The sequence below is a fragment of the Allobosea sp. 05T439 genome, assembly GCF_056396005.1.
On sequence record NZ_JBFTKP010000046.1, the window covers coordinates 1 to 43,413 of the forward strand.

Here is a 43,413-nt window from a genome sequence, read left to right on the forward strand (position 1 = left end):
TGGTGGTGCGAATGGTGGTGCGAACAGACACATCAAGACCGACGAACAGCTCCATGGCAGGCCTCCTGACCGGTTGGATCGATGGAGCCTGACCGGAAGACCGCTCTCCGTCATCCCGTATCAACGGGCGGCCGGAGCCCCAACAACCCGATCTTTTTGTTATCGCTCACTCCGAATAGTCTCGGACATTCGACGGGTTGGGACTTCAAGGATGAAGTAGTGAAGCCTGAGCGGATCCGAAGTGAAGCCGCCGCCGCAATCCTGGGCGTTGGGCGGCGCATAATCCAATCGATGGCTCTCCGCGGGGAATTGCCTGGGGCGGCGAAGATCGGGGGACTTTGGACCTTCGATGAGGCGGCGCTTCGTAGTTACATCCGAGAACGCACCTCACGCCCGAAAGATCGTTATATCGAGCCCAGCGTCGACAAGCCCGAGCGCCGTCCGCCGCTGAAGGCGAAGAATTCCGCCAAAGCCGCGGAGGAAGCGCGCCGGCGATTGCTTCGTGGGAAGTAGGGACGCGGTAACGCCCAGGCCTGACCGAGTCGATGCATTGGGCGAGTGGCTCGCAGCCAATCATCTGCGGAATCCTATCGTTCACCCCTTGTCGCCGCAGGCTGCTTGCCTAAATTTTTTTCGCAGTTTCCTGGGGAAGGAGGGAGCCATGCCATTCTCATCGCTGAGGGACCCCGTTGACCTCGCTCGCGCGCAGGCGGCTCTGGAGGCCGCTTGGAACGAAGTCAGATCGACCGTTCCCGAGGGATTTGAGGAGCGGGAGCGTGCTCGGTTAGCTTACATCGTGGCTGCATTCTTGCACGTCGCCGAAGACGAAGACGACCTCACGCGGCGGGCTGCGGAACGGTTCCGACAAACAATCATGGCATACGGAGGTCCGGCATCGCTTAGGCAGGTCTAAACTCGGCGAAGTTAGGCACGGTCGCCCCGCCTCCGGGGGATTTGGCGGCGGGGCGACCAGGCCGTGAGGGCGCCGGATGTGCGGCGACGCCAACACGCGTGAATCGAACCCACAGCGAAACTGCCGGTTCCGCGGCACAACTTATAATCAGGGAGTTTCCTGGCTCTGGGCAGCGGAGGCGACGTGCGGAGTGTTTCCGCGAAGAAGTTATTCGAACGGGTCAAGTCAGACCCGGTGTAGCCGCCCCCTCCAAGGGCCGCATCTGAGTTTTCGCGACCGCCAAGCATTGCGCCCTCCGGCATGGTGCAGGGAGGACACCCAATGCGTCCGCTTTTGATCGCTAGTTTTTTTCCTTGGGGCGCCGGCCACGATGCCCAACGCCGCAGCACAAAACTTCCGCGCGTCCGAGGCGCTGGACAAGCTGCCCGCGGAATACACGCGCCACAATCGCGATCATCGGATAGCTGAGATGGAGTATTACCAGCAACGGCAACGCTACTACCGGCGCGACCGTTACGACGACGGGTACGGGTACGGTCATCGCCGAGGCGCACCTCCGCCTTGGGCGCCCGCCCACGGGTACCGGACGACACCATTCCGCACGCTGGTGATCTCGATGGCTGGCTAAGCTGGCCGCCCTGCCCCGCCGCTTGGTGGGGCAGACTCTTTTCAATGGTCCAGCACGGAGCCCCCCGGCACGGTCAGCCCTTGCCCTGCATAGCCCCACCACCGGCCGAGGGTGTGAACTACGCATCACCCGATGGTCACCTTTGGGCGAGCCGGACCGGCGGGCGATTGCCAGCCCGGCTCTCACCGGGGGGTTGGACAAATCCAGGCGCGCCTCGGCTGTCTAATGAGAGCGCCAAAATCCGAAGAGATTCAACGCCGTCTTTCGGGGCACCTATCAACCGAAAGGATGATCCAATACTGCTCCTTGGGTCGGCAGATTGGTGCAGCGCCGTTCAGCGAGACCGGCGGCGCGACGGCGCTGACCGGCCGCGGCGACGACACCAGCCTCGGCTATTCCACGCTGGGCTTGCGTGCCGCGACCAGCCTCGATCTGCAAGGCATGAGCCTGACCTTGCGCGGCGGGCTCGCCTGGCGCCACGCCTTCGGCGACGTCGACCCGAAAACAACGCTCGCCTTCGCCGGCTCTAGCGCCTTCACGGTGGCCGGCCTGCCGATTGCGAAGGACGCGGCCCTCGTCGAGGCCGGGCTCGACCTCGCGATCAGCCAGAGCGCCACGCTGGGCCTGTCGTATACCGGGCAGCTGGCCCAGGACGCTMAGGACCACGCTTTCAAGGGCGTGCTCGCCGTGAGGTTCTGAGCCAACAAGCGGACCCTCCCGAGGCCAGCTCGGGGTCATTCTGCCCTTTCGACCTCGGTCCGAAAGCTCAATTCGATCGGGCGCCTCAACTCGGCTGATTCGCTCGCATCCTCGCAACAGATCATTCCCGCGAATTCGGCAGCACTCCCATAACCGCTCGCCCGCGCTCGGTCAGTGCGTAGGTGTTGACGCCCGCCCACGCTGGCGCTTGCGTCCATTCGATCAGTCCTTTGCGGATAAGTTCGTCGCGCGCTTTGCCCGGCCGCAAATCGATGCAGCCCCTGTCTGGCCGAAACAGTTGCAAGATCCAGATTTCATCCTGCGTCAGCATCCGACTTCCGTCTGCTCTCGACGAGAACCTTCGGGGAACGCCCATAAAACCCGGCATTTATCGCTGCCGTGCACAGTCTGACTGTGCATCGCTGCGCGACTAATCTTGACCCACCGTTAACCCAACGAACGCTTTGAACCGATCCTTCCAAGCCGGGTTCCATCGCGAGAGGGCCGGCCGGTTCTCGGTCATGTCCTCGGCACTCCACCGGATGCGAGCCGCGTCGAGTTCGGGCGTGACCATACCGTCGGGACAAATCACGTAGAAATCGCCCCCCTCGACCGCCCCGATCATTTGCTCAACGACCTGATCGGCCGTCCATGTACCCACGGGTTGCTTGCCGTCGGGGGCATTGGTCAAGCCCGTATAGGTCCAGCCGGGAACCAACAGGTGTGCGCTCACGGGCTTGCCGGTTTCGAGAAGACCGTGAGCAAGTTGATCGGTCAGCGTTTTTACGCCCGCTTTTCGATACCGCGTAGGCCGGGAACCCCGGCGGATTGGTGATGCCCTGCTTCGATCCGGTGTTGATGATCGCCGCGCGACTACCTGTTCAAGCATCGCCGGGGTGAAGGCATGCACGCCATTGACGACGCCCCAAAAGTTCACCTCCACGATTCGACGCCAGGCGTCGCGACCATTCAAGTTGTCGCTGCCCTCGCCAGCGATCGCGGCGTTGTTCATGAGCACATTGACCTCCCCGAAGGCTTKGAAAACCGCGTCCCGGAGACGCTCGACGTCCGCGAACTGAACCACATCCCCGGCGATGGTCTTCGTCTCCGCCGCCAGTGAACCGGCTACCTCGGCCAACTTGGCTGCATCCTTGTCGAACAGGACGATGCGCATGCCGATCCCAGAGAATCGCTCGGCAGCGGCGCGTCCGATGCCGCTGGCGGCCCCGGTAATGACAGCCACCTTCCCAGGAGCGAATGGCGTTTCCGATGAAATCTGATTTCTATCCACGTCTCGGGATCTCTCGTCATTACCGGTATGGACCAGGGGTTTCAGGAGCCGAAGCAGCGACCGATCCACGCCGATGGCCGCCGATGGCTATTCCCCTACCTCGACCGCTGGATACGCGATCATTTCATCCCCCCTGCCCTCTTGGAAGCCGAAAGCGAAGGCGCCCGCCTGCCGGAACCTGCAAGGGCGTGGTCGATCAGAGCTCGACCGCTTAGCAGGCAAAGAGACGGTGAAAGTTACGGGCCGTTTCTTCTGAGCTTCATCCCGTTCATGGCGGAACGGCGAAAGGCAATCAGGCCCGCAGCGGCGCGGGGGAACCCGTCGGAAACCACACGTGTCAGGCAAAAAGGCGCCGCCCGGCGCGCGATCCGCGACATCCGGAGCAAAGGGAACACGCGAGCGGTCCTATCAGTTTAAGTCACAGAGCATCGGAAAAAGGGGGCTGCCAAACCGCAAAACGGCTGGGCTAAAACCGATGATCTCAAGGCCTGATGAAACTTCTAACACGGCAGTGGTCGACCAAGACGAGCGCGGGACTTCGCACAATGTTCGCGACGCTGTTTTTCTGGGCATGCTCGACCGCCTCGGCTGTGGTTATCTTCTCCTCGAACGCCAGAGGATCGTCGAGGCAAACGCCACGGCGCGACTAATCCTTCGTCACGAGGACGGCTCGGCTCAAGATCTCGACCAACTGACGAATGCCTTCAGGCGACTGATCGCGCGGTCCCGCAACCGCCGTCCGCTTGCACCCCTGACCTGGATCGTTATCTGGAATCAAACCGATGCGCCTTTCGTCCTCAATCAGTCGGGGGGCGACATCCCGCTCAATACAAACGTCGTCATGTTGCTCGATCTTGACGCGCAACTGGAGCCCAATCCCTTCATGCTTCAGCGCATGTTTGGGCTGACCTTGGCTGAGACACGCCTCGCGCTTGGTTTGGCGCGCGGCGATATCCCAGCGGACGTCGCCCGCAGTCGGCACATCAGCCGTACCACCGTTCGCACGCAACTGGCATCGGTCTTTGCCAAGACCCAAACCAAGCGTCAGGCGGAACTCGTCAAATTGCTGGCCCGGATCGCGGTCTTGCCGTGAGCGCCACTCGAACCGGCGCGCCCCTTTGGTGTATTCGGCAGACGCCCGCGAGGTGAGATGGGACACCCAGCATATAAAGGGCCCGCGGCGTCCTCCCGCAGCGGGCGAGTGTAGGGTCCTGGCAGTCTGCCGATGAAACACCCAGCAAACTTAGCTCGGCTCGATTTTGCCCCTGGTCATTCGCCGTGTCTGGTCCAGTCGTCGCCTCGCATGGTCCCATCCAGCTAGCCGGAAGCACTGGGCACGAATGCGAGGCCGAGTATCTGCCGTGCATGCCGGAGCGGCCGCGCGCGACGTTTTCGAGACGATGTCCCCGGCGCCATCGATCGCGAGCCGGCATGGGTGGAAGGGGGAAGGCATCCAGCCTGACGGCCGGATCGCGCCCGAAACACCCTCTTCGCATCCAGCGTCGGCGAGCGCGTAAACTCCCCGGGCACAAAAAGGCTACATTCCTCCGCCTTAGTGCCACGACTTCGCCACGAGTATTACAAGGGGTCAGTATGGCGAACCTTCTTTATCGCGCCGGCTTCGCCGGCCTGTTGGCGGCTGGCTGCTCGGCCCAATCGGTGCCAACGGTCGAGTTGATCACGAAGCCAACGTTCGAAACGTTTGCCCGGCTGGGGAGTTGGCGGCCTTGGCAATCGGCTCAACAGGAGAAGCCTGAGCCCGTTCCCATCGTGCTCTCTGATGCTCCGACGGAAGCGAGCAAGCCGATGTCAATCAGCCCCGCGCAGGTCAAAGTGACGAGGGCAGCTCCCAAGCCCGCGCCCATCGTCGCAAGCGCGCCGAAACCAGCCGCCCCGCTGGCACCGCGTGTGGTGCCCGCTGCGATGTCGGGAGCACCGGTTAAAGGCGGGCCCGCTTTCGTCTCCTGCCATACGCAAAACGAGCCCGGTCAGCGCGTGCGCATGGAATGTACCCCTGTCGACTGATAACATGCGCCCCAGTTACGGCCCCTCCAGCAGATGGCCCTCTCCGCGATCCTGATCGTCGTTTGGGCGCGGTGGGCGTAGTTCACGGGGCGCTTTGGCAAGAATAGCGTCTCCTTGAACGGCGCAGCCATCGCCGCATCGTTGTCTCCGAGCTTGTGAGCGGACGAGGTCGAAATTGCTCGTTCAGGGGAGACCAAACATGGCCGTCCAAGAAGGCACCTATAAAGCGGAGTTTGGGACCGTCCTCGGTATCGGCAGCGGTGTCGTAGTGATCTGCGGCGGCAAGGTGCGCGGAGGCAACTCGGCAATGCTGTACGTCGGAAGCTACCAAGAGGATCGAGATGCCTTTAGCGCCGAGATCCGTGTAACCCGGCATACCCCGACTCTGGCTGTCGAAAGCGTGTTTGGGAAAGATGACGTATCTGTCAGCCTTACGGGAGTAGCCATCGAGGGCACGATTTCGCTACTAGGCGAGTCGCCAGACGCTCCAGGGGTGAAAGTCCGGGTCACACTTGTTCGCGTTGCCGACTGACAATCTGCGACACCAATCAGCCGAAAGCCGTCACCGACACTGAACCGGCGGGCGATTGAACTTCGACCGGCGGGCGTGCGCCACGATCCTGTCTTGGTGGCACGGTATGGAGCAATGCAATGGACGTCCCGGAGGGGTGACCTCGCCTGACACCGTTGCGCTCCGGTGACTGAACTCTACCAATATGGAGGCCGCATAATGCCCAATTCTCACGCTGGGCCTAAGGCGCCAATCATTACKATTAAGACCTCTGCTGACTATCGGAGAACTTGGCAGCGTATCAGAGAGCTCGAAGGGGCCAGGCCTGGCTCAGTGCGGTCCCTCGAGCGAAAAATCCTAAGGCTCGCCGCGCGGGAATACGAGCCGCCGTCAAAGCCAGTACGCCCACTCTAAACACTAAATTGCCCGCGGCTCCGAAAGGGTGGCCGGCCATTTTGGGTGATGTTAAACCTCTTGAATCCGGCAATCCTAGGGATAAGTTTCCGGCATCAGCCACGGAAGGAGAAATCCAATGACCGCGGTGGCCGAACTCAAACCGGATACGCCCACTGCCTGCGTCAAATGCCACGAGGATTACCGGTATGCGCTTCAGCGCATCGGTGAAATCGAGGACGCGAAGCCTAATTCGGTGGACGCCCTCGAACTGGAAATGCTCAAGGCCGCAATCGCCGTCTATGAGGCTCGGGAGCCGGTGCGCGGGATACGCCAGAGGAAGCTGAGCTGATCGCGCTCCTTGATTAGCGCCCCCCCTACCGGGAGTGGCGCACTACCCCGCTAGCCAATGAGGCGGCCACACTCCCGCGCTGCCTCCTCGAACGCCTCCCGCGCCTCATCAATGGTCCCGGCACCATTCAGCACTGCCGTGCAGGCGCGAACAGCGTCCTGCCACTTCGGGCCCGCCCCTATCGCTTTCCAGGCAAGCAAGAACTCTGCGGCTCGCTCGACGTGGGTGACAGAATAGGTCACTTCAGGCCGGTCGGCTCGAACGACAACGGGTGGGGTGAACGAGTGCATCGGCATGGCACATTCCCGTCCTCCTGATTGACGAACCCGGGTGGAGAAGGCCAGCACGCCGACAAAACGAGTGAATCCGTAGCCAGCCCCCTATTCCGCCTTAAGGTTCTCGGCACAGGCTTTTCCCGAGCGTTGGTCCGGGACGACCTCGTAGAAGATTTTTTGTCCGTCGCGCAGTTCTCGCAATCCCGCACGCTCCAAGGCGCTGATGTGGACGAACACGTCCTGACCGCCATCATCGGGTTGGATAAAGCCAAATCCCTTGCTGGGATTGAACCACTTCACAGTTCCCGTCGCCATGGATGTCTCCTCTTGACGGTGGATAATGCGAAAGCGATTACCTATCGCCGCATGCCTTCTGAGGCTTCCGACCGCCCGCTACTCAATCGCAATGACCGAAGTGCTGCCCCGCCGCTCGCGAAAGAGCGACGGGGCGTTAGGCCGTGCAAGAGCGTTCGCGGCGTCCTTGCACGCGTCCGAAACCCTGCGGCGGTTTCTTTGTTCCCACGACCGAGAGATAGCGGCACGAAGACGTCCGCCGTCGGCTTGCGACCAACGGTGCACCGTCGGGTTCACCGGAAATCTCGCGTCTTCACCTTGATCGTATCGAGATGCAGGTCGGGAATGTAGACGTCGCGGGTTCGAAGCCCCTTCGGAGGAAGCCCACGCGGATCCGGCGTCGGCGAACCATGGTGGAACTCGTCCCCCCGGCCATGAGGCAGCGGGAAGGCGTCGTCGCGCTCCCCGACGCTGGCGAGTTCTGCCGACAGATCGGTTAGACGCTGCGCGACCAGATGAACGACCTCGCCCTCGCGCTGGACACGGCCACGCACCGCAATCATACCGGCGGAGAGGATGGTGCGGCGATTTTGCTMGAACACCTTTTGCCAGACCACGAGGTTGGCGATGCCGCTCTCATCCTCGAGGGTGATGAACATAACGCCCTTGGCGCTGCCTGGCCGCTGGCGGACGAGGACGATCCCAGCAGCCTCAAGCCAGCGGCCGTCTCGTGCTTCCATCGCCTCGGCGCAGGTAACGATGCGTCGCCGTCGCAGATCCCGCCTGAGGAAGGAAACTGGGTGGCTGCGCAACGACAGGCTGACATGGCGGTAATCCTCGACCACCTCGCTACCGGCCGTCATCTGCCGCAGGAAAACAGCCGGCTCGGCCACTTCCGGGATGATCTCGCTCTGCCGGGCAGAGGCTGCCGCGAACAGCGGTAGCGGCTCATCGCGCAGTGCCTTGATTGCCCACAGCGCCTCGCGGCGCGCCAGACCGAAGCACGGTCGGAAGCCATCGGCCTCGGCGATGTGCGTGAGCGCAGCCACGGGAACGCCACCACGTCGCCAGAGGTCATCGATTGAAGCAAAGGGCTGATCAGCCCGCGCTGCGACGATAGCCGCTCCATGTGCATTAGCGAGCCCTTTCACCAAGCCCAGACCCAGCCGGACCGCGAAGCGGCTGTCGTCGCGGGTCGGCTCCAGCGTGCAGTCCCACCTCGACGCGTTGGCGCAGATCGGACGAACCTCGATTCCATGCGCCTGCGCGTCACGGACGATCTGAGCGGGAGCATAGAAGCCCATGGGCTGGCTGTTGAGGAGTGCGGCGCAGAAGATGTCGGGATGCCAGCATTTGAGCCACGCCGAAGCGTAGGCGATCAGGGCGAATGATGCTGCGTGGCTTTCCGGGAAGCCATAGCTGCCAAATCCTTCGAGCTGCTTGAAGGTCTGCTCGGCGAACTCCTCCTCGTAGCCGTTGGCGACCATGCCCGCGATCAGCTTGTCCTTGAAGGACGATACGCCTCCGGTGAACTTGAAGGTCGCCATCGACTTCCGGAGCATGTCGGCCTCGCCCGGGGTAAAGCCGGCGCACTCGATCGCCACGCGCATGGCCTGTTCCTGGAACAGGGGCACACCCAGGGTCTTGCCCAGCACCTTCTCCAGTTCGGGCTTGGGATAGTGGACCGGCTCCAGTCCTTCACGCCGTCGAAGGTACGGGTGGACCATGTCTCCCTGGATCGGGCCAGGGCGAACGATCGCGACCTGGACCACCAGGTCGTAGAAGGTCCGCGGCTTCAACCTCGGCAGCATCGACATTTGCGCGCGACTCTCGATCTGAAAGGTGCCGAGCGTGTCTGCCTTGCGGATCATCGCATAGGTGCGCGGGTCCTCGGCGGGGATCGTTGCGAGGTCGAGATTGATGCCCTTATGTTCGGCCAGAAGATTGAGCCCCTTCTTCATGCAGGTCAGCATGCCAAGTGCCAGCACGTCGACCTTCATGAACTTCAGGGCATCGATATCATCCTTGTCCCACTCGATAACCTGGCGATCAGCCATGGCGGCAGGCTCGATCGGCACGAGATCGTCGAGCCGGTCATGGGTGAGCACAAATCCACCAGGATGCTGGCTGAGGTGCCGAGGCGCGCCCATGAGTTGACGCGCGAGATCGAGTGTCAGCCGAAGCCGACGGTCCTTGAGATTGAGGTTCAGCTCTTCGACATGGCGCGGCTCTACGCCACCTTCGGACCAGGCCCAGACATGCGAGGACAAAGTGCCAATCAAGTCGTCCGGCAGGCCAAGGGCTTTTCCGACGTCCCGGAGCGCGCCCTTGGTGCGATAGCGGATGACGGTCGAGCACAAGGCCGCGTGATCGCGACCATAGGTGTCGAAAATCCACTGCATGACGATCTCGCGCCGCTCATGCTCGAAATCGACGTCGATGTCCGGCGGCTCTCGGCGCTCCTCCGAAACGAAGCGCTCGAACAGCAAATCGTTGCGGCCCGGATCGATCGAGGTGATGCCGAGCACGTAGCAGACTGCCGAGTTCGCCGCTGAGCCGCGGCCCTGGCACAGAATGTCCTTCGACCGGGCGAAGCGAACGATCGAGTTCACCGTCAGGAAATATGGCGCGTAGCCCAGCTTCTCGATCAACCGAAGCTCGTGCCGAAGGGCCGCTTCGACGCTCTTCGGAACGCCTTCGGGATAGCGCTCGGCGGCGCCTTCCCAGGTCAGCTTGTCCAGGGTCTGCTGGGGTGTGAGCGCCGGATCGTCTCGCTCCTCGGGATACTGATAGGCCAGCTCACCAAGCGAAAAGCGGCATCGATCAGCAATCTGTAACGTCCGCGCCAACGCCTCGGGGTAGCGACTGAACAGCCGATGCATCTCTTCCGGCGGCTTGATGTAGCGATCGGCATGCCGTTCGCGCCGGCCGCCGAGGGCGTCGATCGTGACGTTGTGACGAATGCAGGTCACCACGTCCTGGAGAATGCGCCGCGCAGGCTCATGAAACAGCACGTCGTTGGTGGTGACGGTCGGCACGCCCATCCGGGTGGCGAGGTTCGACAGCTCGTGAAGCCGGAGCTGGTCGTTCGGACGTCGGCGCAGCGTCAGCGAGAGATAGGCACGGTTGCCGAACGCATCGCGAAGGCGCCGAAGGCGGAAGGCGCATTCCGCATCGGCCTGATCAAGCACGAGGACAGCGATCAGCCCCTCGCCATAGGCGACAAGATCGGGCCACTCCAGATGGCACTTTGCCTTGCCGCCGCGCTGCTTGCCGAGCGAGAGCAGTCGACACAGCCGCGAATACGCCGGTCGGTCAATCGGGTAGACGAGCACAGACATGCCGTCGACGAGATCGAGGCGGCAGCCGACAACGAGGCGAACACCGGTTGCCTTGGCCGCCTCATGGGCGCGGACGATCCCGGCGAGCGAATTGCGATCGACAACGGCGACTGCCTCGAGTCCAGCCGCCGCAGCCTGCGCGAACAGTTGCTCACATGAGGAGGCGCCACGCAGGAAACTGAAATGCGAGGTGACCTGAAGTTCAGCGTAGCGCGGGCGACTCATCCGAATACCCCGTGCAGAAACCAGCGGTGGGAGCCGGTCGCAGCGTGCTCACCGTCACCCGCCCGATAGAGCCAGTAGCGCTCGCCTGCATCATCCTCGACCCGGAAATAGTCGCGAACCGCGGCCAGCTCGGCATCGCGCTTCCACCATTCGCCGAAAATGCGCTCGGGACCGTCGGCGCGCTTCACCCGTCGACGGATTCCCCGCCAGGTGAACCAAACCGGGGGCTGGTCAGGCAGCAGCGCCATGGTCTCGACCGGTTCGGGTTGAGGCAACAGACGGGATGGCCGCGGCCAATGACCCGGCCAACTCGCCCCCGTCTCGGCCGCCATGGCCGGGATTCGGCAGACGGAACGTTCAGGCACGTCGCTTGCGACCGGAGCCAGACGATAGACGGCGCGCTMCCCGACCCGGTTTGCCAAGGTGTCGACCAGGTCAGACACGTCCGGGAAGCTCGCTTCGACAAGCGAGTTGTGGGTCTGCTTGCGTTCCAGCGGTTCGGCGATGGTCGCGGCCAGCGTCATCACCTCAATTCCGAAACCCGGCTCGATCGTATCGATCTTCTCGCAGAGGAGCCGCGTCAGTCGCCTGACGTCGCGAACCGGCGTGGCCAATCCGACCCGAACCGCCTCTGCACGATTGTCGACGCGATGGCAGATGAGGTCGAGACGACGTGCGCCGAACCCTCGTTCCTCCAGGCGCTCGCAGAGTTGCCCGACGAGCTTGGCGATATAGCGCGCGATCGTCTCCGCGGCGCCGATCGGCTCGGCGAAGGCTTGGCGAATCTCGATCAGGTCGGGCGGCCGAATGGCCTTGATCAGCTCGGCGAGGTCTCCAAGCGCCTGGTCGATGCGGCGGCCAAGCTCCGGACCAAAGCGCAGAGCCAGAGGCGCCCGCGGCTGCGCCAGCAAGTCACCGATCCGCTCGAAGCCCAAGGTGCGCAGCCCGGCACTAACCGAGGACGGAAGCCGCAGAGCCTCCAGCGGCAACGGAGCGATGATGGATGGTCCATGCCCTGGAGCGGCGACGATCGTCGAACGTGTCCTGTAACGAGCCAGTGCGTGAGCGGCGCCCCACGTATCAGCGATCGCCGCCCGAGCGACGATCCCCGACATCGCAAGGCGACCGATCACCCCGTCGAGCATAGCGTTCTCGCCGCCGTGTAAATGGTCTGCCCCGGTCGAGTCGATGACGATGCCGTCCGGCGGATCGGGTGCGACGACAGGTGCGATACGCTCCAGAATCCAGACAGCCAGCCGATCGAGTCCATCGGCGTCAGCGGCCGGATCGGCATCCTCGACGATCAGACCCGGAACGAGTACCTGCGCCTTTGTCGCGGGCATGCCGATGCAAAGACCGGCGGCCTGAGCCGCAGCATCCGCTCCCAGCACCACTCGCCTGTTTCCGTCGCGGCCGATCAGGACGAGCGGCACCTCAGGCGGAGGCGCTGCGTCGCCAGCCTTCCGCCGCGCCCGGTCGGTGGACCAGGTCGGCAGGAAGAGCGAGACAACCCGTGTCATCGCACGCCTCCAACTCGAAATCTGCACTGTCGCCGGCACGGGCCCGGATGAGCTCGACCAGCCAGCGAGGCCGTCCCACGCCGGGAACCGGCAGCGGCGAGGATGGCATCACCGAGATCCGCCAACGCGTCATGGCCGCTGTCGGTTGACCAAAATCGGCGGCTTCCGCCTGACGCCGCCAACGGCGAAGGGCAATTCCGACCGACCCGGTCCCCTCCGCGGCCAGTTGCAGCCGACGAGAGGCGGTCATGGATAGGCGGGCGACTTCCCCCACGACGGATCCAAGTCCACCGTGCCGCAGTCCTTCTTCCATGCAGGAAAGGACTGCCTTGTCGTCACCGGCTTCGACATAGATCACCCGATCAGGGACAAGTCCGGCCTGCGCGAAGGCGGGAGCAAAGAGGTCCGGCCGCGTGATGCACCACAGGACCCTCCCCCGGGTGCGGGCAGCAACTCCCGCGCTGAACAGTGCGGCCGCGGCACCGTCGATCGCGCCGTTGCCGCCGCCAGCCACTTCATGCAGCGCTCCGAGCGCCAGTCCGCCGCCTGGGAGGCGCGCGTCCACCTCGGCGACTCCAAACGGAAGCACCGCTTTCGCGCGCCGGTTCCTGCCTTCGATCCTTGCGATCTGCTCGCGCAGAGACTGTATGGCGAGCTCGGACCGCACAATTGTTGGTGTCCTCTGAAAATGGGCGGGCCGCCATGTTCCCTTTTTGTTCCTACTTCACTACTCGGAAGTCAAGATGAGGTCAGCAATGCGATATCCGCTCTGAGGCCTCAGAGCGGTCCAGCCACATCCGGATTCATGGCGACAAAGAGTTCAGCCTGACGCTGAAACAACGTCCATGCCGGATCATTCTCCAATCGTCCGGCAGGCATGATATTGAAAATCGCAACAGCTCGGGCTGGCTGGTCGGGGTCTATCCGCGCAGCGCGACACATTGCCCTAGCAATTCTCTGGATACGCGGATCACCCGAATAATCCGCGGCGGTCACCGGTGCGTTCACCGGCTCGGCTTCAAATGTCAGAGGCATAGCGGACCTCCAAGTCTCTCCCACCAAGCTCAGCCCCTGGCCCAAACGATCGGACCTGCCCTCGGGTTCCGGAAAATACGCGCATCGTTCGCCCGGGTCCTCGATGGCACATTCACCGGTGCTTATGCCGCCGGCCGAAGGCAGCAGGATGCCTCCGTTCTCCTCGAAGACACGGAAGCAGGTCGACGGTGCCGTTGGCCTGCCCGCGCCCAGTTCGCTTGAATTCCCGCCCTGAGCGAACTCAACTTGCGGCTTCAAACCGGTCGGCCATTGTGAGCGGAGCGAGCACCGGCCCCGATTGGGAGAGGCCGTGCCCTTTGGTCTGGAGGTCGCGTGCTAGCGTCCCAAAGCCCGGCATGGAAAGAGAAAGACATAAGGAAAGGGCGAACCACGCGAAACCGTGCCGGTTCTGGCGACCTCTCACAGATCTAATCCAGGAACTGCGCAGGCACGCCCGGGCGCACGAGGGCGCCAAGCTCCTCAGCGCAATCCAGATGGTTCCGACCGGGTTATTAGGTCCGGGCGGAAGGTTCAGATTCACCTCGGGGCATCTGGTCCGTCGGTGACCACTCATTGCCGCTGCKATCGCTTCCCGCGTCCGTAGCCCGAAATTCGAAGACCGTCCGCGCAACCTGTTCGAGCTTGGATTGTTATCGGTGGGTGACCGTTGGGGCGGAGGAGCCTTCATGGATCTCATCATCAAGCAAATGAGCTCGACAAGCTGGGACCTCATCGACTTGCTCGGCCGTAACGCCGGGCATGTCGAGCTGGCCTTGTCCGGAAGCTTCCGCGTAATCCCGTCGGGCCGAGCTCTGGGTGCTATGGCAACACTCTCGCCGGGGCCGTATTGCTCGTTAGACGCAGCGCTCGCCGCGATCGAGACTCATACGCGAGGCGTGTGCAGACGGCAGCCAGAGGAGCGCGGACACCAGACGCCTACCGGCCCGGACAAGGAGGACGCCTGAAGGCACGGGCCTGGCCGAGGCTCTACAGCCAAGTACGCTGGCGGGATGCGGCGCCAGATGATCTGCAAGCGGGCGGAACTCATATAAATCCCTCCAAACTCGTGGATTCATAACCGGAACCGGACCCACTGATTTTGCGGCTATTGCTGGATCGATCTGCCGCCCGCCAGCCCTCTTCCTTTTGGGAATAGCGAGCTCGGTCCGCATCGCCTTCAAGCTCAGCCGTGCAGGCGTCGGTGGAGATAGAGCGCGCCCCGTGATCGGCTCGATTTCCGTCTCTCGGCCGGGCTCACAACGATGCTCGCGCCAAAGCGTCCTCAGCTTCCTCTTTGGTTTCGAAGGGACCCGAAAGTTCATCGAACCCTCGATCCTCCCAAGATGGAAGGACGTAGACAGGAACAATGCCGTCTTTCCAAGCGACGATAGTCTCGATGACCTATTCCGGCTTGCCGGGTTCGTAGCGGGAAAGTTCTACTACGCGTTCAGACGGACGAGATGATGGAGTGCCTTTCTCATCGACCACCAGCCCTGCCGCCAATCAAAATCCCATTGCGCCACGACGGTTCCCGCTCCTTCGCGTCTCGCTATGCTGTGAAGAACGGGCGGCGGCGCTGATTCACCCATTGCGCCGCCTAGAGTGTAGCTGCGGATGCATTCCGCGGAATTCGGGAGACGGTTCGCAATCTCCCATCGCCCCCTTTGATGATCACGCGGGCAGAAGAACACACCGATCGCCACCTCCCGCATCATCCCAGGGGCCAGCCCGAAAATGCCGACCATGAATAATTATTCATGGAACCAACAACTTAGCATGTCGTTTCCTCGCTGGCGGGGGCTAACAGGAGATCGACTATGATCAAGAAGATTGTTCTTGTTGCTGCACTGGCAGCCATGCCTGCGACCGTGTTTGCGCAGTCCAGCTCCGGAGCAGCAGGTGGGGCCGCCGCCGGCGCAGGAACCGGAGCTGTCGGCGGTGCGATTGTCGGGGGGCCAGCGGGAGCCGCGGTAGGAGCAGGCGGTGGCGCCGCGGCTGGCGCGATCGTCGGTGGCATTGCGGCCGACCAGCGCACCGAGTTCCGCACCTATGTGAAGGAGCAGAAGGTGCCTTCGGTGACTTACCGCGAGAAGGTCGTGGTCGGCGCTACTCTTCCCGAAACCGTCACCTATCGAGAGGTTCCGGCTCGATACGGAAAAACCCAGTATCGCTACACCGTCGTGAACGATCAGACGGTGCTGGTCGAGCCGAAGACCCGCAAGATCGTTCAGATCATCGAATAATCACTTAGCCACGGAGAGGCCCGCCACGACCGGCGGGCCTTTCCGCCGCCGTGTTGGCGTGTTGGCCATCGGAGCCCTGCGATCCCAGGCGGTGGAGCGACGCTTCTTCCGCACGCCAAGCCTTGCTTTGTGATGCCGGTCCGTGCGCCTCATTCCGACCTTTTCTGGCATCGTCCTCAACCGTCGCGGCGTTGGGCAACTTTTTTGAGTGCCCGAAGTTCCCTCGCTTTGGGAGTGACCGAATTGCGCGCTCAACGTCTGCTTGCCCAATTGTCATTGGCGGCCCTGATCGGAGTTGGGGGATCGATCATCGCCAGGCAGTTCGAGGGGCGCGCCAAGGGGGGCGCCAAGGGGCCCGCAAAGGGTGGCGGACACACGGGATTTCGCAAAGGGGAAGATGCGAAGGCACCGACCGAGATTCCCCCTGGGGGCTGGGCAGCGATCCTCCGACGGACCTATGCCGAGGTCGGGAAGGACCGGGTGCTGGCCGTGGCCGCCGGTGTCACCTTCTATGGGCTGCTTGCGCTGTTTCCGGCCATCACCGCCTTCGTTTCGCTGTACGGGATCATTGCCGATCCGGCCACTGTCGCGGGCGAATTGGCAATGGCGGAAGGCTTGTTGCCATCCGGCGCCCTCGAGGTCGTTCGCGATCAGATCACCCGGATCGCCACAGGCGATGAAACGAAGCTCGGAATAGCGTTCCTGATCAGCCTCGGTCTGTCGGCATGGAGCGCGAATGCTGGTGTGAAGGCGCTCTTCGATGCGTTGAACGTCGCCTACGGCGAGGAGGAGAAGCGCAGCTTCCTCCGACTAAACCTGACCACGCTCGGCTTCACACTTGCAATCCTCCTCTTCGCCTTGCTGGCACTCGGCGCCATCGCCGCCGTGCCCGTGTTGCTGGAATTCCTGTACCTGGGTCCGGCAGCAGAATGGATTCTCTGGCTCGGGCGCTGGCCGGCCGTGATCCTCGTCCTGATGCTCGGGCTTTCCGCTCTCTATCGGTTTGGACCCAGCCGCGACAACGCACAGTGGAAATGGGTCAGTCCCGGTGCCATTCTGGCCAGCGTGACCTGGCTGGTCGGCTCGCTCGCGTTCTCCTGGTACGTCGCGACTTTCGAGGATTACAACAAGACCTATGGCACGCTCGGCGCAGTTGTCGCGCTGCTGATGTGGATGTGGCTGTCAGCGACGATCGTACTGGTCGGAGCTGAACTGAATTCAGAAGCCGAACGCCAGACCTTGCGGGACACGACCAAGGGCCCGCCGGAGCCAATCGGGTTTCGAGGTGCTGACGCAGCGGATAACAAAGGGTGACGGCCACCGCCGACTGGGCGCGAAAGCTCGGAAACGCTCTTGGCCGTCACGTCTCGCGGGTCAGTGTCGTTCCATCTTCAGTGATTTCAAAGATGTGATCGTCAACGAGACGCACGTCCCGTCCATCGGCCAAGCCGTATGATATGAGGCCCCGCTCAGCGCCATCGCTTTTGAATAGGCGGGTTAGGAGTGGAAGCTTTCGCCTGACGATGACGATGAGCAACCGCCCTCACCCATCACGGCATTCTACCCGGTAGAGTTCCTTCATACCGACTCTCCTCGAAAGCCTCCCGCGCGTTTTCTTTAGCGGTCCGCCGGTCCGCTGCGTTCCGGCCCCCCTCGCGGATCATCCGGGTGAAGGTCGGGCCGAGCGTGGCCCGCTGCCGGAGCGCCAGGGCGACGCCCAGCGCTCGTCGATCAGCGGAAAGTTCGCGACGCTGGATGGGCTACCTGATATGGATAAGGCGGGGCTGTGTGATCCACAGTGGTGGTCGTGATGCGCGAAGAGTTTCCAGCTCATCCGCACCCTCATCGCAGGCTTGCGGCTATCCTCGCGGCGGACATCGTTGGTTACAGCCAGATGATGGGTCACGACGAGGAAGGAACGGTTCGCCGGCTGAAGCAGGTTCGCCGCGAGATCGTCGATCCCACACTTGAAGAGCACTACGGGAGGCTCATAAAGAACACCGGCGATGGCTTCCTCGCTATGTTCGACAGTCCGCTCGAAGCCGTGAGATGCGCGATTGTCATTCAGCAGTCCGTGACGGCAAGGAACACCGATCTTCCGCGTGAACACAGGCTTCAATACCGGATAGGGGTGAACCTAGGCGACGTTATCGTTGAGCCGGACGATGTCTTCGGCGATGGCGTCAACATCGCCGCGCGCCTGGAGGCTCTAGCGACCCCCGGCGGCGTCTATATCTCCGGCGGAGTCTACGAACAGATCAAGAATAAGCTGGTCTGCGGATATCAGTCGCTTGGCGACGAGAAGCTGAAGAACATCACCGATCCTGTTCGCATCTATCGTGTGCTTCCCGATCCAGCTTCCTTCACTCGCGCGACGAAAAAAAGACGCCTATTTTTGATACCTGCGGGGATCGCGGCAGCATTTGCGCTGCTTGCCGCAGGCCTCTACTCCGCCGGCTACTTGGTCGGCGGAAAGCCAAGTCTGGTGTCAGTCGAACAGCGCCCGCAATGGGTGCCCGTCCCCCTCGTCACCGTGACAAACCAACCTACCCGTGCCCCACGGGTTGAGACGCCGGCAAGCAACAATGCTGATGCGGCCAGACCTTTGGCCCCATTGGCGGATCCCACGCCTGGCGCCCCAGCTTCAGATCCGCAGGTCGCGATTTTGACTCCGAACCTTCCTGCTGCACGGATGATCCAAACCGCTTCCGGCTTCCGGGACTGCGAAACCTGCCCCGAAATGATCCGCATACCCGGCGGGGCTTTTCGGATGGGTAGCGACGAAGACCCCTCGGAACAACCGATCCGGACCGTGACCATCTCGCCGTTTGCAATCGGTCTGTCGCCCATCTCCGTCGCCGAGTGGAACCGATGCGCGGCCGCAAAGGGCTGCAACTTCTCGCTCGACGGAAGCGACACAACGCCAGCCCGGAATCTGAGCTGGCTCGATGCCAAGCAATATGTGGACTGGCTCGCGCAATTGACCGGTAAGCCATACCGTTTGCCGAGCGAAGCGGAGTGGGAATACGCCGCAAGGGCGGGCACCTCGACCCGCTTTTGGTGGGGTCGAGAGCTCGAACCCGGCAACGCCAATTGCAGGGACTGCGGCGGGCCTCAAGATCCGAAGGTTCCGATGCCGGTCGGCAGTTTCGCGCGCAATGCATTCGGGGGTGCCGATTTCGGAGGCGGCGTCGCGCAGTGGGTGKCCGATTGCTGGCTGCCCAACTACCGGGATGCGCCGTTGGAGGGCTCCCCTCGGACGGTTGAGAATTGCCGCGAGAATGTCTTGAGAGGCGGCTCCTGGCGAAGCAACGCTGTCTCGGTGAGGCCAGCGAGCCGGACCCATTACGATACGGGCGTCCGTTACCCTGCACACGGATTCAGGATAGCTCGCTCGCTCTGACAGGAGGGTTCCATGGGCCGATCCGCCAGCGGCATCTTTCTCGCCTTTGCTGTAGTCAGCCTTTTCCCGCTCGAAACCTTGGCGCAGACAGCGCCGGGCCCAACGCCCTCCACACCGCAACGGGCGCCATCTCCGGATGCGCGCCTGTACATCATCTATCCTTGGGACGGAGCGCAGATCCGCGGCGAATTCTGGGTGCGGTTCGGCCTACGAAATATGGGCGTGACGCAGGCCGGCAGCTCCGCTCCGAATGCCGGACATCACCACCTTCTGGTCGATGTCACCGATGAGATTGTTCCGGACGAGCCGCTTCCGTCAGACAACAAGCATCTTCACTTCGGTGCAGGGCAGACTGAGGCGAGGCTTGAGTTGCCGCCTGGCAAACATACCCTGCAATTGGTGCTCGGCGACCCCGACCACCGGCCATTCAAACCGATGCTCATTTCGAAGAAGGTGACCATAACTGTGTTGCCAGCGGCGCCGGCGAGAACGTTGAAGAAGGCCAGTGGAAAGGGTGCTTAAGGTCTAGGGAGCCCACTCCTGTGCTCCGGTGGCCCCATCCGCGGCCCGCACTTCTTTTCATGGTTCTGGTATTGGGCGAACAAACCCGGTCGTGGTGAAACTGTCGAGAGACCAGTTCGTTTTCTCTGCGTGGTGGCTCTCCATCCTTAGGAGCCGCACGGCCTAGGGTCCCGCCGAGGTTTGCCGTCGGCGGGGCCTTTGCTGGCATCGGACACTGCCCTCGATCGTCTATTGAACATCGACAAGCCATTCCGCAGCCGAAAACCGCAGGCAATGCGATGAATTGTTTCCCCACCGAAGAAGCACAGCCGCGGACACATGAGGTCCTCATCCCGATCGAAGGGCAGGACCTTCTATCTCGTCTTCAGGCGATGGATACTTGGCTGAGCGAGTGGGACATTGCCTATCAGGTTGCGGGAATCGACGACTCAGCGATAGCCATCCGCTTTCCGAGTGAGCAGTTCACCCGCGCTTTTGCTGAGACTTTCGGCCTCACCCAGCGCAGTCTTGGCTAAATGGGGCCATAGGCAGGCGGGCTTCGGGGCGCGGCCGGTCTCTCCGCGGCCAGCGCACTCAGTCGCGTCTCGCTGGCGGCCTGGCTATCGAGCGCGGGGTGTGTGGCGCACACCCGCTCGATCTGACCGAAGAGGCATGGGGAACGTCATCGGCCCGCGGTTCATCGGCAATATCAGCCTGGCGATCGCGGCGGCACACCTGAAGCTCCGGCATTCACCATCCCCTCGCGAGGCTCTAATCGCAGCGAGAGGTACGACAACATCCGCGCTCTCGTCGCGCGGCGCGGTGAAGGTTAGCCACATCTCGGTATAGACCTTAACGGAAACTACAAGGGTCAGTCCGCCCATGCACAGGTGTCATCGGATTTCTCCTTCCGGGGCCAACAAAGAATTTCGCGTGGTGGCAACGAACTGCCTTGGGGTTTGTTCCAACGACGGACGGTCTGGTCGGCTTCCTGCTACGCCTTTCAGATGGCGTTCAGATGGCCGATCACCGCATGGACCTTGTCGACCCCGGATGGGGTGGTAAGCGCCGTTGCCGCAGGCCGGATCCTGAACCGAAAGACGGCGCGAAGCCAGATCATCGGCGGCGTGGTGGGGTATCGGAATGCCCCTCACGAGGAAACCCTGACCGCCATCGCTATGGTCGGTTCATAAACGGCAATCTCGGCGAATATCACGTCACTTCGAAGCGATATCGACGGCATCGAGGTGATCTTTGTCGAGGTGCATGACGATAAAGTCAGCCCGATCGGGTGCCGGAGGAATACGCATCGTTGGCGCCGCTGCCGCCGAAGCCAACGCGATCTTTCACGCGACAGGAAAATGCGCGCGGCTGCCAATAATCGACAAGCTCATGGCCGCGTGAGTGTTCGGGTCATCTCGGCATGTGCTTGGCGCCGCCTCGGCATCCTGATTGTGGCGCCCGGTTGGAGGCCGCAGTTTCCCGCAGGCAACCACTTCAGATGATGCCTATCTCACGGTTCCGTCTTGCGGGGCACCGTCTGCCGAAGTTGAGACGGGGGAACTGGCGTTAGCCACTGGCTATTGAGCGTCAGCGTCGCTGCAAAAATGGGGGTTCCATCGGCGTAGCKGATTCTCATATCCACTCTCAGACCGTCACTGGTCTGGATATGCTCGGCGATAATGTCGCCGAGACTTGAAAGCGCCGAAAGACGCGCGGCGACGTGATCTTCAAGGTCTATTCCTTCGTCGTCTACGACCAGTTCGGTGTTGATCTCGATGTCGAAAAAATACTGGGCCATGCATTTTCATCCGTGGCGCCGTCGCCAAGGTCCCGATCCCCTCGGCGCGTACAATTCGTCGCATTGCGCCCACCGCTGGGAAGTTGATCGATCGAGATAGCGGCGCGGGGTGGCAGGCTGTTGGGCAAACTCCTAGACCACCAGCCGCATGCAAAGTTGCTGGAAGGAGGCCCCATCGCTGCCGGGGCCCCCTGGTCAGTTAAATCGAGGGCCGCACATACGGCGGAGCTTCGGGATCGAATTCTGTCCACCCCTCCCTCTCATAAGCAGCACGGCGGTCGATTGTGTTGATGGGTGTCGCGCCGTCCATGATTGCCACGACCGTAGGCGCCTGTTCGTCGGTTGCCCGAACAGCCACGACGCTGCCACCTCGCCTCACCGTCTCTGCAAAGTAGTGGGCGTCATTTTCATCGACGCCCGAACTCGTCAGGGCGCCCACAAGCCCCCCCGCGACGGCGCCCGTCGCGGCTCCCGCGGCGGTAGCCGCAAGCCAGCCAGCGGCCACCACAGGGCCGATGCCGGGGATCGCAATCAGGCCGAGACCCGCCAGCAGCCCGGCTGCACCGCCGATCAAGCTGCCGATTCCTGCTCCCTCGCCCGCGTGGCTTTCATCGGCATCGGCGTGACGGCCGACAAGGCTGATATCGGAATCGGCAACGCCGGCGTCCTTCAGCTTTCGCACCACGGATTCAGCCTGCTGATAGGTATCGTACGAACGCGTGATGGTCTGGGTCATCTGCGAGATCCTCAGTTGCGCGTAATGTTGCCGCGGTAATCGTCGCTTACGTTGACCGGCTGGCCGTCGTGCGTCGCCCTGCCCTTCCAGACACCGTTGTCGTCCTTCTTGAGTTCGGACACTGCGGTGTAGCCGTTGGTCTCGAGCCGGCTCTTCGCCTGGCCTTCCGTGAAGCTGTTGGCACCGGGCAGCGGCGCGTTCGCTTCGGCTGGAGCATTTGGCGAAGGAGTAGGTGCAGTCGTCGGCGTTTGCGCCTGAGCTGCCAGGATCGTCGCCCCGCAAAACACCGCCGCGATGATCGTCCGTTTCATCGATATCTCCCTGAAACAGTTGCCATATATGCACAATCAAACCGGGCGCTTGGGCACTTGTTCCAGGGATGTCGATAGGTGCTGGCGTCCGGTCTCCATCTGGTAGGCTGCGCGCGACGAACGCGCCGCGGAGGCATGACTTTGGCGCGCCAAGCTTGGACTCCGCGGCCCGGTCCGCAACTCAGGCTCGGCCGCGAGCTCAGTGAGGCAAAAACCGAGCGCCTCGTCGACGAGAAGGCTACCGCCGAGCTGGCATGACCGCTTTCCCGCCTCAAGATCGATGAGGAAATCCTGCTGACGATCGCGTCGATCGGCGCGTGATCGCACCTAGTTTGGGAGGCCGATCACGCAGCCCTGCCACTATATGGTCACTAAATGACCAGATCAGCTTCAGCCCCTGACCGCATTCGCGTTATGGAATTGGACGCCTATCCACAGCTCATGGAAGGAAATCCGCTGCGAAAGATCATAACAACTGTGGTCGGCGTTACATTCATTCTGGCAGGCGGCGCGAATGCGCAGGGTCTATCACAGCCCACACCTCCGTCTGCATCACCGCAACAGGGCTCGGGCCGAACAACTATCAAATCGGTGAGCGTCGTCGATCTCGCTGCGCTTCCGGCTGAGGCCCAGGTGCAGGTCAACCAGGTACTGACAAACCGTTCGGCTGACGAGATCCAGCAATTGCAAGCGGCCATAGAGAATGAGCCGGAGCTGAAATCGGCGCTCGCGGCGAAGGGCTTCACATCACGGGACGTGGTCGTTGCCCAGCTCGGTGAAGACGGCATGCTGACCATCGTTGCAAAACGGGCGAGCTGATCGCCGTGTGGTCGCATCCTGGCTATGCGACGTCGCAGGTCATTCGACCAATGAGCCTATCCGAACGGCGACATATTTGAAGCGCCCGCCCCTGTGGGCCAGGGATTCATCACTGCCACATGCGGGGCCGCAATACGGCACCGGACTCGCGAAATCACCCCAGAAAATCCGAACAATGGTCATGCTGCGCCGTTTGCATGGGCCTGCGTCGTTCGTACCGACCTGGCGCGGCGGTCCAATTGTTCCAGGCGAGCGGCGCACCAATACCGATACCGTCGCGCATTCAGACTAGGAGAAGCCGATGAATGGCGTGAAATTGTCCGCGATTGTGCTTGCGATGTCTGCCGCACTTGCAGGGCCTGCTCTGGCGCAGGGCGTCTCGGTCGATACCCAGACACGCGGCAAGGCACAGGGCAAAATCGGCGGTCCCGCGCCCTCAGCCAGCGGAAATGCCGATGTCGACGCTGAGGTCGTGGCCCCACGCATCAAGGCAGGCGGCAGCGGGCATGGCAGCGCTGGAGCCAAGGCTGGAAAGAAAGCCACTGGTGCTGCTGGCGCATCTGGAACCACGAAAGTCGACGAACTCGACTAGTACGTCTGACATCGAGCCCCAATCGGGTTGGGCAGGCTAGGCTTGCCGACTGAAAGGAGTGAGGCGCGCGCTCGATGGCCCGGCCTCACTCGGCAAACCCTGTACCTCGGCATCGTTGAGCAGGCGCGCGGGCTTGCCGAAATGACGGGATATCGCTGGCCAATCCGCGTTCGAGCCACGTCTCGGGTGCCACCATCGCTGCGACCGGCGGTCATCCGATCATTTGACTGAGAACGGCTCAGTCCTTCCTGAGCTTCCCGAGATTGCCCGGCAGCCCCGAAAAGGGAAGATCGTCCGGCGTGAGCAAGCTGTGGGGCGGGGCCGGCCCGTGACTGTTCTCGTCCTCGTCCGCCTCATTCCAGCGGCGGATCTCAGCGGTGAGCTGACGGAACTCGGCCGCCTGCGGAGATCCTTCGGGCGCATCGCTCAACGCGGCGGCGCGCTGTACGGCAGCCTCATACTCCTCGTGGTTTCTGAACGTCATGTCGGGGAATCCACTTGTGAGTTGTCGCTGGCGGCATTCTCGTCGAGCAGGCCTGATGCTGCGCGCAACAGCGTCTCCGGAGGTGCGATGTCTTCCTGAAGATGCCATTCGACGAACTCACGACTCTCTCGCGACCGTTCCGCCAGGAGAGCAACCCAATCGCGGCGCGGGAACGCTGCATTCATGCGCAGCGCAAGATCCTGGCCGGAAGCAACTGCCTCTGAGGGTCCCATGTGAGCCTCCCGTGTCTCCTGAGATGAAAGGGGCCTCGCGAACGAGCACGGCTTCGTCAACGACTTCAATGAGTTCGCGTCCATCCGTTTTGCTGCGTGAGCCCATGCGGCTGAAGCATCAGGGGAACAGCCTTCATGTCCCCCGCCTCTCGCGTGGGGTGACCTCAATGACCTGCCTGCGGCCATTGCGCAGCAGTCCGAAGGCGGTGGGCCGGCCGATCTTGTCCTCGGCCAGCAGGCGCACGAGATCGTCGGCACCGGAGACACGGGTGCCGTCGACCGCCACAATGATGTCTCCTGCCCGTATGCCGGCCACATCAGCCGCGCCTCCGCCCTCCACGGAGTCGACCATGACGCCCGCCGCCTGATCCACGTCAGCCGCAACCTGGATGCGACGGGCGATCACGGCCGGGTGCGCCGCGATGCCGATCGAGGCCCGGCGGACCCGACCGTGGCGGATGAGGCCGCCCATCACGAAGCTCGCCGTGTTCGACGCCACCGCGAAGCTGATGCCTTGCGCGCCCATGATCATGGCGCTGTTGATGCCGATGACCTCGCCCCGCGATGACACCAGCGCGCCGCCCGAATTGCCCGGATTGAGCGCAGCATCGGTCTGGATCACATCGTCGATCAGCCGGCCGTTCTTGGCGCGCAGCGAGCGGCCGAGCGCCGAGATCACGCCGACCGTCACCGTCGCCTCGAACCCGAGCGGGTTGCCGATGGCGACGGCGATCTGTCCTCGCTTCAGCAGCCCGCTGTCACCGAGACGGCCCGTMGGCAGGCTCACGGGCGGTTCGGCATGGACGAGCGCCAGATCGGTATCCGGGTCATCGCCGATCAGACGCGCATCGAAATGCCGCCCGTCTGGCATCTGCACCCCGACCCGCGCCGAGCCTTGCACGACATGGCTGTTGGTGAGAATGAGCCCGTCCGGCGACAGGATCACGCCCGAGCCGGAGCCGGAGGGGCGCCCGTGCCTGCGGACATTAAGCCTGACGACGGCCGGGCCCACCCGCTCCACCACGTCGGTGACGGCAAGCGAATAAGCATCGAGCAGCGCGCCATCGCTTGCTGGTGAGAGCGGAAGCGTGGACGAATCGAAGTCGTCCTCGTTGAGGACGAAGCGAGGTGTAACGTCCAGCATTGGTGGAACCGCCCTGCGTTGTTTGCCTGGATATGGCGATGCGGTCCCCGCCGCAAAAGGGCTGAGCCCGGCCAGGTCCCGGACACGAGGACCCATGGAGCGATACTGCGTGAATTCTGTGGCGGGCCTCGCTGCCACGGGCAAAGGTCCTATGCTGATCGCAAAGCTGGATGTCGCGGGCTTTCATGACATCAACTCCGGCTATGGCTTCGACGTCGGCGACCAGGTTCTCGTCCAAATCGCCGAGCGCATTGGCACCACCGGCGTCGGCGTCGTGGGACGCATCGACTCGAATGAATTTGCGCTGGTAAAGCCGCTCGCGAGCTCCGATGAAGGCCCTGAAATCATCAAGAGGTTGATCTCTGCGTTGTCGGCGACCTTCGTCGTTTCKGGAGCGACGATCACCATTCGGTTTGCCACCGGCTTCGTGATCGCCGAGGCCGGCTTCGACACCAGGTTGGTGCTCGGTCGGGCCGGAGCCGCCCTCCGGCGCTCGAAATCCTCTCCATCCCGCTAGGCGTGCGAGTTCAGGGCCGAGGACGAAATTCAGAGTCGCAATCGCATTCGCCTGACGAACGAAATGCAACGCTGGCGAACGACGAGTTCGGATTTCAGTATCAGCCCAAGGTTGATCTTTGCACAGGTGCGGTCGTTGGCGCAGACGCCTTACTGCGCTGGCGGCGCGCACGAACCCCTGCTCAAACGAAGAACGGATTATGACCAAATGACATTGCGATGAGCCGGGATCGGTGCTCGAATGCCCCGGTCGCCAGAGGGGATTCCTCGTTGTGCGAGATCTCGGCTGTTCATGAGGGTGCCCATGGAGCAAAGCACCGATCGTCAGGCGACGGTTACGGTCCGCAGCAGGACCACCGACGCTGCGAACGATCTGGCGCGCCAGGTTCGGGAGCAGACCACACTCTTCCGCTTCACCGATCGCCTGTTTCGAGCCCGCACCGTCGTCGAGATCTACGAGTGTGCGCTTGACGCCATTTGTGAAACCCTCATGTGCTCGCGGGCGTCGATCCTTCGCTTCGATGATGGGGGAACAATGCGTTTCGTCGCTTGGCGCGGCCTCTCGGATGGATACCGCGCCGCTGTAGACGGCCACTCGCCCTGGAAGCGCCATGAGCGCGAAACCGACCCGATCTTCCTCTCGGACGTCGCCCTCAGCAAGGAGCCGAGACAACTCATCGAAACCATTATCGGCGAGGGCATCCATGCCTTGGCCTTCATCCCGCTCGCCGGAGCCGACGAACTGGCAGGCAAGTTCATGGTCTATTATGACACTCCGCGGGTCTTCACCGATCACGAGCGCGACCTCGCGCTGCTCGTCGCACGCCAGCTCGGCTTTGCCCTCGAACGTCATGCCGGGGACGCCTCGGCCCGCCGGCTGACTGCGCTCGTCGAATCGTCCGATGACGCGATCATCGCAAAGGATCTGAACGGTCTCATCACCGACTGGAATCCGGGCGCCGAGCGCCTTTTCGGGTATCGGCGAGAGGAGATGTTGGGTCAGCCCGTCATGCTGCTCATTCCGGAAGACCGTCGGGGCGAGGAGCCAACGATTCTGGAGCGCATTCGCGCCGGGGAGCACATCGAGCACTACGAAACCATCCGCCGCCGCAAGGACGGAACGCCTGTAGCGATCTCGCTGACCGTCTCGCCCATCAGGGACGCCAGAGGCGAAATCGTGGGGGCCTCGAAGATTGCCCGGGATATCTCGGAGCGGCAACGGGCGCAGGAACAGCAACAGTTGCTGCTTCACGAGATGAACCACCGCGTCAAGAACGTCTTCGCGCTCACGAGCGGAATCGTCAATCTCACGGCGCGTTCAGCCAATACCCCGGCCGAGCTCGCTTCAACGGTTAGCGAGCGTCTCGCCACCCTGTCGCGCGCGCACGCTTTGACTATGTCGTCCGTAGCTGCGGGAAGCGAACCGGCCGCAACCACGTTGCACCCGCTGATTGCAGCCATACTCGCACCCTATCGTGCGGGTGAACGGTCGCGCTGCGAGGTTCGCGGTGCTGACATTCCAATCCCTTCCACCTTGGTGACATCGCTCTCGCTGCTGCTCCATGAATTCGCGACCAACGCCGCGAAATACGGCAGTCTTTCGACGATGGACGGCATGGTCGAGATTACATGCTCAGAGCGACTGTCCGAGTTCGTGATCGTCTGGCGCGAGCGCGGTGGTCCATCTCCGCGGAGATCGGGAGGCGAAGGCTTCGGGAGCCGCTTGGTCAAAGCGACGGCAAGTCAACTTGGCCGGGTCAGCAGAGTTTGGGACACGTTGGGCGTGGTCATCGAGCTCGTCATCGAGCGTGACAGGCTCGAAGCTTGACGGCACCGCAAGCGATCAACTCGATCCCCATGCGCCGATAACTTGGCAACATCTGCGGCCGTCGGAAGGGTTCATTCATCCCAGCTTAAACCGGCGCACGCCGAGGCGTTCCTAGCGGCCCCGCTGATCAGGTTTTCTTAACCGGCCGCCCAGGGTCGAGTGCGCTCGGCGAGCTGGAGGGTTTTGGCTCGCCCTTTGCTGGCGAAGCGACGCTCGCATCCGCCGCCGGCGTTCCGCGATCGTCTTTCGGTATGCCTGTGCCCGGTCGTGGGCGGCTATCACTTGTCCTCCCGGGCTGACCTGCCGCCTTGTTTGGATCTGCATTCGCCATATCGACCTCCTTTGTGCTCCAGTTTTCGGATCGCTCGCCCAAAAGTTCCATGCTCGCCCGGTAAATGACGCCACCTTCTTCCCTGCGGACGCTAACGGTGAACAATCGGCAGTCGCCGTTTGGCATCACCGCGCGTGTCATATCCGGCAAGGCGTCCAACGCTGATCGCCGCGCCTCTTCGTCGCTGGAAAGTTCAATTCCGTCCTCGTCGATATCGACGAAGTCGCCATCCGTGCTGTCGAAGAAATAACGGGTCATGTTCGTTACCGGCTAAGCGACGGATCCGGCTCTCACAGAACGCGTCTGAAGAGTGCCCGTTCCAAGGTGGCAGACTTGCCATCGGAAACATGCCTTACCGAAGACCGAGAAATGAAAGTATGGCCAACACGACCACGATAAGGCCGACGATGTAGATGACGCCGTTCATTAGACCCTCCGATGCTCCGTCACACACGTGACGAGGGGTGAACAGATGGCGAAGCAAAAGAGTTCCAGCCGGAACCTATAGGGCCGGGAACACTCCTTTCAGTGGCGGGTTCTGCCTCKACAAATTGGAGGACGAACAATGGGCCGCGGTATTCTTCTTTGGATGTTGGGCATTCCCCTGCCGATCATCATCCTGCTCGCGTTCTTTCGATAGCGCGTCTGGCTATTGGTGCCGAAGCTCTCCGTTCCACGGCGCGCAGGAACGTGCCTCGGGACGGGTGAGCTGACCCAGCAGCAGTATTCATATGACGCTATTGCCGAAAGCGACCGTTCTAATAGTCAGCCCAATGGACGCTGATGCACGTCCCCTGGGAGGTAGAAATGACGACAAGCAAGCGGACTCAGCAGCCGATCGGCGCTGGAAAAACCAAAACAACTGACGCCTTGGATGGGTTTTCACCCCGCGTTCAAGGGGGCTCAATCGCGCTAGTTTTGTTTCTGGTCATGGTCGCGGTGCTTATGCTTCTGGGTTATGGGATTTGGTGGCTGTACGTATTCGTTCAGTCACTGAAATGACCATCTTTAATGTAACGCAGCGGTGGATACGCGCCGGCCTCTCGCCGCATAGTTGCGCCCTCGGGTTATCCATTGAGTGGGCGGCGAGGCGAATGCCACGGATGAGTTGCTCGTCCACGGCGCCGCCCCGATGCGCCCCAGTTCAAAGCCACGATAGTTGGTTCACCTTGAACGCGACTGTGCGTTTTGCTGATGGCGGCCCCGCCAGGCGTGGCTCAGGCCTTGACCATTGGAAATGAAAGTTCGAAACTGTCCTAATGGGAGGCGAACCCATGGGAACCGCCCCGAACKCCCAATTCCCAACTGTCGACGCTCGCGAACACGGGGAAGCTCATGCCAATCCGACAGGATGGCGACGCTGGCTACTGTCCACCAATCACAAGGACATTGGGACGCTCTACCTGATCTTCTCGATCATGGCGGGACTCGTCGGCGGGTTCCTGTCGATTATGATGCGTATCGAGCTTCAGCAGCCCGGCCTGCAGATCTTCGCCAACGGCCAGAGCTACAACGTCTTCGTCACCGGCCACGGCCTGATCATGATCTTCTTCATGGTCATGCCGGCACTGATCGGTGGCTTCGGCAACTGGTTCGTGCCGTTGATGATTGGCGCGCCCGACATGGCCTTTCCACGGCTGAACAATATCTCGTTCTGGCTCGTCGTGGCCGCATTCATCCTGCTGACCATTTCGTTGTTCGTCGAAGGCGCGCCTGGCGCCCATGGCGTCGGCACCGGCTGGACTATCTACCCGCCCTTCTCGACGGCGGGCCACCCCGGTCCCTCGGTCGATTTCGGCATTCTCGCGCTGCACCTCGCGGGCGCATCTTCCATTCTGGGCGCGATCAATTTCATCACCACTATCCTGAACATGCGCGCGCCTGGCATGACCATGCACAAGATGCCGCTGTTCGCCTGGGGCGTGCTGGTCACTGCCTTCCTGCTGCTATTGGCGTTGCCCGTCCTGGCCGGGGCCATCACGATGCTCCTGACCGATCGCAATTTTGGCACCACCTTCTTTGATCCGGCCGGTGGTGGCGACCCGGTGCTCTACCAGCACCTGTTCTGGTTCTTCGGTCACCCCGAAGTGTACATTATGATCCTGCCGGCCTTCGGCATCGTCAGCCACATCATCTCGACCTTCTCGAAGAAGCCGATCTTCGGCTATCTCGGCATGGCTTATGCGATGGTGGCGATCGGCGTCGTCGGCTTCATCGTGTGGGCGCACCACATGTTTACAGTCGGCCTCTCGCTCAACACGCAGCGCTACTTCGTCTTCGCCACGATGGTGATCGCCGTGCCGACCGGCATCAAGATCTTCTCCTGGATCGCGACGATGTGGGGCGGCAGCCTGCGCTTCACCGCGCCGATGCTCTGGGCCATCGGCTTCATCTTCCTGTTCACCGTCGGCGGCGTGACCGGCGTGGTGCTGGCCAATGCGGGCATCGACCGCTCGCTGCATGCGACCTATTACGTCGTGGCCCATTTCCACTACGTGCTGTCGCTCGGCGCCGTATTCGGCCTGTTCGCCGGCTTCTACTACTGGTTCCCGAAGATGTCGGGCTATATCATCCCCGACTGGATCGGCAGGCTGCACTTCTGGGTCGCCTTCTTCGGCGCCAACCTGCTGTTCTTCCCGCAGCACTTCCTTGGTCTCGCCGGCATGCCGCGTCACTATGTGGACTATCCGGATGCCTTCGCCGGCTGGCATTTCTGGTCGTCGATCGGCTCCTACATCTTCGCTGCCGGCCTGCTCATCTTCTTCTACGGCGTGATCATCGCTTTCACGAAAAAGCAGCTCGCCGGAGACAATCCGTGGGGCGAAGGTGCAACGACGCTGGAATGGACCCTGTCCTCGCCTCCGCCGTTCCACCAGTTCGAGACCCTGCCGCGCATCGTCAGCTCGGACCACTGGGATCGATAGTTCGTCCACCGGGTGATTTTTCGCATGTCGAAGCATCCGCCCCAAACCTCTACGTCGGCATCGCTCGCGCCCGACACTCGGTGGCGTGGTCTTTGATGGTGAAAGTGCTCTGAAGGGAGCCATTCGCTACGAGCGAGGGGGATTGACGGGCCACGCGGCGTTCCGAGGTCCGAACTCAGCTCTGAAAAGGCAAGCGCTGGCTAAAGCCAAGGGCTCGATCTCAGGATGCCCGCCATCACGCCGCGCAGGAGTTGCGCACGAGAATTCGCGTCGATCTTGGATTTCGCCGCCTCGATATGTGGATGGACCGCGTTGCGCGACAGGCCCATGGCCATGCCGATCTACGCATCGCTGCGACCCCATTGCCCCCGTCGGAAATATAGGAGGAGATCATCATGGCTGAGCACACCTCTTCCGGAAGCGCATCCGTCGTCTTGACGGATCTGGACAAGCTGCTGCCCGATATCGAGGCGCTCTATAAGGACGTCCACGCCCACCCGGAATTGTCGATGCGGGAGATGCGAACTGCGGGTCTCGCCGCCGACAAGCTCAGGAAAGCCGGCTTCGAGGTAACGACTGGCGTGGGTAAGACGGGCGTGGTCGGATTGCTTCGCAACGGCGAGGGGCCGACGGTCATGCTGCGCGCTGACATGGATGCGCTGCCGATCGCAGAGGATACCGGCCTTGCTTACGCCAGCAAGGTTACTGCGACGGACCCCGAGGGAAGCACCGTCCCCGTGAGCCATATGTGCGGACATGACATGCATGTCGCCTGGCTGGTCGGTGCGGCGACATTGCTGTCACAGGCGCGCGATGCCTGGAAGGGCACCCTGATGGCCGTCTTCCAGCCGGGCGAGGAAACCGCGCAAGGCGCCCAGGCCATGATCGACGATGGTCTGCTGAAGCGCTTTCCGCAGCCCGATGTCGTGCTGGGCCAGCACGTCATGGTCGGACCCTCCGGCTCGGTCGCCGGCAGTGCCGGGCCGATAACCTCCGCTGCGGACAGCCTGCAAATCCGCCTGTTCGGGCGCGGCGCGCACGGGTCGATGCCGCAGGCCAGCATCGATCCCGTCATCATGGCGGCCTCCGTCGTGCTGCGTCTCCAGACCATCGTGTCCCGCGAGGTTGCCGCCAACGACGCGGCAGTGGTCACTGTCGGCGTGCTACAGGCAGGAACCAAGGAAAACGTCATCCCCGACGACGCCGTCATCAAGCTCAATGTGCGTACGTTCGACGAAGGCGTGCGCAAGCATGTGCTCGCCGCCATCGAGCGGATCGTCAATGCCGAGGCCGAAGCCTCCGGGGCGCCGCGCAAACCGGAAATCACGCCGCTCGACCGCTACCCTTTAAACGTCAACGACGAAGCCGCCAGCAACCGCATCGCCGCAGCGTTTCGCGGCCATTTTTCGCCGAACCGGGTCAAGCACACCGGCCCCGCCCCGGCGAGCGAGGATTTCGGCTGCTTCGGCACCGCGTGGCAGGTGCCTTCGGTGTTCTGGTTCGTGGGTGGCAACGATCCCAAGGTCTATGCAGAGGCTAAGGCGGCCGGCAAGCTGAACGAACTTCCGGTCAATCACAGTCCGCAATTCGCGCCCGTCCTCCATCCCACGCTGGCAACAGGCGTCGAGGCACTGGTCGTCGGAGCGCTCGCCTGGCTCGGCCCGAACAAAAAATGAACTGTTCTACCCGATTGCATCGCAGATCAGTCTTATTTGAAGGCTGTTCGGTGCTTTCGTCCCGATGCGGTAGGATTTTTCGCAGGCGGACCCGTCATGATCGCCATCGAAACCCTTGTGCGACTTCTCGACCTGGGCGGCACCTTCGTTTTCGCGATCAGCGGGGCGGTTGCCGCAGTCAATCGCCGCCTCGACATTTTCGGTATCCTCGTCCTATCGTTCGTGACGGGGAATTTTGGCGGGATCACTCGCGACGTCCTGATCGGCGCCATCCCGCCTGCCGCTCTGACGGATTGGCGGTACCTGCTGGTCTCAGTCCTGGCCGGGCTCATCACCTTCTTCTGGTATGCCGGCGTCGGCAAGCTGCGTAGCCCCGTCCTCCTGTTCGACGCGGTAGGCCTTTCGTTTTTCGCGGTGGTCGGTGCACAGAAGGCGATCGAGTTCGGACTAAACCCGGTGATGTCAGCGCTTCTGGGCATGCTGACCGGAATCGGCGGAGGCATGACGCGCGATGTTCTGCTTGCGGAGATTCCGCAGGTATTGCGTTCCGATTTGTACGCCGTCGCAGCGCTGACCGCCGCGTCCTTCGTTGTTATCGGCCATGTGCTCGGCGTTTCCTATGGCGTTTCAGCGCTGGCTGGAGCTGCCGTGTGCTTCGGCCTTCGTTTCATGGCGATCAGACGTGGTTGGCATTTGCCGGTCGCTCATCTCTCCGCGCAAGGGCGCGCTGCAATAGATGCTTCGGAGGATGAGAGCGGGCGGTAAGTTTGCCCCTCCAACGGTTTGCCCTCCGGGAGGGAGGGTGAAGCGCGGCCTCGCGTTTCCAATGGCGCGCAATATCTGCCGAGATCGGCCTCTCGCGACGCCAACTATGCTGCTCCTCACGCCGCAAGCAGCTTGTCGACGGTGATCGGCAGGCTGCGGATGCGTTTGCCCGTCGCGTGATGAATGGCGTTGGCGATGGCCGCCGCCGTGCCGACGACGCCGATCTCGCCCAGCCCCTTCACGCCGATCGGATTGATCTGGTCGTCATGCTCCTCGACAAAGAGGACCTCGATCCCACCGATGTCGGCATTGGCTGGTACATGATACTCGCCGAGGTTCCTGTTCATGAACCGGCCGAAGCGATGGTCGGTCAGCGTCTCCTCGTGCAGGGCCATGCCGATGCCCCAGACCACGCCGCCGATGATCTGGCTGCGCGCCGTCTTGGGGTTGAGGATGCGCCCGGCCGCGATGGCGCTAACCACCCGGGTCACGCGCACGATATTGAGTTGCTCGTCGACATGGACCTCGGCGAAGACGGCCGAATGGGTGTAGGAAGCGCGGCGCAGCGGCGCGATCAGGCCAGGACTGGCTGTTTCCTCGGCCTCGATCCGCTCAACCTGCGCCGCACTCAGGGCATCGACGAATGAGACGGCGCTCGATTGCTCCTGGCGCAACCGAACGAACCCGTCATTGAAGACGACGTCATCGATCCTGGCGCCGGACAGAGGCGATCCTTCGATGGACTTTGCGTGTTTCAGCAGGGTCTCGCACAGCCTTCGGCAGGCCAGCATCACCGCGCTCCCCGAGGAAGCCGCCGTCCAGGAGCCCCCCTGGATCGGGGCTGGTGGGAGCGATGAATCGCCGAGTTTCACGGTCACCGCGTCGAGATCGAGCCCCAGTGCATCGGCCCCGATCTGGCTGAGGATCGTGTAGGTGCCCGTTCCGATATCGGATGTGGCGCAGGCGATCTCGAGCCTGCCGTCGCGCGTCAGCGTCGCGCGGGCGGAGGATTTCATCATCATCGCTTCCCAGACGCCGCTGGCCATGCCCCAGCCCACCAACTCCTTGCCGTTTGTCATCGAGCGCGGCGCCGGCTTGCGCCTGTGCCAGCCGAAGCGGGCGGCGCCTTCGGCATAGCAGGCGCGCAGCTCCTTGGAGGTCAGGGGCTTGTCGTCGTTCTCGTCCCGCGTGGTGTAGTTCCTGAGCCTGAGTTCGATCGGGTCGATGCCGGTGGCAAAGGACAGTTCGTCCATGGCACTTTCCAGCGCGAACAGGCCTGTCGGCGCACCGGGCGCCCGCATGTCGCCGGGCGTCGGGATGTCGAGCTTGGCGAGTTCGTAGGCGAGCAGCGACGTCTCGCTGTGATAGAGCATGCCCGACCAGTTGACGACGTTCTCCTGATAATCCTCGTAGCCGGAGGTCGCGGCGACCGCATGGTGCTGGAGCGAACGGATATGCCCTTCGGCATCGGCACCGATCGCGACAGAATTGATCGTCTGCGGACGATGCGCATGGCTGAACATCTGGGCCCGGGTCATCTCCACGCGCACGGATCGCTCGAGTGCKAGCGACGCCATCACCGCGAGGAACAATTGGTGGTGCGGCCGCAGCGCGGAGCCAAAGGCGCCACCGACGAAGGGACAAACCACGCGGACATCCTCGGTTGCCAGGCCGAAGACCGACGTAACATAGCCTTGCGTGTTGAGCGCGCCCTGCGTCTTGTCGTGGACGGTGATCTTGCCGTCGCCCTCCCAGACCACCGTCGTCCCGTGCAGTTCCATCGGATTATGGTGCTCGGTCGGGACGCGGTACTCGGCGCTGACCTTGATCGGGGCGTCTGCGAAGGCAGTTTCCGCGTCGCCTTTCGGATCGGGCGGCCGCGCGATGCCCGCGCGCTTCTTCGGCGGCTCATAGCTGTCCTGGCGGGCGCGCTCGAGATCGGTCTCGTGCGGTTCTCGTTCATAGGACACGCCGACCAGGGAGGCCGCGTCACGGGCGGCCTCGAAGCTCGACGCGACGACCAAGGCTATCGGCTGGTCGCTGTGCTGGATGGTGGCGTCGTGGAGCGGGCGGAGCGGCTTGCCGGGCGGGGCGACCTGGTCCCGGTAGCTGCTGTCGAACCAGGCGGTGTGAGCGCGGTTCTCATGGGTGAAGATCGTCACGACACCCGGCACTGCAAGCGCCGCCGTGAGATCGAAATCGCGGATCTTGCCGCGCGGAATCGCGCTGCCGACGATGCAGCCATGAAGCAGGTCCGGAGCAACGAACTCGGCTGCATAGGTCGCGCGGCCGGTGACCTTGGCTACGCCGTCGACCCGGCTCCGCGGCGAGCCGACATGGGGATCGTTGCTGATCATGGCCGTGCTCCCTCAGGCGATGCGCTTGTCGGATTGCGATTGCGGCGTCCCGGCTGCGGCTTGGGTCAGTGCGCGAATGATGGCGCGGCGCGCGAGCTCGATCTTGAAGGCATTGTGCTCGCGGCCCTGTGCTCCTTCCAGCAGAACGTCCGCCGCCGCGGCGAAGCTCGCATCGTCGGGCTTACGGCCAATCAGCACCTCTTCTGCCTGCGGCCGACGCCAAGGCTTGTGAGCAACGCCGCCAAGTGCCAGCCGCGCATCGCGGATCGCACCGCCACTGCCCATTTCCAGACAGGCCGCGACGGAAACCAACGCGAAGGCATAAGAGAGCCGGTCGCGCAGCTTGAGATAGCTGTGGTGCTCGGCAAAACGTTGCGCCTCGGCGGGCAACTCGATGCCGGTGACGATCTCGCCCGCGCCGAGCGTCGTGTCGCGATCCGGTGAACCGTTCGGCAGCCGATGATAATCCGCCATCGCGATCGTCCGGGTGCCCTGCGGCCCGGCGACATGGACGCTCGCCGAGAGTGCGGCAAGCGCGACGCACATGTCGGAGGGATGGGTTGCGATGCAGTCGGTGCTCGCGCCGAGAATGGCATGATTGCGGTTCACGCCCTTGATCGCCGGGCAGCCGCTGCCAGGTTCGCGCTTGTTGCAGGGCAATGCGGCATCGTAAAAATAATGGCAGCGAGTGCGCTGGTTGAGATTGCCGCCGGCCGTCGCGGCGTTACGAAGTTGTGGCGTCGCGCCCGCCAAGATCGCGCTCGACAGCAGCGGGAAAGTCCCGGCGACCAACGGGTGATAGGCGATCGTCGTATTCGAGACGAGCGCCCCCATCAGGATGCCGCCGTCCGCGGTCTCGGCGATCGTATCGAGATCCCCGAGGCGGGTGATGTCGATCAGGCGGTCCGGCTGCTCAACATCATATTTCATCAGATCGAGCAGATTCGTGCCGCCGGCAATCAGCCTGGCGCCGGGGTCGGCTGCCAGCGCGGCGAGCGCGCCTTCGAGGCTCTCGGCCTGGAGATAGGAGAAGCGGTTCATTCTGCGGCCTCCCGCATGTGCCCTGTCTGCTGGGCGATGACGTCCTCGATGGCGTCGACGATGTTCGGATAGGCGCCACAGCGGCAGATATTCCCGCTCATCAGCTCGCGGATCTCGTCGCGGCTATGGGCGCGGCCTTCGGCGACGAGCGCCACGGCCGAGCAGATCTGTCCCGGCGTGCAATAGCCGCACTGGAATGCATCGCGCTCGATGAAGGCGCGCTGCATGGGATGCAACGCGCCATCCTCTGCCAAGCCCTCGATCGTGGTGATAGCGCTGCCGTCCAGCATCACCGCGAGCTTCAGGCACGAATTCATTCGCTCGCCATCGATCAGCACCGTGCACGCGCCGCATTGACCGTGATCGCAGCCCTTCTTGGTCCCGGTCAGCGCGAGATGGTTGCGCAGGAGATCGAGCAAGGTCGTTGCAGCATCGACCTCKATGTGAACGGGCCGGCCATTCAGGCCGAGGGAAATCTCGATTTTTTCGTCGGGAGCGAGCGTGCGGAGTGTCACGGCGATCTCCTTGGGCGCATGGTTCTGGGCGTGGGGGGGCGCGGGCGCGCAAGTTCATCTCGACGACAACGGCTCGCGAGCACGATGTGTTCCTTCGAACAGGAACAGTTTGATCCAGCCCTAAGTTCGGCTGCTGCTTCGGGGCGGACCGTGCACCTGACCATCCCTTAAGAGGCCTGCGCGCGGCGACCGAAGCGTCATGGGACAAGGCAGGAAGCAGGCCGGAACCAACCGGCCGGCGCATGGGTTGCAGCCTCGACCGCACTCGAAACGGGAGCTCAAACCATGATGTTAGCCGTGGCCGGCGTCACCGCGTGAGCCTTTCACCAGGCCGAATGCACCTCTTTGCGCACGCCGGCAGTTAACGTGACAACGCCGCGATGATCACTGCTGCTGGTGGGCTCCGTGCCGACGCTGACGATTGACTGGACCATCGCGAACACCGGAAGGCACCAGCCGCTACGCCACAGTTGCACGGCGCTAACGTCCGGACTATATTCGAACCGAATTTAGTCCGGGAGGCTCCTTTGCGGTATTCTGCCCAAGTCAAACCGATCAGCTATCTGAAGGCCAACGCAGCCGACATCCTCCTCAACCTCACCGAAAGGCGAGAGCCTCTGGTGATCACGCAGAATGGCGAGGCCAGGGCGGTGCTCCAGGACGTTGCCTCCTTTGAACAGACGCAAGAGACGCTCGCGCTGTTGAAGCTGCTTGCCATCGGCAATCAGGATGTCGATGCAGGCAAGACCAAGCCGGCTCGCGCTGTCGTCGAAAGACTGCGCGGAAAAGCGGCGGATCGTCGATGAAGGAGGGCCTCTTTGAGGTCGAGCTGACGCAAGGCGCGGAGGATGATCTCGAAGCCATTCACTACTACCTGGCTGAACACCGTTCAATGGAAGCGGCTGAGTGCTTGCTCGATGCGTTCATTGAAAGGATCTCCACACTGGAGCGTTACCCGGAACGGGGCAGCTTCCCCAAGGAACTTGAGGCGTTAGGTGTTCGGGAATTCCGGCAGATTCTGCTCGATCCGTATCGCCTAATCTACCGCGTAATTGGCAGCAAAGTCGTCATCTTCGTCATCGCTGACGGCCGCCGCGACATGCAGGCTTTGCTTGAACGCCGCCTACTTGGCCGGTGATCACGAACCTGCTCCCAGGTTCTCGATCGCTGTTGCGCTGAGCGCGAACGGACGAGTTGGAGCCGGGGCCAGCATCTCGGCCCGGGAACGCTCATCTAAAACCATCAATCGAGCTACACCGCAGCCAAGTAGCCGATGAGCCGCTATCGAAGGGGCGTCTAGACGCAGAACACATCCACACCGCGCATTGCGCGCACGKATCCCGGCATTGGTGCGCAAATCTAATCGTCACTGCGAAATGCACGGCGTACATCCAGAGAAGTCCTCTGACCTGGATCGGCATTTCGCTAGTTTCTCGCCAGCATTTCGCCGATCTTCCGTCCGAGCTTTTCCAGGCCGAAGGGCTTGGTGATCATATCCATGCGGGTCAGCCAGAAAGTCGGTTGCGGTTGACCGCATTGGCTGCATAGCCGGTGATGAATAGCCCCTTGAGATCCGGCATCTGGCCTTGCGCAATCTCTGCAAGCTGACGACCGTTCATCCCGGGAAGTCCGACATCGGAGATCAACAGGTCGATATGCGGGTTTGCCCTCAGCGATTCGATCGCGGCGACGCGCTGCACGGGCGTTGCATGCGGACAGTGATGCGGGGCTGGTCTGCGGTCGTGAATCCTGCGCTCGCCGCGCTGCCGATGCCGGCGAAGCCAAGACAGCTAGGCCCGTTCCCTAGCCGATCGGTTTCGTCGTGAAGAACGGATCGAAAGCCTTTTCAATCACGTCCGCGAACATGCCGACATCGGTGTCGCGCACTGTGCTCGCAACAAAATCGTGGCTCCCGTGAATAGGCAGCCCGGCGACTTCACCCGGCGCAAGGGTCAGGTTCTGTGCTTCGATAGTGAGCCTTCCGGCATAGCGCTTATTTATTCCACGGAACAGAGGGCGCAAGTCAGTGCAATCCCAAGTCGGGTGAAGTCGTCACTGCCCAAGTAAGTTGATGCAGTTAGCGATTAGACTTGCGCCCTGCGGGCGCGCAGAGGGCGGAGAGCGCCGAACCCAACGTTGTCCCGAGCCCACTCACAATATCGATTTACCGCTTCTTAACCACGGCGGGCGCCATTCTAAGGGGTCCAGAAGAGTTGGGGGGCTCGAAAAGGACCGTGACCATGCAACTGCTCGATGGTGAGCGACCCGTCGTAGATCAGTTCGTCGGCCTGCCAGTAGCCTTTGTCGAACGCCAACTGATCCTAGCCACGCTCCGGGAAACCGGCGGCAACCGCACCCACGCCACCTCGCTACTCGGCATCGCCATCCGCACGCTGCGAAACAAAATAACTTCGTACGCAGCGGACGGCTACACCGTGCCGGAACCTGCGCATACAGAAGCACAATGAGCCCCCGATGTCCGTTGCCTCATTGAATGGCGTCGCCGCAGCAGATCTGGTCTCCTCAGCAACAATGGCCGGCCTACTGCGCTGCCTGGTGCAGAAAGGCCTATTGGAAGCAGCCGACGTCAGGGAGATTTACGAAATTGCCCTTCTCATTCTTGAACAGCAGCAAGGAGCGGTGCCGGAAGCAGTAGCAACCTTCCAGGCCGCCCGATCCGCAATTGAACGGAACCTGGGATAGCCATTCGGCCCAAGCAGAGCGCCTTCATCCGCTAACCGCCCAAAGATCGCCAGTTCGTGCGATCAGGGCTGAGGACAAGATCGTCAGCGAGGGGAGCCGGCAGGGGCAGAACTCGGACCGAGTTCCTCGAAGCGCAGGAAAGTCCGCCAACTATGCTGTAGGCTCTACTGTTCCCACCTGATCAAAAAGAGGCCGCCCGTTGGCGGCCGAGTGGAGGGGAACGCCGCGTGGAGGTGTCGCCGCGCCCCCTATTGTTACTCGCTCGCGAGGTAGCAGCAAGGTCGGCATGAGACAAAAGGCGTAGAACCAGTTAGCGAAGCGATAAACGTGCACCTTAGGATATTGCCAAGTTGAAGCACCGAGCGTCGCCGGATCTCGGGAGGGCGGCGTTCGTCACTCCTCAGAACTTGCGCGGTACAAGCGGGCCAACCTCACGTACGATTCTGGTCAAGCGGCTACACCGCAAGCAGATGCTGCCCCTCTTCTCGAAGCTGCCTCCTTGCCTGATCGGCGTGGAGGCCTGCGGAACGGCGCATCACTGGGCACGCACGCTCGCCAACATGGGCCACAAAGTGCGGCTGATTCCTCCGTCCTACGTGAAGGCCTACATCAAGCGCGGCAAGAGCGATGCGCTCGACGCCGAAGCGATCTGCGAAGCCGTCCACCGTCCGACGATGCGGTTTGTGCCGGGCAAGACGGTGGAGCAACAGAGTGTGCTCATGACTCATCGCGCCCGATCCCTGCTCGTGCGCCAGCGCACCATGTTGGCCAATGCCGTGCGCGGGCATCTGGCGGAGCTGGGCCTCGTCGCCAACCCCGGTATCGCCCATCTTGCGAGGCTCGCCGAGCAGGCGCTTGCCGACAAGGATGCGCTGCCATCCTATGCTCGATCCGCTCTGGAGATATTGATCCGCCAGATCGTGACGATCAGCAGCGGCGAGATTGCAGTCCTCGACCAACAGCTCACCGCCTGGCATGCCGAGAGCGAAACTAGTCGCAGGCTCGCCGCCATCCCTGGCCTCGGCGTGATCACGGCCACGGCAGTGCCGCAGCCGTAACCGATCCCGACCAGTTCCGGACTGACTCCGCCGCAACACTCCTATCTAGATTGCTACCCGTAAAATCGGCCCGAGGGTTGCTTCCCACGGGGCGAAGTTGGCAATCAAATGCGCGTGGCATTGATGGAAATACCGGTCCGCGGGAAGAGGCTACCTCGTGAATAACGTGGCCTTACAAACCGCCAGATGCTTATAAAATCGCGTCTTTATTCATTGGCCGATCAACGAATGCCGTCTGATTTCTTCCAAGATGGGTAGGAGGCGGCATTTGAGCCGTAACATTCGGTGAGTCCGAAGTGCCGACGAGAGGCAAAACGGCCTCTTCGCGCTTCAACCGGTTGAACATTTCAGTAATCGGGTTATGTGGCCGAGAGGTCGGCACGTTTGGCTGCATCCTCATTCTTCCTGAATTAATGGCAGGGGCTCCATTAGCAATCGGCAGGCGGGCGACCGTTTGACTGATCGAACCTCGTCGAGGATGTTTCACAGCGGTAAATGAAAGCTTACACAGTGAGAAACATTAACAGTACTTGAAACGACACCCGGGGAAGTTGCGGATCACAATGTGGCAGATTAATGGTGGGCCATATAAAGTATAGCTGTCGTCCCGCAACAGCGTGTGTGATTGTACCTGCAGCCGAGAAAAAGCACGGGGCTAATAATAATCTCGGGGGGAACGCCGCTCTGCGGGAGAAGGTTGCTGTTCGGGAGGACAGCAGCCGCTTTCCTGCCCATTATAGCCGGAAATTAGATGCGAGCAGCATCAGGCTCGCAAGGGGGGAACCATACAACATGAGATGTCAGCCCGTTATCTCGGCCGGCTTAATCGGCTTCACTGTATCCATTTGCCTCGCGACTAATCCAGCCACTGCGCAATCCGCCAAGCCGCCCGCGCAAGTCAAAGTCACGAATGCCCGCCTCGTGCCGGTCGTCTCCCTGGAAATCACTACCCCKGGTKATAAGCCGCGGCTTATTGCGAAGCTCTCCAAGCCGCTCGCCGCCGGTAAGAGCATTGCGCTCAAGCTCAACAAGCCGGCGGGTTGCAACTACTCCGTCCTCGCCAAGTTCAGCGACGAGGTCGAGAGCGACAATGAGGGCATCGATCTTTGCCGTGAGAAATCGATCCGACTGACGGATTGAGACCGGAAGGATTGCAATACCGAACGCCCCCTACGCAAGTGGGCGGGGCAGTTCGTCTCTTCGATCACCTTATAAGGACGCCGAGCGGATTACGTTGCCGATCGACACACTCATGCACCCGCGGCGCCAACCGTCATTCCCCCACATACATAGAGTGTCTGTCCGGTGACAAAGCCGCTTCGCTGATCAAGGAGGTATGCTACCGAATGGGCCACGTCCTCCGGTTCGCCCATTCGACCAACCGGGATGCTATCGATAATCGCTTGCGTTGCAGGACTTTCTCTCGGATTGGCGCGCTCGAACAGCTCTGTACGAATGGGACCAGGCCCGACACTATTAGCGGTGATCCGGTGACACCCCAGTTCGAGAGCCCAGACTTTAGCCATACCCATCAGACCAGCCTTGGTTGCGGCGTATGCACTCCGAAGCTCCTTACCAAGGGCCGCACGCGAAGAGATGTTCACGATCCGACCAAATCCAGCATCCTTCATGCCTGGCAAGACCGCTTGAAGGCACTGAAGAGCACAACGTAAATTCAGTGAAACTGCCATATCCAACTCGGCCAGCGTCTGGGTTTCGACGCTACTCGGGAAGACCGCCCCGACATTGTTCACAAGCCTTGTAATCGGACCACCTCGCAGAGCTTCTGTAAGGGCTTCTGTAATGGGCCTTTGATCGTCAAGTCCCTCTGAACGATATCTCGTCGCCAGGATCATGCTTCTGTCCGTGGTCAGTACGAAGACCGCCACACCATGCCATCAGATCCAGAGCCGACAGGTCAATCTAGGGG

At 62.2% G+C, this 43,413-nt stretch carries 47 protein-coding genes and 2 pseudogenes; 27 read left to right on the plus strand and 22 right to left on the minus strand.

The genetic code is table 11. The features are described from left to right. Positions 1 to 81 precede the first annotated feature (81 nt). Together AC1DIO_RS30530 and AC1DIO_RS30535 are read left to right on the plus strand one after the other, a co-directional pair. The gene (locus AC1DIO_RS30530; protein WP_476771089.1) at positions 82 to 513 is read left to right on the plus strand and encodes a helix-turn-helix domain-containing protein; all 432 of its coding nucleotides are present in this window, start codon (positions 82 to 84) and stop codon (positions 511 to 513) included. Between the two features lie 1,334 nt (positions 514 to 1,847). Beyond that, positions 1,848 to 2,240, plus strand: a complete 393-nt coding sequence (locus tag AC1DIO_RS30535) for an autotransporter outer membrane beta-barrel domain-containing protein (protein ID WP_476854556.1) — start codon at positions 1,848 to 1,850, stop codon at positions 2,238 to 2,240. A 121-nt stretch (positions 2,241 to 2,361) separates the two neighbouring features. On the opposite strand, the gene AC1DIO_RS30540 is transcribed toward AC1DIO_RS30535, so the two are convergent. Together AC1DIO_RS30540 and AC1DIO_RS30545 are read right to left on the minus strand one after the other, a co-directional pair. After that, the gene (locus tag AC1DIO_RS30540) at positions 2,362 to 2,571 is read right to left on the minus strand and encodes a hypothetical protein (protein WP_476771091.1); all 210 of its coding nucleotides are present in this window, start codon (positions 2,569 to 2,571) and stop codon (positions 2,362 to 2,364) included. A gap of 99 nt (positions 2,572 to 2,670) precedes the next feature. Further along, a complete protein-coding gene (locus AC1DIO_RS30545) occupies positions 2,671 to 3,483 on the minus strand; it encodes an SDR family NAD(P)-dependent oxidoreductase (protein WP_476854557.1) in 813 nt (270 codons plus the stop codon). A gap of 382 nt (positions 3,484 to 3,865) precedes the next feature. Here AC1DIO_RS30545 and AC1DIO_RS30550 point away from each other — a divergent pair, with 382 nt between their 5' ends. The 4 genes from AC1DIO_RS30550 to AC1DIO_RS30565 all read left to right on the plus strand — a co-directional run bounded on the left by AC1DIO_RS30550 (position 3,866) and on the right by AC1DIO_RS30565 (position 6,812). Further along, positions 3,866 to 4,624 carry a helix-turn-helix transcriptional regulator gene (locus AC1DIO_RS30550; protein ID WP_476854558.1) on the plus strand — a complete coding sequence of 253 codons (759 nt, stop codon included), beginning with the start codon at positions 3,866 to 3,868 and terminating at the stop codon, positions 4,622 to 4,624. A gap of 500 nt (positions 4,625 to 5,124) precedes the next feature. Beyond that, positions 5,125 to 5,556, plus strand: coding sequence for a hypothetical protein (locus AC1DIO_RS30555; RefSeq protein WP_476854559.1), 432 nt, complete (start codon positions 5,125 to 5,127; stop codon positions 5,554 to 5,556). A 199-nt stretch (positions 5,557 to 5,755) separates the two neighbouring features. Further along, positions 5,756 to 6,088 carry a hypothetical protein gene (locus AC1DIO_RS30560; protein ID WP_441492973.1) on the plus strand — a complete coding sequence of 111 codons (333 nt, stop codon included), beginning with the start codon at positions 5,756 to 5,758 and terminating at the stop codon, positions 6,086 to 6,088. 511 nt (positions 6,089 to 6,599) lie between these two features. Next, positions 6,600 to 6,812, plus strand: a complete 213-nt coding sequence (locus tag AC1DIO_RS30565; RefSeq protein WP_476769824.1) for a hypothetical protein — start codon at positions 6,600 to 6,602, stop codon at positions 6,810 to 6,812. A 50-nt stretch (positions 6,813 to 6,862) separates the two neighbouring features. Here AC1DIO_RS30565 and AC1DIO_RS30570 read toward each other — a convergent pair whose 3' ends face one another. The 6 genes from AC1DIO_RS30570 to AC1DIO_RS30595 all read right to left on the minus strand — a co-directional run bounded on the left by AC1DIO_RS30570 (position 6,863) and on the right by AC1DIO_RS30595 (position 13,502). Further along, positions 6,863 to 7,108, minus strand: a complete 246-nt coding sequence (locus AC1DIO_RS30570) for a DUF982 domain-containing protein (RefSeq protein WP_476854560.1) — start codon at positions 7,106 to 7,108, stop codon at positions 6,863 to 6,865. 84 nt (positions 7,109 to 7,192) lie between these two features. Next, positions 7,193 to 7,402, minus strand: coding sequence for a cold-shock protein (locus tag AC1DIO_RS30575; RefSeq protein ID WP_441492976.1), 210 nt, complete (start codon positions 7,400 to 7,402; stop codon positions 7,193 to 7,195). A 272-nt stretch (positions 7,403 to 7,674) separates the two neighbouring features. Next, entirely contained in the window at positions 7,675 to 10,947 is a 3,273-nt protein-coding gene (locus AC1DIO_RS30580) for an error-prone DNA polymerase (RefSeq protein WP_476854561.1), read from the minus strand. Beyond that, positions 10,944 to 12,467, minus strand: a complete 1,524-nt coding sequence (locus AC1DIO_RS30585; RefSeq protein ID WP_476854562.1) for a DUF6504 family protein — start codon at positions 12,465 to 12,467, stop codon at positions 10,944 to 10,946. Before AC1DIO_RS30585 ends, AC1DIO_RS30580 begins: the two co-directional genes overlap by 4 nt. Next, the gene (locus tag AC1DIO_RS30590) at positions 12,382 to 13,134 is read right to left on the minus strand and encodes an ImuA family protein (RefSeq protein WP_476854563.1); all 753 of its coding nucleotides are present in this window, start codon (positions 13,132 to 13,134) and stop codon (positions 12,382 to 12,384) included. Before AC1DIO_RS30590 ends, AC1DIO_RS30585 begins: the two co-directional genes overlap by 86 nt. A gap of 110 nt (positions 13,135 to 13,244) precedes the next feature. Further along, positions 13,245 to 13,502 carry a hypothetical protein gene (locus tag AC1DIO_RS30595; RefSeq protein WP_476769820.1) on the minus strand — a complete coding sequence of 86 codons (258 nt, stop codon included), beginning with the start codon at positions 13,500 to 13,502 and terminating at the stop codon, positions 13,245 to 13,247. A 686-nt stretch (positions 13,503 to 14,188) separates the two neighbouring features. Here AC1DIO_RS30595 and AC1DIO_RS30600 point away from each other — a divergent pair. The 7 genes and pseudogenes from AC1DIO_RS30600 to AC1DIO_RS30630 form a co-directional block, all read left to right on the plus strand. After that, positions 14,189 to 14,467 carry a hypothetical protein gene (locus AC1DIO_RS30600; RefSeq protein WP_476854564.1) on the plus strand — a complete coding sequence of 93 codons (279 nt, stop codon included), beginning with the start codon at positions 14,189 to 14,191 and terminating at the stop codon, positions 14,465 to 14,467. A gap of 852 nt (positions 14,468 to 15,319) precedes the next feature. Beyond that, positions 15,320 to 15,745 carry a DUF1236 domain-containing protein gene (locus tag AC1DIO_RS30605; protein WP_476854565.1) on the plus strand — a complete coding sequence of 142 codons (426 nt, stop codon included), beginning with the start codon at positions 15,320 to 15,322 and terminating at the stop codon, positions 15,743 to 15,745. 276 nt (positions 15,746 to 16,021) lie between these two features. Next, positions 16,022 to 17,059, plus strand: coding sequence for a YihY/virulence factor BrkB family protein (locus AC1DIO_RS30610; protein WP_476854566.1), 1,038 nt, complete (start codon positions 16,022 to 16,024; stop codon positions 17,057 to 17,059). Between the two features lie 496 nt (positions 17,060 to 17,555). Further along, positions 17,556 to 19,148 carry an SUMF1/EgtB/PvdO family nonheme iron enzyme gene (locus AC1DIO_RS30615; protein ID WP_476854567.1) on the plus strand — a complete coding sequence of 531 codons (1,593 nt, stop codon included), beginning with the start codon at positions 17,556 to 17,558 and terminating at the stop codon, positions 19,146 to 19,148. 12 nt (positions 19,149 to 19,160) lie between these two features. Then, entirely contained in the window at positions 19,161 to 19,670 is a 510-nt protein-coding gene (locus AC1DIO_RS30620; RefSeq protein ID WP_441508568.1) for a DUF4399 domain-containing protein, read from the plus strand. 278 nt (positions 19,671 to 19,948) lie between these two features. After that, the gene (locus AC1DIO_RS30625) at positions 19,949 to 20,185 is read left to right on the plus strand and encodes a hypothetical protein (protein ID WP_476770615.1); all 237 of its coding nucleotides are present in this window, start codon (positions 19,949 to 19,951) and stop codon (positions 20,183 to 20,185) included. 522 nt (positions 20,186 to 20,707) lie between these two features. Then, positions 20,708 to 21,053, plus strand: a pseudogene (locus AC1DIO_RS30630) (xanthine dehydrogenase family protein molybdopterin-binding subunit); the annotation flags it as partial. A 109-nt stretch (positions 21,054 to 21,162) separates the two neighbouring features. On the opposite strand, the gene AC1DIO_RS30635 reads toward AC1DIO_RS30630, so the two are convergent. The 3 genes from AC1DIO_RS30635 to AC1DIO_RS30645 all read right to left on the minus strand — a co-directional run bounded on the left by AC1DIO_RS30635 (position 21,163) and on the right by AC1DIO_RS30645 (position 22,497). Continuing rightward, entirely contained in the window at positions 21,163 to 21,450 is a 288-nt protein-coding gene (locus AC1DIO_RS30635) for a DUF6894 family protein (RefSeq protein WP_476854568.1), read from the minus strand. A 199-nt stretch (positions 21,451 to 21,649) separates the two neighbouring features. Then, entirely contained in the window at positions 21,650 to 22,186 is a 537-nt protein-coding gene (locus AC1DIO_RS30640; RefSeq protein ID WP_476770617.1) for a hypothetical protein, read from the minus strand. An 11-nt stretch (positions 22,187 to 22,197) separates the two neighbouring features. Further along, positions 22,198 to 22,497, minus strand: a complete 300-nt coding sequence (locus tag AC1DIO_RS30645) for a PepSY domain-containing protein (RefSeq protein ID WP_476854569.1) — start codon at positions 22,495 to 22,497, stop codon at positions 22,198 to 22,200. A gap of 414 nt (positions 22,498 to 22,911) precedes the next feature. On the opposite strand from AC1DIO_RS30645, the gene AC1DIO_RS30650 reads away from it, so the two are divergent. Beyond that, complete coding sequence (locus tag AC1DIO_RS30650) at positions 22,912 to 23,316, plus strand: hypothetical protein (RefSeq protein WP_476854570.1); 405 nt, start codon at positions 22,912 to 22,914, stop codon at positions 23,314 to 23,316. A 301-nt stretch (positions 23,317 to 23,617) separates the two neighbouring features. Next, positions 23,618 to 23,908, plus strand: coding sequence for a hypothetical protein (locus AC1DIO_RS30655; RefSeq protein WP_476770619.1), 291 nt, complete (start codon positions 23,618 to 23,620; stop codon positions 23,906 to 23,908). Between the two features lie 238 nt (positions 23,909 to 24,146). On the opposite strand, the gene AC1DIO_RS30660 is transcribed toward AC1DIO_RS30655, so the two are convergent. The 3 genes from AC1DIO_RS30660 to AC1DIO_RS30670 form a co-directional block, all read right to left on the minus strand. Then, positions 24,147 to 24,392, minus strand: coding sequence for a hypothetical protein (locus AC1DIO_RS30660; RefSeq protein ID WP_476770620.1), 246 nt, complete (start codon positions 24,390 to 24,392; stop codon positions 24,147 to 24,149). Next, positions 24,389 to 24,577 (minus strand): hypothetical protein, encoded by a 189-nt coding sequence (locus AC1DIO_RS30665; RefSeq protein ID WP_476832964.1) that lies wholly within the window; start codon positions 24,575 to 24,577, stop codon positions 24,389 to 24,391. Before AC1DIO_RS30665 ends, AC1DIO_RS30660 begins: the two co-directional genes overlap by 4 nt. 181 nt (positions 24,578 to 24,758) lie before the next feature. Continuing rightward, entirely contained in the window at positions 24,759 to 25,769 is a 1,011-nt protein-coding gene (locus AC1DIO_RS30670; RefSeq protein ID WP_441508577.1) for a S1C family serine protease, read from the minus strand. A 94-nt stretch (positions 25,770 to 25,863) separates the two neighbouring features. Between AC1DIO_RS30670 and AC1DIO_RS30675 the strand changes: the two genes are divergently transcribed. Both AC1DIO_RS30675 and AC1DIO_RS30680 read left to right on the plus strand, forming a co-directional pair. After that, positions 25,864 to 26,286 carry a GGDEF domain-containing protein gene (locus AC1DIO_RS30675; protein WP_476854571.1) on the plus strand — a complete coding sequence of 141 codons (423 nt, stop codon included), beginning with the start codon at positions 25,864 to 25,866 and terminating at the stop codon, positions 26,284 to 26,286. A gap of 303 nt (positions 26,287 to 26,589) precedes the next feature. After that, on the plus strand, positions 26,590 to 28,113 hold the full coding sequence (locus AC1DIO_RS30680) for a PAS domain S-box protein (protein ID WP_476770624.1): 1,524 nt from the start codon (positions 26,590 to 26,592) through the stop codon (positions 28,111 to 28,113). Between the two features lie 127 nt (positions 28,114 to 28,240). Here AC1DIO_RS30680 and AC1DIO_RS30685 read toward each other — a convergent pair whose 3' ends face one another. After that, positions 28,241 to 28,702 (minus strand): DUF6894 family protein, encoded by a 462-nt coding sequence (locus AC1DIO_RS30685; RefSeq protein ID WP_476770625.1) that lies wholly within the window; start codon positions 28,700 to 28,702, stop codon positions 28,241 to 28,243. A 549-nt stretch (positions 28,703 to 29,251) separates the two neighbouring features. On the opposite strand from AC1DIO_RS30685, the gene AC1DIO_RS30690 reads away from it, so the two are divergent. The 3 genes from AC1DIO_RS30690 to AC1DIO_RS30700 all read left to right on the plus strand — a co-directional run bounded on the left by AC1DIO_RS30690 (position 29,252) and on the right by AC1DIO_RS30700 (position 33,044). Next, entirely contained in the window at positions 29,252 to 29,446 is a 195-nt protein-coding gene (locus AC1DIO_RS30690; RefSeq protein WP_476770626.1) for a hypothetical protein, read from the plus strand. A gap of 272 nt (positions 29,447 to 29,718) precedes the next feature. Further along, entirely contained in the window at positions 29,719 to 31,368 is a 1,650-nt protein-coding gene (ctaD, locus tag AC1DIO_RS30695; RefSeq protein ID WP_476854572.1) for a cytochrome c oxidase subunit I, read from the plus strand. 395 nt (positions 31,369 to 31,763) lie between these two features. Beyond that, positions 31,764 to 33,044: a M20 family metallopeptidase gene (locus tag AC1DIO_RS30700; RefSeq protein ID WP_476770628.1), complete on the plus strand. Its 1,281-nt coding sequence runs from the start codon at positions 31,764 to 31,766 to the stop codon at positions 33,042 to 33,044. Positions 33,045 to 33,050: 6 nt separating this feature from the next. On the opposite strand, the gene AC1DIO_RS30705 is transcribed toward AC1DIO_RS30700, so the two are convergent. After that, positions 33,051 to 33,227, minus strand: a complete 177-nt coding sequence (locus AC1DIO_RS30705; RefSeq protein ID WP_476770632.1) for a hypothetical protein — start codon at positions 33,225 to 33,227, stop codon at positions 33,051 to 33,053. Here AC1DIO_RS30705 and AC1DIO_RS30710 point away from each other — a divergent pair. After that, entirely contained in the window at positions 33,144 to 33,809 is a 666-nt protein-coding gene (locus AC1DIO_RS30710) for a trimeric intracellular cation channel family protein (protein ID WP_476770633.1), read from the plus strand. The two genes, AC1DIO_RS30705 and AC1DIO_RS30710, sit on opposite strands and share 84 nt — an antisense overlap. A 116-nt stretch (positions 33,810 to 33,925) precedes the next feature. Here AC1DIO_RS30710 and AC1DIO_RS30715 read toward each other — a convergent pair whose 3' ends face one another. The 3 genes from AC1DIO_RS30715 to AC1DIO_RS30725 are packed head-to-tail and all read right to left on the minus strand — an operon-like array spanning position 33,926 to position 37,689. Continuing rightward, a complete protein-coding gene (locus tag AC1DIO_RS30715) occupies positions 33,926 to 36,166 on the minus strand; it encodes a xanthine dehydrogenase family protein molybdopterin-binding subunit (RefSeq protein ID WP_476854573.1) in 2,241 nt (746 codons plus the stop codon). A 12-nt stretch (positions 36,167 to 36,178) separates the two neighbouring features. Next, positions 36,179 to 37,207 carry an FAD binding domain-containing protein gene (locus AC1DIO_RS30720; RefSeq protein WP_476770630.1) on the minus strand — a complete coding sequence of 343 codons (1,029 nt, stop codon included), beginning with the start codon at positions 37,205 to 37,207 and terminating at the stop codon, positions 36,179 to 36,181. Next, the gene (locus AC1DIO_RS30725; RefSeq protein ID WP_476770634.1) at positions 37,204 to 37,689 is read right to left on the minus strand and encodes a (2Fe-2S)-binding protein; all 486 of its coding nucleotides are present in this window, start codon (positions 37,687 to 37,689) and stop codon (positions 37,204 to 37,206) included. The genes AC1DIO_RS30720 and AC1DIO_RS30725 overlap by 4 nt, the downstream gene beginning before the upstream one ends. 560 nt (positions 37,690 to 38,249) lie before the next feature. On the opposite strand from AC1DIO_RS30725, the gene AC1DIO_RS30730 reads away from it, so the two are divergent. Together AC1DIO_RS30730 and AC1DIO_RS30735 are read left to right on the plus strand one after the other, a co-directional pair. Beyond that, positions 38,250 to 38,528 carry a type II toxin-antitoxin system Phd/YefM family antitoxin gene (locus AC1DIO_RS30730; RefSeq protein ID WP_441493749.1) on the plus strand — a complete coding sequence of 93 codons (279 nt, stop codon included), beginning with the start codon at positions 38,250 to 38,252 and terminating at the stop codon, positions 38,526 to 38,528. Next, on the plus strand, positions 38,525 to 38,860 hold the full coding sequence (locus AC1DIO_RS30735; protein ID WP_476770631.1) for a type II toxin-antitoxin system RelE/ParE family toxin: 336 nt from the start codon (positions 38,525 to 38,527) through the stop codon (positions 38,858 to 38,860). The genes AC1DIO_RS30730 and AC1DIO_RS30735 overlap by 4 nt, the downstream gene beginning before the upstream one ends. 367 nt (positions 38,861 to 39,227) lie before the next feature. Here AC1DIO_RS30735 and AC1DIO_RS30740 read toward each other — a convergent pair whose 3' ends face one another. Together AC1DIO_RS30740 and AC1DIO_RS30745 are read right to left on the minus strand one after the other, a co-directional pair. Beyond that, positions 39,228 to 39,422, minus strand: a complete 195-nt coding sequence (locus AC1DIO_RS30740; RefSeq protein WP_441509212.1) for a response regulator — start codon at positions 39,420 to 39,422, stop codon at positions 39,228 to 39,230. Positions 39,423 to 39,525: 103 nt separating this feature from the next. After that, positions 39,526 to 39,744 (minus strand): ATP-binding protein, encoded by a 219-nt coding sequence (locus tag AC1DIO_RS30745; RefSeq protein WP_476854574.1) that lies wholly within the window; start codon positions 39,742 to 39,744, stop codon positions 39,526 to 39,528. A 218-nt stretch (positions 39,745 to 39,962) separates the two neighbouring features. Between AC1DIO_RS30745 and AC1DIO_RS30750 the strand changes: the two genes are divergently transcribed. The 4 genes and pseudogenes from AC1DIO_RS30750 (at position 39,963) to AC1DIO_RS30765 (ending at position 42,623) form a co-directional block, all read left to right on the plus strand. Continuing rightward, positions 39,963 to 40,190: a helix-turn-helix domain-containing protein gene (locus AC1DIO_RS30750; RefSeq protein WP_441509148.1), complete on the plus strand. Its 228-nt coding sequence runs from the start codon at positions 39,963 to 39,965 to the stop codon at positions 40,188 to 40,190. Positions 40,191 to 40,197: 7 nt separating this feature from the next. Further along, the gene (locus AC1DIO_RS30755; protein ID WP_476835833.1) at positions 40,198 to 40,425 is read left to right on the plus strand and encodes a hypothetical protein; all 228 of its coding nucleotides are present in this window, start codon (positions 40,198 to 40,200) and stop codon (positions 40,423 to 40,425) included. Positions 40,426 to 40,853: 428 nt separating this feature from the next. After that, positions 40,854 to 41,560 (plus strand): annotated as a pseudogene (locus tag AC1DIO_RS30760) (IS110 family RNA-guided transposase); the annotation flags it as partial. 715 nt (positions 41,561 to 42,275) lie between these two features. Next, positions 42,276 to 42,623 carry a hypothetical protein gene (locus tag AC1DIO_RS30765; RefSeq protein WP_476854575.1) on the plus strand — a complete coding sequence of 116 codons (348 nt, stop codon included), beginning with the start codon at positions 42,276 to 42,278 and terminating at the stop codon, positions 42,621 to 42,623. 110 nt (positions 42,624 to 42,733) lie between these two features. Here the strand turns inward: AC1DIO_RS30765 and AC1DIO_RS30770 are convergent, their stop codons facing one another. Beyond that, positions 42,734 to 43,339, minus strand: coding sequence for an SDR family oxidoreductase (locus AC1DIO_RS30770; protein ID WP_476854576.1), 606 nt, complete (start codon positions 43,337 to 43,339; stop codon positions 42,734 to 42,736). Positions 43,340 to 43,413: the final 74 nt, after the last annotated feature.

Coding starts and splice junctions, on each gene's coding strand:
- AC1DIO_RS30750 (WP_441509148.1), top strand. CDS start 39,963: ATGCAACTGCTCGATGGTGAGCGACCCGTCGTAGATCAGTTCGTCGGC.
- AC1DIO_RS30770 (WP_476854576.1), bottom strand. CDS start 43,339: ATGATCCTGGCGACGAGATATCGTTCAGAGGGACTTGACGATCAAAGG.
- AC1DIO_RS30660 (WP_476770620.1), bottom strand. CDS start 24,392: ATGACGTTCAGAAACCACGAGGAGTATGAGGCTGCCGTACAGCGCGCC.
- AC1DIO_RS30680 (WP_476770624.1), top strand. CDS start 26,590: ATGGAGCAAAGCACCGATCGTCAGGCGACGGTTACGGTCCGCAGCAGG.
- AC1DIO_RS30720 (WP_476770630.1), bottom strand. CDS start 37,207: ATGAACCGCTTCTCCTATCTCCAGGCCGAGAGCCTCGAAGGCGCGCTC.
- AC1DIO_RS30560 (WP_441492973.1), top strand. CDS start 5,756: ATGGCCGTCCAAGAAGGCACCTATAAAGCGGAGTTTGGGACCGTCCTC.
- AC1DIO_RS30645 (WP_476854569.1), bottom strand. CDS start 22,497: ATGAAACGGACGATCATCGCGGCGGTGTTTTGCGGGGCGACGATCCTG.
- AC1DIO_RS30530 (WP_476771089.1), top strand. CDS start 82: ATGGAGCCTGACCGGAAGACCGCTCTCCGTCATCCCGTATCAACGGGC.
- AC1DIO_RS30595 (WP_476769820.1), bottom strand. CDS start 13,502: ATGCCTCTGACATTTGAAGCCGAGCCGGTGAACGCACCGGTGACCGCC.
- AC1DIO_RS30555 (WP_476854559.1), top strand. CDS start 5,125: ATGGCGAACCTTCTTTATCGCGCCGGCTTCGCCGGCCTGTTGGCGGCT.
- AC1DIO_RS30700 (WP_476770628.1), top strand. CDS start 31,764: ATGGCTGAGCACACCTCTTCCGGAAGCGCATCCGTCGTCTTGACGGAT.
- AC1DIO_RS30650 (WP_476854570.1), top strand. CDS start 22,912: ATGGAATTGGACGCCTATCCACAGCTCATGGAAGGAAATCCGCTGCGA.
- AC1DIO_RS30575 (WP_441492976.1), bottom strand. CDS start 7,402: ATGGCGACGGGAACTGTGAAGTGGTTCAATCCCAGCAAGGGATTTGGC.
- AC1DIO_RS30655 (WP_476770619.1), top strand. CDS start 23,618: ATGAATGGCGTGAAATTGTCCGCGATTGTGCTTGCGATGTCTGCCGCA.
- AC1DIO_RS30565 (WP_476769824.1), top strand. CDS start 6,600: ATGACCGCGGTGGCCGAACTCAAACCGGATACGCCCACTGCCTGCGTC.
- AC1DIO_RS30735 (WP_476770631.1), top strand. CDS start 38,525: ATGAAGGAGGGCCTCTTTGAGGTCGAGCTGACGCAAGGCGCGGAGGAT.
- AC1DIO_RS30600 (WP_476854564.1), top strand. CDS start 14,189: ATGGATCTCATCATCAAGCAAATGAGCTCGACAAGCTGGGACCTCATC.
- AC1DIO_RS30665 (WP_476832964.1), bottom strand. CDS start 24,577: ATGAATGCAGCGTTCCCGCGCCGCGATTGGGTTGCTCTCCTGGCGGAA.
- AC1DIO_RS30640 (WP_476770617.1), bottom strand. CDS start 22,186: ATGACCCAGACCATCACGCGTTCGTACGATACCTATCAGCAGGCTGAA.
- AC1DIO_RS30755 (WP_476835833.1), top strand. CDS start 40,198: ATGTCCGTTGCCTCATTGAATGGCGTCGCCGCAGCAGATCTGGTCTCC.
- AC1DIO_RS30690 (WP_476770626.1), top strand. CDS start 29,252: ATGACGACAAGCAAGCGGACTCAGCAGCCGATCGGCGCTGGAAAAACC.
- AC1DIO_RS30685 (WP_476770625.1), bottom strand. CDS start 28,702: ATGACCCGTTATTTCTTCGACAGCACGGATGGCGACTTCGTCGATATC.
- AC1DIO_RS30540 (WP_476771091.1), bottom strand. CDS start 2,571: ATGCTGACGCAGGATGAAATCTGGATCTTGCAACTGTTTCGGCCAGAC.
- AC1DIO_RS30625 (WP_476770615.1), top strand. CDS start 19,949: ATGAATTGTTTCCCCACCGAAGAAGCACAGCCGCGGACACATGAGGTC.
- AC1DIO_RS30570 (WP_476854560.1), bottom strand. CDS start 7,108: ATGCCGATGCACTCGTTCACCCCACCCGTTGTCGTTCGAGCCGACCGG.
- AC1DIO_RS30605 (WP_476854565.1), top strand. CDS start 15,320: ATGATCAAGAAGATTGTTCTTGTTGCTGCACTGGCAGCCATGCCTGCG.
- AC1DIO_RS30620 (WP_441508568.1), top strand. CDS start 19,161: ATGGGCCGATCCGCCAGCGGCATCTTTCTCGCCTTTGCTGTAGTCAGC.